Source organism: Cellulosimicrobium funkei, assembly GCF_900155925.1.
GTDB lineage: Bacteria > Actinomycetota > Actinomycetes > Actinomycetales > Cellulomonadaceae > Cellulosimicrobium > Cellulosimicrobium funkei.
The window spans coordinates 1-55,719 of record NZ_FTMI01000002.1; the positions used below are offsets into that span (position 1 = coordinate 1).

The 55,719-nt window shown below is 75.2% G+C and carries 53 protein-coding genes, 1 tRNA gene and 1 riboswitch (1 of these 55 only partly in view); of the genes, 31 read left to right on the top strand and 23 right to left on the bottom strand.

Annotation, left to right across the window (positions count from 1 at the left end; all coding sequences use genetic code 11):
- Positions 1 to 233 precede the first annotated feature (233 nt).
- On the bottom strand, positions 234 to 1,523 hold the full coding sequence (locus BXA05_RS04300) for an amidohydrolase (RefSeq protein ID WP_076404127.1): 1,290 nt from the start codon (positions 1,521 to 1,523) through the stop codon (positions 234 to 236).
- A gap of 44 nt (positions 1,524 to 1,567) precedes the next feature.
- Positions 1,568 to 1,990, bottom strand: a complete 423-nt coding sequence (locus BXA05_RS04305; RefSeq protein ID WP_076404560.1) for a VOC family protein — start codon at positions 1,988 to 1,990, stop codon at positions 1,568 to 1,570.
- 152 nt (positions 1,991 to 2,142) lie between these two features.
- Here BXA05_RS04305 and BXA05_RS04310 point away from each other — a divergent pair, with 152 nt between their 5' ends.
- The 3 genes from BXA05_RS04310 to BXA05_RS04320 are packed head-to-tail and all read left to right on the top strand — an operon-like array spanning position 2,143 to position 4,750.
- Entirely contained in the window at positions 2,143 to 2,514 is a 372-nt protein-coding gene (locus tag BXA05_RS04310; protein WP_076404128.1) for a hypothetical protein, read from the top strand.
- 20 nt (positions 2,515 to 2,534) lie between these two features.
- Positions 2,535 to 3,464: an NAD-dependent epimerase/dehydratase family protein gene (locus BXA05_RS04315; protein WP_076404129.1), complete on the top strand. Its 930-nt coding sequence runs from the start codon at positions 2,535 to 2,537 to the stop codon at positions 3,462 to 3,464.
- Positions 3,461 to 4,750 carry an enolase C-terminal domain-like protein gene (locus BXA05_RS04320; RefSeq protein WP_076404130.1) on the top strand — a complete coding sequence of 430 codons (1,290 nt, stop codon included), beginning with the start codon at positions 3,461 to 3,463 and terminating at the stop codon, positions 4,748 to 4,750. The genes BXA05_RS04315 and BXA05_RS04320 overlap by 4 nt, the downstream gene beginning before the upstream one ends.
- A 7-nt stretch (positions 4,751 to 4,757) precedes the next feature.
- Here BXA05_RS04320 and BXA05_RS04325 read toward each other — a convergent pair whose 3' ends face one another.
- The gene (locus tag BXA05_RS04325) at positions 4,758 to 6,608 is read right to left on the bottom strand and encodes a lipase family protein (protein WP_076404131.1); all 1,851 of its coding nucleotides are present in this window, start codon (positions 6,606 to 6,608) and stop codon (positions 4,758 to 4,760) included.
- Positions 6,609 to 6,889: 281 nt separating this feature from the next.
- Between BXA05_RS04325 and BXA05_RS04330 the strand changes: the two genes are divergently transcribed.
- Positions 6,890 to 8,983 (top strand): glycosyl hydrolase family 28-related protein, encoded by a 2,094-nt coding sequence (locus tag BXA05_RS04330; RefSeq protein WP_076404132.1) that lies wholly within the window; start codon positions 6,890 to 6,892, stop codon positions 8,981 to 8,983.
- A 116-nt stretch (positions 8,984 to 9,099) separates the two neighbouring features.
- Here the strand turns inward: BXA05_RS04330 and BXA05_RS04335 are convergent, their stop codons facing one another.
- The 5 genes from BXA05_RS04335 to BXA05_RS04355 all read right to left on the bottom strand — a co-directional run bounded on the left by BXA05_RS04335 (position 9,100) and on the right by BXA05_RS04355 (position 11,169).
- Positions 9,100 to 9,528: a (deoxy)nucleoside triphosphate pyrophosphohydrolase gene (locus BXA05_RS04335; protein WP_076404133.1), complete on the bottom strand. Its 429-nt coding sequence runs from the start codon at positions 9,526 to 9,528 to the stop codon at positions 9,100 to 9,102.
- Positions 9,529 to 9,607: 79 nt separating this feature from the next.
- The gene (locus BXA05_RS04340; protein WP_043653127.1) at positions 9,608 to 9,862 is read right to left on the bottom strand and encodes a helix-turn-helix domain-containing protein; all 255 of its coding nucleotides are present in this window, start codon (positions 9,860 to 9,862) and stop codon (positions 9,608 to 9,610) included.
- Between the two features lie 170 nt (positions 9,863 to 10,032).
- Entirely contained in the window at positions 10,033 to 10,314 is a 282-nt protein-coding gene (locus tag BXA05_RS04345) for a hypothetical protein (protein ID WP_021483475.1), read from the bottom strand.
- 109 nt (positions 10,315 to 10,423) lie between these two features.
- Positions 10,424 to 10,777, bottom strand: coding sequence for an Hpt domain-containing protein (locus tag BXA05_RS04350; RefSeq protein WP_076404134.1), 354 nt, complete (start codon positions 10,775 to 10,777; stop codon positions 10,424 to 10,426).
- Positions 10,774 to 11,169, bottom strand: a complete 396-nt coding sequence (locus BXA05_RS04355; RefSeq protein ID WP_076404135.1) for a response regulator — start codon at positions 11,167 to 11,169, stop codon at positions 10,774 to 10,776. The genes BXA05_RS04350 and BXA05_RS04355 overlap by 4 nt, the downstream gene beginning before the upstream one ends.
- A gap of 70 nt (positions 11,170 to 11,239) precedes the next feature.
- Here BXA05_RS04355 and BXA05_RS04360 point away from each other — a divergent pair, with 70 nt between their 5' ends.
- The 3 genes from BXA05_RS04360 to BXA05_RS04370 are packed head-to-tail and all read left to right on the top strand — an operon-like array spanning position 11,240 to position 15,224.
- Positions 11,240 to 14,161, top strand: a complete 2,922-nt coding sequence (locus tag BXA05_RS04360) for a response regulator (RefSeq protein WP_076404136.1) — start codon at positions 11,240 to 11,242, stop codon at positions 14,159 to 14,161.
- Positions 14,158 to 14,658, top strand: coding sequence for a pyruvoyl-dependent arginine decarboxylase (locus BXA05_RS04365; RefSeq protein ID WP_043653117.1), 501 nt, complete (start codon positions 14,158 to 14,160; stop codon positions 14,656 to 14,658). The genes BXA05_RS04360 and BXA05_RS04365 overlap by 4 nt, the downstream gene beginning before the upstream one ends.
- A complete protein-coding gene (locus tag BXA05_RS04370) occupies positions 14,655 to 15,224 on the top strand; it encodes a hypothetical protein (protein ID WP_076404137.1) in 570 nt (189 codons plus the stop codon). Before BXA05_RS04365 ends, BXA05_RS04370 begins: the two co-directional genes overlap by 4 nt.
- A gap of 51 nt (positions 15,225 to 15,275) precedes the next feature.
- On the opposite strand, the gene gcvH is transcribed toward BXA05_RS04370, so the two are convergent.
- From gcvH to gcvP, 3 genes are read right to left on the bottom strand one after another with little or no spacing between them, the layout of a single operon-like run.
- Entirely contained in the window at positions 15,276 to 15,653 is a 378-nt protein-coding gene (gene gcvH / locus BXA05_RS04375) for a glycine cleavage system protein GcvH (protein ID WP_021483687.1), read from the bottom strand.
- A gap of 27 nt (positions 15,654 to 15,680) precedes the next feature.
- Entirely contained in the window at positions 15,681 to 16,904 is a 1,224-nt protein-coding gene (gcvT, locus tag BXA05_RS04380; protein ID WP_076404138.1) for a glycine cleavage system aminomethyltransferase GcvT, read from the bottom strand.
- Entirely contained in the window at positions 16,901 to 19,756 is a 2,856-nt protein-coding gene (gene gcvP / locus BXA05_RS04385; protein ID WP_425291916.1) for an aminomethyl-transferring glycine dehydrogenase, read from the bottom strand. Before gcvP ends, gcvT begins: the two co-directional genes overlap by 4 nt.
- A gap of 280 nt (positions 19,757 to 20,036) precedes the next feature.
- Positions 20,037 to 20,144, bottom strand: a riboswitch (glycine riboswitch).
- A 197-nt stretch (positions 20,145 to 20,341) separates the two neighbouring features.
- Here gcvP and BXA05_RS04390 point away from each other — a divergent pair.
- Genes BXA05_RS04390 through BXA05_RS04400 form a run of 3 tightly spaced genes read left to right on the top strand, consistent with a single transcriptional unit; the run spans position 20,342 to position 24,477 of the window.
- A complete protein-coding gene (locus tag BXA05_RS04390; RefSeq protein ID WP_076404140.1) occupies positions 20,342 to 22,240 on the top strand; it encodes an ABC transporter ATP-binding protein in 1,899 nt (632 codons plus the stop codon).
- Positions 22,237 to 24,072: an ABC transporter ATP-binding protein gene (locus tag BXA05_RS04395; protein ID WP_076404141.1), complete on the top strand. Its 1,836-nt coding sequence runs from the start codon at positions 22,237 to 22,239 to the stop codon at positions 24,070 to 24,072. The genes BXA05_RS04390 and BXA05_RS04395 overlap by 4 nt, the downstream gene beginning before the upstream one ends.
- Before the next feature lie 39 nt (positions 24,073 to 24,111).
- A complete protein-coding gene (locus BXA05_RS04400) occupies positions 24,112 to 24,477 on the top strand; it encodes an SdpI family protein (RefSeq protein WP_168945057.1) in 366 nt (121 codons plus the stop codon).
- Between the two features lie 47 nt (positions 24,478 to 24,524).
- Here BXA05_RS04400 and BXA05_RS04405 read toward each other — a convergent pair whose 3' ends face one another.
- Entirely contained in the window at positions 24,525 to 25,958 is a 1,434-nt protein-coding gene (locus BXA05_RS04405; RefSeq protein WP_076404143.1) for a lactate/malate family dehydrogenase, read from the bottom strand.
- A 68-nt stretch (positions 25,959 to 26,026) separates the two neighbouring features.
- Entirely contained in the window at positions 26,027 to 26,944 is a 918-nt protein-coding gene (locus BXA05_RS04410; RefSeq protein ID WP_076404144.1) for a LysR family transcriptional regulator, read from the bottom strand.
- A 216-nt stretch (positions 26,945 to 27,160) separates the two neighbouring features.
- Between BXA05_RS04410 and BXA05_RS04415 the strand changes: the two genes are divergently transcribed.
- Positions 27,161 to 27,529, top strand: a complete 369-nt coding sequence (locus BXA05_RS04415; protein ID WP_128957677.1) for a CBU_0592 family membrane protein — start codon at positions 27,161 to 27,163, stop codon at positions 27,527 to 27,529.
- A gap of 16 nt (positions 27,530 to 27,545) precedes the next feature.
- On the opposite strand, the gene BXA05_RS04420 is transcribed toward BXA05_RS04415, so the two are convergent.
- Together BXA05_RS04420 and BXA05_RS04425 are read right to left on the bottom strand one after the other, a co-directional pair.
- Positions 27,546 to 28,445, bottom strand: a complete 900-nt coding sequence (locus BXA05_RS04420) for an endonuclease/exonuclease/phosphatase family protein (RefSeq protein WP_240696545.1) — start codon at positions 28,443 to 28,445, stop codon at positions 27,546 to 27,548.
- A 95-nt stretch (positions 28,446 to 28,540) separates the two neighbouring features.
- A complete protein-coding gene (locus BXA05_RS04425; protein WP_076404561.1) occupies positions 28,541 to 29,737 on the bottom strand; it encodes a pyridoxal phosphate-dependent aminotransferase in 1,197 nt (398 codons plus the stop codon).
- Positions 29,738 to 29,860: 123 nt separating this feature from the next.
- On the opposite strand from BXA05_RS04425, the gene BXA05_RS04430 reads away from it, so the two are divergent.
- The 4 genes from BXA05_RS04430 to BXA05_RS04445 all read left to right on the top strand — a co-directional run bounded on the left by BXA05_RS04430 (position 29,861) and on the right by BXA05_RS04445 (position 33,177).
- The gene (locus BXA05_RS04430; protein WP_128957678.1) at positions 29,861 to 30,499 is read left to right on the top strand and encodes a hypothetical protein; all 639 of its coding nucleotides are present in this window, start codon (positions 29,861 to 29,863) and stop codon (positions 30,497 to 30,499) included.
- Positions 30,500 to 30,564: 65 nt separating this feature from the next.
- Positions 30,565 to 31,164 carry a DnaJ family domain-containing protein gene (locus tag BXA05_RS20410; RefSeq protein ID WP_244550380.1) on the top strand — a complete coding sequence of 200 codons (600 nt, stop codon included), beginning with the start codon at positions 30,565 to 30,567 and terminating at the stop codon, positions 31,162 to 31,164.
- A 94-nt stretch (positions 31,165 to 31,258) separates the two neighbouring features.
- Positions 31,259 to 32,407, top strand: a complete 1,149-nt coding sequence (locus tag BXA05_RS04440; RefSeq protein WP_076404145.1) for an alpha/beta hydrolase — start codon at positions 31,259 to 31,261, stop codon at positions 32,405 to 32,407.
- 164 nt (positions 32,408 to 32,571) lie between these two features.
- Positions 32,572 to 33,177, top strand: a complete 606-nt coding sequence (locus BXA05_RS04445; protein WP_076404146.1) for a VanZ family protein — start codon at positions 32,572 to 32,574, stop codon at positions 33,175 to 33,177.
- Here the strand turns inward: BXA05_RS04445 and BXA05_RS04450 are convergent.
- Entirely contained in the window at positions 33,160 to 33,684 is a 525-nt protein-coding gene (locus BXA05_RS04450; protein WP_228485158.1) for a low molecular weight protein-tyrosine-phosphatase, read from the bottom strand. The genes BXA05_RS04445 and BXA05_RS04450 overlap by 18 nt on opposite strands.
- A gap of 86 nt (positions 33,685 to 33,770) precedes the next feature.
- On the opposite strand from BXA05_RS04450, the gene BXA05_RS04455 reads away from it, so the two are divergent.
- On the top strand, positions 33,771 to 34,679 hold the full coding sequence (locus BXA05_RS04455) for an SDR family oxidoreductase (RefSeq protein ID WP_205688577.1): 909 nt from the start codon (positions 33,771 to 33,773) through the stop codon (positions 34,677 to 34,679).
- Positions 34,680 to 35,139: 460 nt separating this feature from the next.
- On the opposite strand, the gene BXA05_RS04460 is transcribed toward BXA05_RS04455, so the two are convergent.
- Positions 35,140 to 36,654 (bottom strand): MFS transporter, encoded by a 1,515-nt coding sequence (locus BXA05_RS04460; protein WP_076404147.1) that lies wholly within the window; start codon positions 36,652 to 36,654, stop codon positions 35,140 to 35,142.
- Between the two features lie 128 nt (positions 36,655 to 36,782).
- Here BXA05_RS04460 and BXA05_RS04465 point away from each other — a divergent pair, with 128 nt between their 5' ends.
- The gene (locus BXA05_RS04465; RefSeq protein ID WP_280174299.1) at positions 36,783 to 37,256 is read left to right on the top strand and encodes a winged helix-turn-helix transcriptional regulator; all 474 of its coding nucleotides are present in this window, start codon (positions 36,783 to 36,785) and stop codon (positions 37,254 to 37,256) included.
- 30 nt (positions 37,257 to 37,286) lie between these two features.
- On the opposite strand, the gene BXA05_RS04470 is transcribed toward BXA05_RS04465, so the two are convergent.
- Positions 37,287 to 38,135 carry a class I SAM-dependent methyltransferase gene (locus tag BXA05_RS04470; RefSeq protein ID WP_076404148.1) on the bottom strand — a complete coding sequence of 283 codons (849 nt, stop codon included), beginning with the start codon at positions 38,133 to 38,135 and terminating at the stop codon, positions 37,287 to 37,289.
- A gap of 195 nt (positions 38,136 to 38,330) precedes the next feature.
- Between BXA05_RS04470 and BXA05_RS04475 the strand changes: the two genes are divergently transcribed.
- From BXA05_RS04475 to BXA05_RS04485, 3 genes are read left to right on the top strand one after another with little or no spacing between them, the layout of a single operon-like run.
- Positions 38,331 to 39,335 (top strand): WXG100 family type VII secretion target, encoded by a 1,005-nt coding sequence (locus BXA05_RS04475; protein WP_137281383.1) that lies wholly within the window; start codon positions 38,331 to 38,333, stop codon positions 39,333 to 39,335.
- A complete protein-coding gene (locus tag BXA05_RS04480) occupies positions 39,332 to 40,147 on the top strand; it encodes a hypothetical protein (RefSeq protein ID WP_083711471.1) in 816 nt (271 codons plus the stop codon). Before BXA05_RS04475 ends, BXA05_RS04480 begins: the two co-directional genes overlap by 4 nt.
- On the top strand, positions 40,144 to 40,884 hold the full coding sequence (locus BXA05_RS04485) for a hypothetical protein (RefSeq protein ID WP_076404149.1): 741 nt from the start codon (positions 40,144 to 40,146) through the stop codon (positions 40,882 to 40,884). The genes BXA05_RS04480 and BXA05_RS04485 overlap by 4 nt, the downstream gene beginning before the upstream one ends.
- 35 nt (positions 40,885 to 40,919) lie before the next feature.
- Here the strand turns inward: BXA05_RS04485 and idi are convergent, their stop codons facing one another.
- Positions 40,920 to 41,516: an isopentenyl-diphosphate Delta-isomerase gene (gene idi / locus BXA05_RS04490; protein WP_051027835.1), complete on the bottom strand. Its 597-nt coding sequence runs from the start codon at positions 41,514 to 41,516 to the stop codon at positions 40,920 to 40,922.
- Between the two features lie 183 nt (positions 41,517 to 41,699).
- Between idi and BXA05_RS20220 the strand changes: the two genes are divergently transcribed.
- From BXA05_RS20220 to BXA05_RS04510, 4 genes are all read left to right on the top strand, one after another.
- A complete protein-coding gene (locus BXA05_RS20220; protein WP_076404150.1) occupies positions 41,700 to 42,788 on the top strand; it encodes an iron chelate uptake ABC transporter family permease subunit in 1,089 nt (362 codons plus the stop codon).
- Positions 42,785 to 43,876 carry an iron-enterobactin ABC transporter permease gene (fepG, locus tag BXA05_RS04500; protein WP_228485153.1) on the top strand — a complete coding sequence of 364 codons (1,092 nt, stop codon included), beginning with the start codon at positions 42,785 to 42,787 and terminating at the stop codon, positions 43,874 to 43,876. The genes BXA05_RS20220 and fepG overlap by 4 nt, the downstream gene beginning before the upstream one ends.
- 116 nt (positions 43,877 to 43,992) lie before the next feature.
- Complete coding sequence (locus BXA05_RS04505; RefSeq protein WP_076404566.1) at positions 43,993 to 44,775, top strand: ABC transporter ATP-binding protein; 783 nt, start codon at positions 43,993 to 43,995, stop codon at positions 44,773 to 44,775.
- A gap of 91 nt (positions 44,776 to 44,866) precedes the next feature.
- Positions 44,867 to 45,922, top strand: a complete 1,056-nt coding sequence (locus BXA05_RS04510) for an ABC transporter substrate-binding protein (RefSeq protein WP_083711475.1) — start codon at positions 44,867 to 44,869, stop codon at positions 45,920 to 45,922.
- Here BXA05_RS04510 and BXA05_RS04515 read toward each other — a convergent pair.
- From BXA05_RS04515 to BXA05_RS04525, 3 genes are read right to left on the bottom strand one after another with little or no spacing between them, the layout of a single operon-like run.
- On the bottom strand, positions 45,847 to 46,929 hold the full coding sequence (locus BXA05_RS04515) for a squalene cyclase (protein WP_076404151.1): 1,083 nt from the start codon (positions 46,927 to 46,929) through the stop codon (positions 45,847 to 45,849). The genes BXA05_RS04510 and BXA05_RS04515 overlap by 76 nt on opposite strands.
- 39 nt (positions 46,930 to 46,968) lie before the next feature.
- Positions 46,969 to 48,345, bottom strand: a complete 1,377-nt coding sequence (locus BXA05_RS04520; RefSeq protein ID WP_076404568.1) for a permease prefix domain 1-containing protein — start codon at positions 48,343 to 48,345, stop codon at positions 46,969 to 46,971.
- The gene (locus BXA05_RS04525; RefSeq protein ID WP_024841614.1) at positions 48,345 to 48,719 is read right to left on the bottom strand and encodes a PadR family transcriptional regulator; all 375 of its coding nucleotides are present in this window, start codon (positions 48,717 to 48,719) and stop codon (positions 48,345 to 48,347) included. The genes BXA05_RS04520 and BXA05_RS04525 overlap by 1 nt, the downstream gene beginning before the upstream one ends.
- A gap of 90 nt (positions 48,720 to 48,809) precedes the next feature.
- Between BXA05_RS04525 and BXA05_RS04530 the strand changes: the two genes are divergently transcribed.
- Positions 48,810 to 49,259: a DUF6389 family protein gene (locus tag BXA05_RS04530; protein ID WP_076404152.1), complete on the top strand. Its 450-nt coding sequence runs from the start codon at positions 48,810 to 48,812 to the stop codon at positions 49,257 to 49,259.
- 123 nt (positions 49,260 to 49,382) lie between these two features.
- Here BXA05_RS04530 and BXA05_RS04535 read toward each other — a convergent pair.
- A tRNA-Leu gene (locus BXA05_RS04535) sits at positions 49,383 to 49,466 on the bottom strand.
- A 388-nt stretch (positions 49,467 to 49,854) separates the two neighbouring features.
- On the opposite strand from BXA05_RS04535, the gene BXA05_RS04545 reads away from it, so the two are divergent.
- The 6 genes in view from BXA05_RS04545 to BXA05_RS20225 are tightly spaced (at most 10 nt apart) and all read left to right on the top strand, a layout consistent with a single transcriptional unit that may run on beyond the window.
- Complete coding sequence (locus tag BXA05_RS04545) at positions 49,855 to 50,562, top strand: FHA domain-containing protein (protein ID WP_021480387.1); 708 nt, start codon at positions 49,855 to 49,857, stop codon at positions 50,560 to 50,562.
- Between the two features lie 10 nt (positions 50,563 to 50,572).
- On the top strand, positions 50,573 to 51,076 hold the full coding sequence (locus BXA05_RS04550) for an FHA domain-containing protein FhaB/FipA (protein ID WP_076404153.1): 504 nt from the start codon (positions 50,573 to 50,575) through the stop codon (positions 51,074 to 51,076).
- Positions 51,077 to 51,082: 6 nt separating this feature from the next.
- Entirely contained in the window at positions 51,083 to 52,513 is a 1,431-nt protein-coding gene (locus BXA05_RS04555; protein WP_061268261.1) for a Stp1/IreP family PP2C-type Ser/Thr phosphatase, read from the top strand.
- Positions 52,513 to 54,153 (top strand): FtsW/RodA/SpoVE family cell cycle protein, encoded by a 1,641-nt coding sequence (locus BXA05_RS04560; RefSeq protein ID WP_076404154.1) that lies wholly within the window; start codon positions 52,513 to 52,515, stop codon positions 54,151 to 54,153. Before BXA05_RS04555 ends, BXA05_RS04560 begins: the two co-directional genes overlap by 1 nt.
- Positions 54,150 to 55,616: a peptidoglycan D,D-transpeptidase FtsI family protein gene (locus tag BXA05_RS04565; RefSeq protein WP_076404155.1), complete on the top strand. Its 1,467-nt coding sequence runs from the start codon at positions 54,150 to 54,152 to the stop codon at positions 55,614 to 55,616. The genes BXA05_RS04560 and BXA05_RS04565 overlap by 4 nt, the downstream gene beginning before the upstream one ends.
- Positions 55,613 to 55,719, top strand: partial view of a serine/threonine-protein kinase gene (locus BXA05_RS20225; protein WP_211435823.1) — the start only. Its footprint extends 1,573 nt past the window's final position; the window shows 107 of its 1,680 coding nt (coding positions 1-107); it begins with the start codon at positions 55,613 to 55,615; its stop codon lies beyond the right edge, outside the window. Before BXA05_RS04565 ends, BXA05_RS20225 begins: the two co-directional genes overlap by 4 nt.

The following is a 55,719-nucleotide window of genomic DNA, read 5'->3' on the forward strand; positions in this document are numbered from 1 at the left end:
GCGCGAGGTCGTGCTGGACAACGTCAATCCCACGATCGTGCCGCGCACCACGACCGCGCGCGCCCGCACCCCGCGCGAGAAGTCCGCCTGACCCCACCGACGACGCGCCCCCGGGCCCGCCCGGGTAGAGCCCGGGTCCGCCGAGATAGAGCCCGGGTCAGCTCAGGGGAAGCCCGGGTTCATCCCGGTGGAGCCGCGGACCCACGCGCGCACTCCGCGGTCGCGCGGCGACGTCACGCCGTCCGCAGCCAGTCGCGCGCCGCGGCGACGAGGAGCGCGACGCCCAGGTCGAGCGTCGGCTCGGGGACGGGCGCGAAGTACGGGGAGTGGTTCGGGGCGACGCCGTCGGGCAGGTTGCCCATGCCCGTCGCGGTGGACAGGTCGAACCCGGCGAACAGCGCGGGGTCGAACCCGCCGAGGTTCCAGTAGACGAGCGGCACGCCGGCGGCGGTCGCGAGGTCGCCGACGTCCTCGGAGCCAGGCAGCGGCGGGAGCGACACGACGGCTGCCCGCCCGCCCGCGGCCGTGATGCGGTCGTGCTGCTCGTCGAGCGTGCGGGCGAGGACGGCTCGGGTGCGCTCGGTGGCGGCGGGGTCGTTGACCATGAGGTCGAACGTCGAGACCTCCTCGTACTCCGGGGCCCGGGGTGCCCCGGACGCCACGGCCTCGGCGTCGACGATGCGGTGGATCGCGTCGAGCACGCGACGGCGCACCTGCGGCGTGAAGGACCGGACGTTGACGAGCAGCTCTGCCGACCCCGGGATGATGTTGGCCTGCGTCCCGGCGCGCAGGGCCCCGACGGTCACGACCGCGGACTCCCGCGCCCCGACCTCTCGCGACACCACGCCCTGGAGCCGCATGACCGTCGCGGCCGCCATGACGACGGGGTCGACGGTGGACTCGGGGCTCGAGCCGTGACCGCCCTTGCCGTGCAGGGTGACGCGGAACGAGTCGGTCGCGGCCATCGCCGGCCCGGCCGTGAGGTTGACGACGCCCACGGGCAGGGGCATGACGTGCTGCCCCAGGACGACGTCGGGACGTCCGCCGGTCCGGTCGAACAGGCCGTCCGCGACCATCGCCCGCGCTCCCCCGCCGACCTCCTCGGCGGGCTGGAAGACGACGACGAGCGTGCCCGACCACGTGTCGCGGTGCGCGGCGAGCTCGGCCGCGGCGCCGAGCAGGCACGTCACGTGCACGTCGTGGCCGCACGCGTGCATGGTGCCGGACTCGTGGCCGTCGGGCGTGGTCGCGGTGTCCGTGGAGGCGTAGGGCAGGCCGGTGAGCTCGGTGACGGGGAGCCCGTCCATGTCGGCGCGCAGCAGGACGCGCGGTCCGTCGCCGTTCGCGAGGACGCCCGCGACGCCCGTCCCGCCGATCCCCTCGTGCACGTCGTACCCCCACCCGCGCAGCCGCTCGGCGACGATCCCGGCGGTCCGGTGCTCGGCGAACGCGAGCTCGGGGTGGCGATGGAGGTCGGTATAGACGTCGGTGAGCTCGGCGGTGGTCAGCGGGGTCGCGGTCATGCACGCATGATCCCGCGCCCGGCGACGGGCGGCGACCGCGCGCGTCAGCCCACGAAGAGGCAGAACGGGTGACCCGACGGGTCGGCGTAGACGCGCAGCGGCTCGTCCGGGTCGTCGGACCGGTCGAGCAGCAACCGCGCCCCGAGCGCGAGGGCGCGGTCGTGCTGCCGGTCGAGCTCCGCGACGTCGGGCACGGTGCAGTCGAGGTGCAGCTGCTGGGGCACGCCGTCGTCGGGCCACGTCGAGGGCGGGAGCGTCCCCACCTGCTGGAACGCGAGCTGGACCCCGCCCGGTGCGGCGCGCAGCACGAGCCAGTCCGCGCCGTCGGGGTCGGGCTCGCCCGCGGCGGGCGGCTCGTCGCCCGCGCGGTACTCGAGCCCGAACAGGCCGCGGTAGAACTCCGCGAGCGCGCGGGCGTCGGTCGTGTCGAGCACGACCTGGGCGATCCGGGGGAACGTGTCGGCCACGGTGACCACCTCCGCACGCCACCGTCGCGCGTCGCGCGACCGTTCGCACGGCGGGGCCCCGCCGTCGGCACCCCTCGTCCTTGCCGTCGACGGAGAGCGGCACGGCGTCCGGGCTAGGCTCGCCCGCGACGGACGGCGCGAGAGGAGAGGACGTGACGGACCAGGAGGCACGTCTCGCGCGACACGTCGCCGAGGCGGCGGACGCGTGGCTCCGCGACCCGCTCGACGCGGGCGTGTACCGGCGTCTCGTCGACGCGACGCTCGCGTGGCGTTCCGGCGGGGGACGCGTGGTGCAGGGGTCACCGGCACATCCCGCGGCCTCGGCCGAGGCACACCCGGACGCCCCGGTGCCCACCACGGCGGACGACGAGGACGCGCGCTACCTCCGCCCCGAGCGTGCGCCGCGCGCGGTGGGCAGCACGCTCGCGGACGTCGCGAGCATGCTGCGCGCCCGAGCGAGCGCCGCAGCCCCGGAGGGCAAGACTTCGACAGACGGCCCGCAAGAATGCGACGAGCAGACCTGACCGGGACGTAGGGTGTGGGCATGACGCGCGTCCTCGTCACCGGTGCCGACGGCGGCATCGGCCGTGCGACCGTGCGCCACCTGCTCGGCCGGGGCTACGAGGTCACGGCGCTGTCGACCGCATTCGAGCACCCGTGCCCCGCGGACCGCACGGTCGTCGGGGACGCCCGCTCCCCCGAGGACGTGAGCCGCGGGCTCGAGGACGCGGACGCCGTCGTGCACCTCGCCGCGATCCCGCACCCGGACCTGGGCACGCCGCTCGAGGTGTACGCGACCAACACGACGGCGACGTGGGCCGTGCTCTCGCTCGCGGGCGAACGGGGCGTGCCGCGAGCGGTGGTCGCGAGCAGCATCAACGCGTTCGGCGTCCCGATGAACCCGCACGACGTGAGACCCGCCTACTTCCCGCTCGACGAGGACGTCCCGGCCGACGTCGCCGACGCGTACTCGCTCTCGAAGCAGGCGGACGAGGCCGCGGCCCGGGCCGCGTGGCGCCGGTGGGGGATCGACGTCGTCGCGCTGCGCTTCCCGCACGTGCGCGACGCCGCCGGGCTGCGCGAGACGGCGGCGGCCGTCGCCCGCGACCCGCGCGTCGTCGCCCGCGAGGGCTGGGCGTACCTGGACCTGCGCGACGCCGCCCGGGCGGTCGAGGCCGGGCTGAGGGCCGACCTCACGGGCGCCCACGTCGTCGGGCTCGCGGCCGACGACACGCTCCTCGACCTCCCGACGCCCGAGCTCCTCGCCCGGTTCGCCCCGGACGTGCCCCTCACGCGCCCGGTCGGGCCGCGCGACGGCCTCGTCGACACGCGGCGCGCCCGCGAGCTGCTCGGCTTCCGGCCGCGGCACTCGGTCCACCGGCCGGACGACGCCTCGCCCGACCGACCGGACGCCCGCCCCGACGCGCGGCCCCGCACCTCGCCCGACGCCCGACCTCCCTCGGAGAGCCCGTGACCGACGCCCCGCTCCGCACCGTCCACCCCGTCGACCCCGCGTTCGCGAACCCGTGGCCCACGCGGGACGGCACGCGCATCACCGGCGTGCGCGCGATCGTCACGGCGCCGGACGGCATCCCGCTCGTCGTCGTGCGCGTCGACACGAACGTGCCCGGTCTCTACGGGCTCGGGTGCGCGACGTACACGCAGCGCTGGCACGCGGTGGCCGCGTACGTCGAGCAGCACCTCGAGCGGCTCGTCGTGGGGCGCTACCCCGGCGACATCGGCGACCTCGTCCGCCTCGCGCGGCTCGCGCCGTACTGGCGCGAGGGGCCCGTGGGGAACAACGCGATCTCCGGCCTCGACATGGCGCTGTGGGACATCGCCGGCAAGCGCGCCGGGATGCCCGTGCACGAGCTGCTGGGTGGCAAGGTGCGCGACGCCGCCGACACGTACCTCCACGCGAGCGGGCGCACCGTCGCGGAGACGATCGACGACGCGGCGCGGATCGTCGACGCCGGCTGGCGCCACGTGCGGATCCAGACCGGCCAGCCGGGCGTCGGCCACTACGGCACCGCCGCGGACCCCGAGCCCGGCTACCCCGCTGCGCCCTACCCCCAGGGCTGGAACGTCGAGGAGTACCTGCGCCGGACGCCGCGGCTCTTCGCGGCGGCGCGCGAGGCGCTGGGCGATCAGGTCGAGCTGCTGCACGACGTCCACTCGCGCCTCACACCCAAGCAGGCGGTGATGCTCGCGCGCGCCCTGGAGCCCTACCGCCCCTTCTTCCTCGAGGACGTCCTCGCGCCGGAGCACTGGGACCGCCTGCCCGAGGTGCGCGCCGCCTCGCCCGTGCCGATCGCCGTGGGCGAGCTCGCGACGTCGTTCCCCGACGCCGCGCGGCTCGTCCTCGGTGGCGGCGTCGACCTGATCCGCTGCCACATCAGCGCGATCGGGGGTCTGAGCGCGGGCCGCGCCCTCGCGACGGCGGCCGAGCTGGTCGGGGTGCGCACGGCCTGGCACGCGCCGGGCGACACGTCGCCGGTCGGCGCCGCGGCGAACGTCGCGCTCGACGTCACCTCGACCGCGTTCGGGATCCAGGAGGGCCACGTCTACCCCGACGCCGTCCACGAGGTGTTCCCCGGGACGCTGCGGATCGTCGACGGCTGGCTGCGCCCGCACGACGCGCCCGGCTTCGGCGTCGACCTCGACGAGCGTGCCGCGGCCCGCTACCCGGCCGACCTCGCGGGGCACGACGCGTGGGCCGCGGGCGTCCGCGCGCCCGACGGCGGCCTGGTCGCCCCCTGAGGGCGCGTCATCCGCCGGCGCACGTCGGGGTCGGCGGTTCGCCCGCGAGGCGCGCCTCGGTCCATCGCACGAGGTCGGCCGCGGCGGGCGAGCCCGCCTGCACGAGCCCGACGTGGTCCCGCCCCTGGTAGGTGCGGTAGTCGACCGGCTGCCCGGCCGCGCACCGGGCACCGACGTACGCCTCCTGCGCCGTGGGGAGGATCAACGTGTCCGACGCCCCCTGGGCGACGAGCAACGGAGCGGCGACCGGTCCGGTCGGCACGTTCTCGGCGAGGCGCTCGCCCAGCGGCCCCGTGGTCGGGTCCGTCGTCCACAGGGGCTGGTCCATCGACAGGGCCTCGGCCACCGAGACCAGCGCGCTGGGCTCGGACAGGCAGCGGGACGCCATCTCCCGCACGACGAACCGCGCACCCGGGCGGACGTAGCCCGCCGCGTCGCTGTCCGGATAGATCGCGTCGTACGCCTCGACGACGAACGACGCGAAGACGCTCCCGCCCGCGACGCTCTCCAGGTGGGCCACGAGGCCGGTGAGGTCGCTCGCCGGCGCGAGGGCGGCGACGCCGGCGAGGGGGACGTCGGGCGCGTACCCGGGGGCGACGGCCCCGGTCCACAGCGCGGCGTGGCCACCCTGGGAGTGGCCCCAGACGACGGTCTGCTCGCCGAGCGTCGCACCGTCGAGCTCGCGCGCGGCGCGGACGGCGTCGACGACGGACCGCGCCTCGCCCTGCCCGACGAGGTACGGGTGGGGGCCCTCCGTGCCCAGGCCGACGTAGTCGGTGGCGACGAGCGCCCACCCCCGCGCGAGAACGTCGTCGAGCAGGTAGAACGCGCCGGACTCGAACGGCTCGTCGAGGACCGACGGCGCGCACCCCTGCGCGGAGCCCGTCGTGCCGTGGGCCCACGCGATCACGGGCGACGGGCTCGCCGCGGCGTCCGGCACCACGACGAGCCCGCTCGCCACCGCGGGCCGGCCCTCGTCGCGCGTGGTCGTGTAGAGGATGCGCCAGGCCGTCGCCCCGTCAGGGACCTCGCGGGTGAAGGGCTCGGCGCGCAGGAGCCGACCGGGCTCGTCCGGGACGGACGCCGGCGGGTCGTAGAACGCGTCGACCTGCGGCGCCGCGCGGTGCAGCCCGACGCTGACGACGGCGAGCCCGCCCGCCGCGACGACCGCCAGGACCGCCCCGGCGAGCGCCCCCCGGCCGTGCGGTCGGGTCGTCGCCGGGCCGGGCGCCTCGACGAGCCCGGCGTCGAGGTCCGCGGCGCCCTCGCCCCGTCCCGGAGCGCGGGTGCGGTGCACCCCGGCGACGACCAGCCGGACACCGAGGACCACGAGCCGCACCCCGAAGACCACTGCGACGACGAGCACCGTGACGTCCGGCCACGCGAGGGCGACCAGGCCGAGCACGACCGAGGCCGCGCCGAGGCCGACGCGGCTCCAGCGGTCGATCCCCGCGGAGCGCACGCCCCCGAGCACGTCGAGCAGTCCGGCCACGACGAGACTCGCACCGACGAGGAGCGCGACGACGACGATCGACGGCGCGGGCCACAGGACGACGGCGACCGCGAGCGCCAGGAACAGGCCTCCTCGCGCGAACCGCAGCCCGCGCGGACGTGCGGGCCCTCCGCTGCCCGGCGCGGTGGTGCGCTCGTCGACCGCGCCATCGGCGAGCTCGGCGACGCCCAGGACGAGGGCCCCGGCCACGACCGCGACGACGAGCAGGGCGAGCGACGCGAACGGCCGCAGGACGACGGCCGCCCCGAGCAGGACGCAGACCGCTCCCACGGTGATGACGGCCCACGGGGGCACCCGGTCCCTCGCGGTGACCGTGGCTCGCGTCCTGGCGACGAGGCGGCTCACGCGGCGACCGTACCGGGCGGGCCCCCGGAGCGCGCGTCGGCCGGGGGGCTCGTCCTCGGCAACCCTCGGACGCGGCCGTCTCGACGGAGGCGAGCCGTCCGTGCAAAAACACGACGGGGACGCGCAATATCGCTACAGACCCTTGCCACTGCGGCGACTGCATCCTAGTGTTCAGCACGAACGGCGCTGCCCGGAGGTGCGACCGCGCAGCGGGCCGGAGGGTCAGCACGCCCCCGGCGAGCACGGAGGCCGCACGCCTCCCGAGAGAAGACGGGTCGACGATGATTCGCAGCACGAACCACCCCACCGCGCGCCGACGCAGCGCCCGCACCGTGACCGTGACGGCGCTCGCCCTCACGCTCCTCGCGGGCGGCGCGCCGTCGGCCCTGGCCCACGGAACGCCCCGACCGCCCGCGCCCGCCGTGGTGACACGGGCCGCCGTCGACCCGGCGCTCGTCGAGGGACGCGGCGCCGCCGTCCCGTTCCTCGAGCAGGAGGCGGAGAACGCCGTGACGACCGGGACCGTGATCGGGCCCGGCCGTGACGCCTACACGATCGAGGCCGAGGCGTCGGGCCGCTCCGCCGTCCGGCTCACGGCGGGTCAGAACGTGGAGTTCACGCTCCCCGCGGACGCGAACGCGATCACGGTCAGGTACTCGGTCCCCGACTCCCCCACGGGCGGCGGCCTCACGTCGCCGCTCGACGTGTCGGTCCTACGTCAGGGCAAGAAGGTGGGGCTCGACCGGCGCATGACCCTCACGTCGGCGTACTCCTACCTGTACAACCAGTACCCGTTCACCAACGACCCGACGGCGGACGTCCTCCAGCCCGGCTGGTGGGTCGCGGAGTGCGCGTGCGTCCCCGCGGAGACGACGCCGACCCCGACGTTCGAGAAGCCGTTCCGCCCCATGAAGTTCTACGACGAGCAGCGGCTGCTGCTCGGCCAGACGTACAAGAAGGGCGACGTCGTCCGCCTCGCGGTCCCGGCGCGCGGAGCCGCCGAGTGGACCGTGATCGACCTCCTCGACTCCGAGAAGGTCGCGCCGCCGAAGGTGCGCCTGCTCGCCGCGAACGCGCTGCTCTTCGGGGTCGACCCCACCGGTCGGCGCGACTCCGCCGACGCGCTCGACAAGACGATCGCGTTCGCGAGGAAGCACCGGCTCGAGGTGTACGTCCCGCCGGGCGTCTACCAGGTGAACCGGCACGTCGTCGTCGACGACGTGACCATCCAGGGCGCCGGGAGCTGGTACACGATCTTCCGGGGCAGAGAGGTCGCACTGGACGCTCCCGCCCCCGACGGGTCCGTGCACACCGGCGTCGGGTTCTACGGGAAGCACGCCGACGACGGCGGCAGCCGGAACGTCCACCTGCGCGACTTCGCGATCCTCGGGGACGTCCGCGAACGCATCGACACCGACCAGGTCAACGGGGTCGGCGGCGCGCTGAGCAGCTCGTCGATCTCAGGCTTGCACATCCAGCACACCAAGGTCGGGCTGTGGTTCGACGGGCCGATGGACGACCTGCGCGTGGAGAACACCGTGATCGTCGACCAGATCGCCGACGCGCTGAACTTCCATGGCGGCGTGACGAGCTCGGTCGTGCGGAACGTCTTCGTCCGGAACACCGGCGACGACGGCCTCGCGATGTGGTCGGAGGAGGTCGCCAACGCCGGCAACGTGTTCGAGAACAACACGATCCAGTCGAACACCCTGGCCAACGGCATCGCGGTCTACGGCGGCACGGACAACACGGTGCGCGCGAACCTCGTCGCGGACCCTGTCCGCGAGGGCAGCGGGCTCCACGTCGGGTCGCGGTTCGGCGCCGAGCCGTTCGAGGGCCGCCTCGACCTCACCGACAACACCGCCGTGCGTGCGGGCACGCTCGAGCTCAACTGGAACATCGGGCTCGGCGCGATCTGGTTCTACGCGCTCGACGGCGACATCGACGCCGACGTCCGGGTCACCGGCGACCACTACCTCGACAGCACGTACAACGCGATCATGCTGGTCTCCGACTGGGGCGTGAAGGACAAGGTGAAGATCGAGGGCGTCGCGTTCCAGGACGTGCGGGTCGACGGCACGGGCACGTCCGTGGTCAGCGCACGGGTGCGCGGCGGGGCGTCGTTCGAGAACGTCGACGCCCGCAACGTCGGCTGGGCCGGCGTGAACAACTGCGGCGCGTTCACCTTCCCGGACGGCGGCACCGAGTTCACGCTCACCGACCTCGGGGGGAACGACGGTACGTCGCTCAGCCCGTGGGAGCCCGGGACTGTGAACTGGCTCGGCCGGTTCGCCCCCAACGCGCCGAGCTGCACCGACCGGCCGCCGGTCGTCGCTCCCCCGGCCCCGTCGCCCTGGGTCCAGCCGGTCGGCTGACCCCGCTGCACGCGTGGATCGGTCGCGGTCGGATCGTGCCGGCCGCGATCGGTCCGTGCGCCCACGTGGTCCGTGCGCTCACGGGTGGGACGTCGGCGCGACGGTCGACCGCGACGTCAGACGGCCTCGGGCGCCACCTGGCGCGCGAGCTCCTCGACGATGCGTACGTCGGCGTCGAGCCACGGCACGTCGAGCCAGCTCCCGGCGTCGAGCCAGGTCAGGTCGTCGTGCTCGACGAGCGGCTGGGGCTCTCCCGCGGTGACCCGCGCGAACCACAGGCGCATCACGTGGCGGTCGGTGATGATCCAGGCCCCGTGGTCGGGGCCCACGATCTCGTCACCGAGCTCCACGGCCACGCCGAGCTCCTCGCGGAGCTCGCGGTGCAGCGCCTCCGTCGGGGTCTCGCCGGGGTCGACCTTGCCCCCGGGGAACTCCCAGCGACCTGCGAGGTGCGACGGACGGGACCGGCGCGCGCTGAGCAGGAACCGCGGGGCGACGAGATCGTCGACGATCGCCGCGGCCACCACCAGTCTGCGCAGAGTCATACGCGGAGTGTCGCACGGCGTCGTGACGCGCGGGTGACACGACCGCGACCGCGGCCTGCGAGGGCCGCGGAGCCGTTCGTCAGCGCAGGCCGGCCGCCCGGGCCCAGGCCACGGCCTCGGCACGGGTCGAGACGCCGAGCTTGCGGTAGAGGCTGCGGACCTGCGACTTGACCGTGTTGCGCGTGACGAAGAGCTTCGTGGCGATCTGCTCGAGCGTGACGTCCTCAGACAGGTTCGACAGGACGACCCGCTCCCGGCGGGTCAGCGGAGCGATCGGGGTGGCGATCCGCTCCGACGGGGCCGCCACGGGGCGGACCAGCTCGATGGTGCTCATGTTCTCCTCCAGATGCTCTCCGGTCACGTCATCCCCACGTGGCGAGTTCCGGTTGGTGCTACTTGAAGGGATGGGACGGGAGTCGTTTCATGACGCGACTTCTCGCGACGAGTTTCAGGACGTTCGTCCAGACCCGGACGAACGTGCCGCCAGAGCGGCGTCGGTGCAGGTCAGACGAGGTGCTGGTACGAGAGCAGCAGCAGCGCGACGGCCGTGTAGTCCTCGACGGAACCCGTCGAACGGGTCACGACGCTCACGCTCATCTGCTCGACCGTCGGGAGCATTCCCTGGGCGAGGTCCTCCTGCAGCGTGCGCTCGACGGTGTCGCTCAGCGCTGCCATGGCGGCGTCGATGCTCGCCTGCGGGCCCGACGTGAGATAAGTCGGCGTCGGGACGCGGGGCCCGTGGCTCGCGCGGGTCGGGCTGTCGGGCGACGTCACGGTGTCGATCATGGGAGTACCCCCCTGCCAGTCCGGGGGACCGTCCCCTCGGCACCCACCACCCTGGTGCGCGGTCCTCGGGGGAATCCCACGTCCGCCGCAGGAGAACCTCAAGATTTGCTCAAGACTCAGGGTTCGTGCCCTCCCGGGCGCCGTCGGTCAGGGCGCGCAGGCGCTCGAGACGTGCCGGCACCGCGGCGAGGTCGCCCCCACGGAGCGCCGCCTCCAGCTCGCGCGCGGCCGCGGTCGTGTCGTCGTCGCCGAACGTCCCGGCGGACCCGGCGACGGCGTGGCACAGCGCCGCCGCCTCGAGGACGGCCTCGGCCGAGGGCTCCTCCGCGTCGTCCGCCCCGTGCCCCAGGAGGCGGGCCGCCTCCTCGACGCGCGCCGCGTTCCGGACGCGCGCCCGCTGCCGCAGCACGACGAGCGCGGCGTCGAGCCGGTCCTCCGCACGACCGTCGGGCCCGGCCGTCACGGCTTCCACCCGAGGAGCGCGCCGAGCCGGGCCGCGAGGTCGAGAGCGTCGAACGGCTTGGTGATGACGCCGGCCGCGCCCAGGCCGTCGAGGCGCGAGATCTCCCCCGCGCCGACCTTGGCGGTGAGGAACACGACCGGTACGTCGCGCAGCGCGGGGCGGGTCCGCAGGCGCGCGAGCACGGTGGGCCCGTCCACGACGGGCATCATCACGTCGAGCACGATCGCGTCGGGCCGCACCCGCTCGGCGAGCGCCGCGCCCTCGTCGCCGTCGGCGGCGACGTGCACCTCGTAGCCGCCCACCACGTCGAGCGCGAGCTCGACGACCTCGCGGATCGACGGGTCGTCGTCGATGACGACCACGCGCCGCCTGGTCTGCCCTTCCGCGTCCATCGTCCCGACGCTAGCCGAGAAGCTCGTGCCCGGCAGCGCGCGCCCACGGGCGGTCCCCTACGCTCGACGCATGGTGGGGCAACGGGGACCGACGGAGCGGACGCACGACCCCTTCGTCCTCTGGTGCTGGGTGGTCGGCGTCCTCCTCGTGCTCCTCGCCGCGGTCCTCGCGAGCCCCCTCGACGCCGAGACGCGACGCACGATCTCGCAGGCCTCGATCGTGAGCGCCGGGGCGATCGCCGCGGCGAGCTGCGGGTGGCGCGCGGCACGCTCGACGGGCCGACGGCGTCGGGCATGGAGCCTGCTCGCGCTCGGCGGGGTCGTCGGCCTCGTGGGCAACGTCTACGCGGGCCTGGTCGACAACCCCTCGACGGGCGACTACGCCTACATCGCCGCGCTGCTCCTCGGCATCGTCGGGCTCGCGTTCTTCCCCACCGTGCGCCCGCGCGGCAAGGAGATCGGGCGGATGCTGCTCGACAGCGTCGTCGTCGGCGGCTCGGTGCTGTACATCGCGCTCTACGCGGTGACGCTCCGCTCGGCCGAGGCCCCGCCGACCGGCACGGCGGCCGTCACGGCGTACACGCTCCCGGTGGTGGACGCGCTGCTCGCGACCTTCGCCGTCCTCGTGATGACCCGCTCGACCGCCTCCGAGCGGGTGCCCCTCGTGCTCGTGGGCAGCGGGTTCGTGCTCTACGCCGTGGCCGACGTCGCGTTCGCCCTGCTCTCCGCCGACGGCACGTTCACGTTCGGCAGCCCGATCGACGTCGGCTGGGTCGGCGGGTATCTCATGATCGCGCTCGCCGCGCGGCACCGGGCGGCGAGCGGCAGCCCCGTGGCCGACGAGCGGGCGCAGGGGTCCGCGATCCTCGGTACGACCGTGACGTTCTGCCTGTTCCTCGCGGCCGCTCTCGTGCGGGTGGTGCAGTCCTCCTCGACGGGGTTCTCGTGGGCCCCGAACGCGCTCTGGGTCGTCGTCCTGCTCGCCGTCGTCGCGCGGCAGATCCTCGTCGTCGCCGACAACGAGTCGCTGCTGCACGGCCTCGAACGGCGCGTCGAGGAGCGCACGTCCCAGCTCCGCGCGCTCGCCGGGGAGCGCGCGCGGACGCTCGAGTCCGTGGCGGACGGCATCTACGGCGTCGACCCCGACGGCCGCGTCACCTTCGTCAACGCGGCGGCGTCCCGCACGCTCGGCGCGAGCCCCGACTCGCTCATCGGCCGGGACGCGCACGCGCTCTTCCACGCGCCCGACGCGGACGGCAACCCCTACCCCGCGGAGTCCTGCTACATCCGGGAGGCCGTGCGCGACGGCATCACCGCGGTCGCCGAGCAGGACGTCTACCTCCGCGAGGACGGCTCCGAGGTGGCCGTCGAGGTCACGGCGAGCCCGCTCAAGGACGACGGCCGCACGCTGGGCGCGGTCGTCGTGTTCCGCGACATCACGGACCGGCGGGAGGTCGAGCGGCTCAAGGACGAGTTCGTGTCCGTCGTGAGCCACGAGCTGCGCACGCCGCTCACCGCGATCCGCGGCGCGCTCGGCCTGCTCGACAGCGGGGCCCTCGGCACGCTCCCCGAGCGCTCGGCGCGCATGGTGCACGTCGCGCGGTCCAGCAGCGACCGCCTCAACCGGATCGTGGACGACATCCTCGACATCGAGCGCATGGACTCGGGCACGACGCCGCTCGAGCGGGCCGACCACCGCGTGGCCGACCTCGTCGCGACGGCCGCGGAGCCGGTCGGGCTGCTCGCGCGCGACGCCGGCGTCGAGATCGTGCAGGAGGACACCGACGAGGTCGTCGCCGTCGACGGGGACCGCGTCGTGCAGATGCTGACCAACCTGCTGAGCAACGCCGTGAAGTTCTCCCCGCCGGGCGGGACGGTCCGCGTGTCCGCGCGCTCCGCCGGGGAGATGGTCGAGCTCCGCGTCGAGGACGAGGGGCGCGGCATCCCCCCGGACAAGCTCGAGGCGGTGTTCCGGCGCTTCGAGCAGGTCGACGCGTCGGACTCCCGCGAGCGGGGCGGCAGCGGGCTCGGGCTCGCGATCTCGCAGAGCATCGTGGAGCGCCACGGGGGCCGCATCTGGGCCGAGAGCCGCGGCGAGGGCACGGGCGCGACCTTCCGCGCGACCCTCCCCCGGCCCGAGCCGGTCCTCGGCGCGGCCGACGACGTGCCCGCGACCGCGACCGGTGACCAGCGCCCGCGGGTCGTCGTGGTCGACGACGACGCGTACGTCGTCGACGTGCTGCGCGCGGTCCTGGAGTCGCGCGGGTACGACGTCGTCGGGGTGACCGACGGCACGCTCGCCTTCGCGGCCATCGAGGCCGCCCGGCCCGCCGCCGTCGTGCTCGACCTCGCGATGCCGGGGCGCGACGGGCAGGACGTGCTCGACCGGGTGCGCCGGAGCGCCGCGACGGCGAACGTGCCCGTCGTCATCGTCTCGGGCTCGCAGCCCTCGAAGGCCCAGGCGACGGCGTCGCTCGCCGACCGCTGGCTCGTCAAGCCGGTCGCGCCCGCGGAGCTCGAGCGCACCGTCAAGGAGGCCGTGAGCCTGCGCCCGCACCACGAGCACGTGCTCGTCGTCGAGGACGACCCGGAGGTCGGCGAGGTGGTCCGGGCCGTCCTGCAGGGCGCGGGTCTCGTCGTCACGCTGGCGCGCAGCGTCCACGAGGCGCTGGAGGTGCTCGCGGGCGGCGACGACCCGGCGCTCGTCGTGCTCGACCTCACGCTGCCCGACGGCGCGGGCCGCGAGGTCGTCGACGCGCTCCGCCAGGACGGCCGCCTGAGCCGGGTCCCGCTCGTCATCTACAGCGGGGCGCGCCTCGACGCGCACCAGCGTGCGGACCTCCGGCTGGGAGATACCGTCTACCTGCGCAAGGGGAGCACCGCCCCCGAGAAGCTGCTGGAACCCGTGCTCGACCTCCTGGACACGGCCGCGGGCCGCTGGGGCACGGCGCACGACGACGGGGCGAGAGCCTCGAGGACGGAGAACACATGACCGCGGGACCCATCATCTACGTGAGCCACGGGACGGGCACGGGGAGGACCGAGCTGTCCGCGTTCGACGCGGCGCTCACGGACGCCGGCGTCGGCGACTTCAACCTCGTCCGGCTGAGCTCCGTCGTGCCGCCCGGGTCCCGCGTGGTCGAGGTGGACCGCCTCGAGGAGGGGTACGGCGGGCACGGCGACCTCCTCTACTGCGTGTACGCCGAGGCGCACGCCGTGATGCCCGGCCACGAGGCGTGGGCCGGCGTGGCGTGGTCGCTGCGTGACGACGACAGCGGTGCCGGTCTGTTCGTGGAGCACGAGGCGCCGTCGCACGAGCAGCTCGAGCTGGACCTCACGCTCAGCCTGGAGGACCTGGCCGCGACGCGCGGCAACCGGTTCCACCCGGCCGGCCGCCGGGTCGCCGGGGTGCGCTGCGAGTCGCTGCCCGTGTGCTCCGTCGTCGTCGCCGCGTACCGCCGCGAGGGCTGGGACGGGGAGACCCGGTGACCGCGCCGACGCGCGCGGGCGCGGGGCGCGCCGCGGTGACGTTCGAGCAGACCGTGGAGGGCGAGCTCGCCGACCGGTTCTGGGACCTCTATCTCGAGGCGTTCGAGCCGCTGCGCACGCGCGCGGCGGCCCGGCACGTGCTGCACCGCGAGGAGTTCGACGAGGAGATGAGCGACCCGCGGGTGCTCAAGCTCCTCGCGCACGACGACGACGGCGCGGCCGTCGGGCTGACGACGCTCGCGACCGACCTCGCGGCCGTCCCGTGGGTGAGCCCGGAGTTCTTCGCGGCGCGCTACCCCGAGCACGCGGCGCGCGGCGCCGTCTGGTACATCGGCTTCACGCTCGCCCACCCGGGCCGTCGTGCGAGCCGGACGTTCATGGACATGATCGACGCGCTCGTCGCGCACCTCGCGGAGAACCGCGTCGTGTGCGCCTACGACGTGTCGCGGTTCAACGACGACTCGCTGCGGTTCGCGGACAACCTGCGCCGCCACCTCGAGCGGACGCAGGACGTCGAGGTCGAGACCGTCGACCAGCAGACGTACTACGCGACGACGTTCCGCTGACCGGCGCGCCGACCCTGTGCCGGGGCGGTCCGCACCGCCCCGGCACGGCCGTCAGCTGCCGACGTGCGCCGCGTACTGGTCGGCGGTGAGCAGGTCGCCCGTGTCGACGACGTCGACCTTGAACAGCCAGCCGTCGGTGTACGGGTCCGAGTTCACGACGGCCGGGTCGTCGACCGCCGCCTGGTTCACCTCGACGATCGTGCCCGTCACGGGCGAGAAGAGCTCCGACACGGACTTGGTCGACTCGACCTCGCCGATGACGCTCCCGGCGGTCACCTCGGCGCCCACCTCGGGCAGCTCCAGGTAGACGATGTCGCCGAGGGCCTCGGCGGCCGTCGCGGTGATCCCGACGACGGCGGGCGTCGAGCCGTCGATCCACTCGTGCTCGGCCGTGTACTGCAGGTGCGCCGGGAACTGGGCCTCGGTCATGGGTTCTCCTTCGGGACGACGGGGCGGTCAGGACTGCTGGGGACGACGGTAGAACGGGAGCGGCACGACGACCACGGGCTCGGCCCGGCCGCGCACGTCGACGGCAAGCTCGGTGCCCTCCGCCGACAGCTCGGGCGTGACGTACGCGAGGGCGATCGGGTGGCCGAGCGTCGGGGACGGCGCGCCGGACGTCACCGTGCCCACGCGGCGCGCGGACTCCCCCACCGCTCCCCCGGCGTCGACGCCGTCGCCCGGCAGCACGACGGCGTAGCCCGCCCGCGCGGGCCGCCGCCCCAGGCCCCGGAGCCCGACGAGCACGCGCGCGGGCGGCGACTCCCGGCGCGCGGCGAGCGCGGCGCGGCCGACGAACTCGAGCGGCGCGCCGTCGGCGTCGACCTTGTCGAGCTTCACGACGCGCCCGAGCCCGGCCTCGTACGGCGTGGTCGTGGTGTCGAGCTCGTGCCCGTACAGCGGCATCCCGGCCTCCAGGCGCAGCGAGTCGCGCGCGGACAGGCCCGCCGGGACCAGGCCGAGCGGCGCCCCCGCGGCGAGCACGGTGCGCCACAGGTCGGCGGCGCGGTCCGCAGGCACGAACAGCTCGAACCCGTCCTCCCCCGTGTACCCGGTGCGGGCCACGAGCGCGTCGACCGGGCCGTCGTCGGTCCGCAGCACGAGCGGCGCGGCCGCGTAGTACCGGAGGCCGCGCACGGTCTCGGCGGCGACCGGGTCGGCCGGGTCCGTGAGGCCCGCGACGATCTCCTCCGCACGCGGCCCCTGGACCGCGACGAGCGCCGTGCCCGCGCCCTGGTCGGTGACCGTCGCGTCGAAGCCCGCGGCGCGCTCCACGAGCTCGCGCGCGACGAGGTCCGCGTTCCCCGCGTTCGCGACCACGAGGAACCGCTCGTCCGCGAGGCGGTAGACGACGAGGTCGTCGAGGACCGCGCCGTCCTCCTGGCAGATCATCGTGTAGCGCGCCCGGCCCGGCGCGACCGCGGAGAGGTTCCCGACGAGCGCGTGGTCCAGCGCGGCCGCGGCCTGCGGTCCCGCGACCTCGATCTCGCCCATGTGGGAGAGGTCGAACAGGCCGGCCGCCTCGCGGACGGCGCGGTGCTCCGCGAGGTCGGACGTGTACCGCAGCGGCATGAGCCACCCGCCGAAGCTCGTGAGGTTCGCGCCGAGCGCGACGTGCTCGTCGTGCAGCGGGCTGCGGCGCTCCGCGCTCTCGGTCGTCCCGGTCTGCTGCTCGGTCATGCGAGGTCTCCCGTCACGTAGGACTCCAGGGGCGGGCACGAGCACACGAGGTTGCGGTCGCCCCGCGCACCGTCGATGCGGCGCACCGGCGGCCAGTACTTCCCGGCGCGCAGGCTCGCGACCGGGTAGGCCGCGAGCTCGCGCGAGTAGGGCTTGGCCCAGTCCTCCGCCACGAGCGCCGCCGCGGTGTGCGGCGCGCCGCGCAGCGGCGACTCCTCGACCGCCCAGCGGCCCGACGCGACCGCGTCGATCTCGCCGCGGATGGCGACGAGCGCGTCGACGAACCGGTCGAGCTCCGCGAGGTCCTCGCTCTCCGTCGGCTCCACCATGAGCGTGCCTGCCACGGGGAACGAGAGCGTCGGCGCGTGGAACCCGTAGTCCATGAGCCGCTTCGCCACGTCCTCCGCCGTCACACCCGTCTCCGCGGTGATCGGGCGCAGGTCGAGGATGCACTCGTGCGCGACGAGGCCGTTCGGGCCCGTGTACAGCACCGGGTAGTGGTCGGCGAGCCGGCTCGCGACGTAGTTCGCGGTGAGCACCGCGGTCTTCGTCGCCTCCGTCAGCCCGTCCGGGCCCATGAGGGCGACGTACGCGTACGAGATCGGCAGGATCCCGGCCGAGCCGTACCGCGTCGCCGAGACGGGCGTCGCGGCGGACGCGCCCGGCGCCAGCGGGTCGCCCGGGAGGAACGGCACGAGGTGCTCGCCGACCGCGACCGGTCCGACCCCGGGCCCTCCCCCGCCGTGCGGGATGCAGAACGTCTTGTGCAGGTTCAGGTGCGAGACGTCGCCGCCGAACTCCCCCGGGCGCGCGAGCCCGACGAGCGCGTTGAGGTTCGCCCCGTCGATGTACACCTGGCCACCTGCCTCGTGTACGAGGTCGCAGACCTCACGGACGTGCTCCTCGAAGACCCCGTGCGTCGACGGGTAGGTGATCATGATCGCCGCGACCCGCGGCCCGTGGTCGGCCAGCTTGGCGCGCAGGTCGGCGAGGTCCACCTCGCCGCTCTCGGCGGTCCGCACGACCTCGACCCTCAGGCCCGCCAGCGCCGCCGACGCCGCGTTCGTGCCGTGCGCCGAGGCGGGGATCAGGCACACGTCACGCTCCACGTCCCCGCGAGACACGTGGTACTCGCGGATCGCCAGCAGGCCCGCGAACTCGCCCTGCGAGCCCGCGTTGGGCTGCACCGAGACGCCCGCGTAGCCCGTGATCTCCGCCAGCGCCGACTCCAGGCCGCCGATGAGCTCCTCGTAGCCGCGCGCCTGGTCGGCGGGGACGAACGGGTGCAGGTCCGCGAACCCCGGCCAGGAGATCGCCTCCATCTCCGCCGTCGCGTTGAGCTTCATCGTGCACGAGCCCAGCGGGATCATCGTGCGGTCCAGGGCGAGGTCCTTGTCCGCGAGACGGCGCAGGTAGCGCAGCATCGACGTCTCGGAGCGGTGCAGGCGGAAGATCGGGTGCTGGAGGTACGGCGTCGTGCGGGTCGCCCAGGCCGGGAGGTCGTGGCCGGATGCTGCGGCCGCAGCGCCGTCCTCGCTCTGCCCGGTCGCGGGATCGATCCCGAACGCCCGCACGACCGTGGCGAGGATCGCGGGCGTGGTGGTCTCGTCGCAGGCGATCTGTACATGGTCTGCATCGGGGTTGTACAGGTTGACGCCGGCCGTCGCGGCGGCCTCGACGACGTCGGCGGCGCGGCCCGGGACCACGGCGCGGACGGTGTCGAAGAAGGTGGCGTGCTCGACCGTGACGCCGCCCGCGCGCAGGTGCTCGGCGAGGGTCGTGGCGTGGGCGTGGGTGCGCTCGGCGATCGCGCGGAGGCCGTCGGGGCCGTGGTAGACCGCGTACATCGAGGCGACGATCGCGAGGAGCGCCTGCGCCGTGCAGATGTTGCTCGTCGCCTTCTCGCGCCGGATGTGCTGCTCGCGCGTCTGGAGGGCGAGGCGGTAGGCGGTGTCGCCGTCGGCGTCGATCGAGACGCCCACGAGGCGGCCCGGCAGGGACCGCTCGAGGCCCTTGCGGACCGCCATGAACGCGGCGTGCGGGCCGCCGTAGAACAGCGGGACGCCGAACCGCTGGGCGGAGCCCACCGCCACGTCGGCGCCGAGCTCGCCGGGGGAGACCAGCAGCGTCAGGGCGAGCAGATCGCTCGCCACTGTGACGAGCGCACCCGCGTCCTTGGCCTCCGCGACCACGGGCCGCCAGTCCACGACGCGACCCGACGCGCCCGACTGCTGGACGACGACGCCCACGAGGTGCGCGTCGTCGTCCACCACGGTGGGGAACGCGCCCGCCGCGCGGGCGGCGGCGAGCCCCGCCTGCAGGCCGCCCGACAGGTCCGCGACGACCACGGGCAGGCCGACGGCCTGCGCACGACCGAGCGTCACCGCGAGCGTCTGCGGGAAGAGGTCGGCGTCGAGCACCACGTAGCCGCTCTTCGCACGCGACGCGCGCCACATGAGGGCGACGGCCTCTGCGACCGCGGTCGCCTCGTCGAGCAGCGACGCGTTCGCGACGTCGAGGCCGGTGAGGTCCTCGACGACCTGCTGGAAGTTCAGCAGCGCCTCCAGGCGGCCCTGCGAGATCTCGGGCTGGTACGGCGTGTACGCCGTGTACCAGGCGGGGGACTCGAGGACGTTGCGACGGATCACCGGGGGAGTGACGGTGCCGTAGTAGCCGAGCCCGATCATCTGCGTCTTGACGACGTTCTTCGCGGCGAGCGCGCGCAGGTGGTCGAGCACCTCCGTCTCGGTGCGCGCCGCCGGCAGGTCGAGCGGGCGCTCGGTGCGGATCGCCGCGGGCACGGCGGCGTCGACGAGCGCGTCGAGCGAGGCGTAGCCGAGCTGGTCGAGCATGACCTGCACCTCGCGACCCCGCGGGCCGAGGTGGCGCGGCGCGAACGCGCCGGAGGCGGCGTCGGGCGGCGAGGTGCGGTCGAGGGACGACTGGGTCACGGGGACCTCCGGGGGAGGGGACGACGGCGGGTCCCTCCCCGCTCTGTCATCGGACGCACGCGTCGACCTGAGAGTTTTGCCGGTCCGCCGTGCCGCGAGGGCCGGGGCGCGCCGACTTGCACCGTCGGTGGGCCGAGGTCGCCGGGGGCCCGACGAGCGCACGACCGCTTTCCAGAGTTGCCTCGCCTCGACGGTACGTGGGCCTGAGAGATTCCCGGGGAGGACTTGCTCCTTCGGCGCCGGCGCCCGGTCCGGGGACCGTGCTGCCGAGCTCTCCCGTCGAGGTTCGGGCGGCAGTACTGCAGTTGTGCGCACGATCCTACCGGGGTCGTGCCGCCCGGGCGGGCGGGGGTCGAGACCGACGTCGGTCCCCACGTCCGCAGCAATGCCCGGGGTGGGCGTGCTCGTCCTGGGGATAAAAACTACGGACCCCTCACAATCGCCGCTACGGTCGCCCGACGTGCGACGACGCGAGCGGGGAGGGTCATGAGCGAGGACCGGCACGAGGGGCGACCACCGCTGCGGCACCGGGTACGGCGCTGGACGACGATGTGGGGCCTGCTGCGGCATGCGGGACTGCCGATCGTCGCGGCCGGCCTGGCGCTCAGCCTGCTGCTCGCGGTGCTGCCGCTCGCGACGATCGTGCTCCTGGGCCGGGTGCTGTTCCTGCTCCCGGACGTCACGTCCCGCCCCGGCGGCTGGGGCGAGCTGCTGGGCGTGCTCGGGCTGGCGGTCGCCGCGCTCGTCGTGCAGCAAGGGCTCGCGCCGTTCCAGGCGGGCGTGGTCGAGACGATCGGTCGCCGCGTCGACCAGCGCTGCATCGACCGCCTGCTCACGGCGGCGCTGTCCGACGCCCCGCTGGCCCTCCTCGACGACCCGGAGGTGCTCGACGTCGTGGCCGACGCGCGCGCCGCGTTCGCGCGCCAGTCCCGCAGCCCGGGCGACGCGGCGTCGGCGCTCGTCCCGCTCGTGGGTCGGTACGTCCAGCTCGTCGGCGCGTCGGTGCTCGTCGCGGTCGTCGTGTCACCGCTGGCCGGTGCGCTGATCCTCGCCACGGCCCTCGCGATCCGGACCGGCGTGCGCGGCACGCTCGGCCGGTTCGGCCCGGTGTGGGACTCGCTCGCGCCCCTGCGGCGCCGCCAGTCCTACCTGCGCGACCTCGCGACCACGCCGTCGATCACCAAGGAGGTCCGCCTCCTGGGCCTGCTGCCGTGGCTGCGCGGGCGCCTGCACGACGACACGATGGCGTTCCTCGAGCCGCAGTGGGCGAGCAGCCGGCGGCTCCAGCTCTGGCCGTTCGTCGGGTTCTCGGCGATCGGCCTCGTCGGGGGCGCGGCGGTGCTCGTGCTGGTCGCGCTCGACGCCGCGACGCTCGACCTCTTCGCGCTCGGCGTCGCCCTCCAGGCCGTGCTCATCCCCATGCGCTTCGGGGTGTACTTCCCGGAGTGCGACGTGCAGACCCAGTTCGGCCTGCAGTCGTTCGACGCGCTGGCCCGGTTCGAGGAGCGGCTCGCGTCGGGCGACGCACCCGAGGCGGCGGACGGCGACCGGGCCGTCCCGCGGGGCGTCATCCGCTTCGAGGACGTGTGGTTCCGCTACCGCGACGACGGCGCGTGGGTCCTGCGCGGCCTCGACGTCGAGCTCGTGCCCGGCACGTCGACGGCGATCGTCGGGCTCAACGGGGCGGGCAAGACGACGACGATCAAGCTCCTCGCGCGCCTGTACGAGCCGACCCGCGGCCGCATCACGGTGGACGGCGTCGACGTGCGCGACCTGCCGCTCGACGCGTGGCGCGCGCGCCTCGCGCTGATCTTCCAGGACTACGTGCGGCTCGAGCTCCCGGCGGCGGACAACGTCGCGCTCGGCGCGCCCGCGCTGCGCGACGACGACGCCCGGCTGCGCGAGGCCGTCGCCGCGGCCGGGGCGGACGCCGTCGTGGCGGGGCTCGGCGACGGCCTCGGCACCGTGCTCTCCGGCGGGTACGCCGGCGGGCGGGACCTGTCCGGCGGGCAGTGGCAGCGGATCGCCCTGGCCCGAGCCCTGCTCGCCGTCTCCGGCGGTGCGGACGTGCTCGTCCTCGACGAGCCGACGGCGCAGCTCGACGTCCGCGCGGAGGCGGAGTTCTTCGAGCGGTTCCTCGCGCAGGGTGCGGTCGACGCCGTCGCGGCCGGGCGCCCGGTCACGTCGGTCGTCATCTCGCACCGCTTCTCGACCGTGCGACCCGCGGACCGCATCGTCGTCGTCGCGGAGGGGCGCGTCGTCGAGCAGGGCACGCACGACGAGCTCCTCGCCCTCGACGGCCGGTACGCGGAGCTGTTCCTCCTCCAGGCGCGCCGCTTCCGCACCGACCCGATGCCGATCCCCACCCCCGGAGGTGCCCTGTGAGGCGCGTCGTCCTCGCCGCCCGGTTCATGCTCGCCCACGGCTGGGCGACGGACCGGCGCCGCCTGCTCGTCGCGATCGTCCTCATGACGGTCGGGTACCTCTCGGCGCCGCTCGTGGGCGTGGGCCTCGGGATGTTCACCGACGCCGCGGTCGACGCGGACACGGCGCGCGCGGTGGGGCTGGCAGGCGCGCTCGCGGTGCTGCTCGTGGCCGAGCTGATGATGAGCCACTTCGCCCACCTGTCGTACTTCGAGCTCGCCGACCTCCAGCAGCTCGCGCTCGTGGACGAGGTCGCCGGGCTCACCCACGGCTCGGCGAGCCTCGCCGAGCTGGAGGACCCGGAGCGCGTGCGCCTGCTCACCTCGGTGACGGAGGGCCTCCAGCGCGTCCGGATGGCGCTGGAGGGCACGCTCCAGCTGGGCGGTATGACGCTCCAGGTCCTGGTCACCACGGTCATCCTCGGCGTGGTCGAGCCGTGGCTGCTCCTGCTCCCGCTCGCGGCGCTGCCGCCCGTGTGGCTCGCGGACCGGGCGCAGCGGCTCCTCGACCGCGCGCGTGACGACGCCGCCGACGACGTGCGCCTCTCCCGGCACCTCGTCACCGCGGGCACGACCGGCTCGTCGGCCAAGGAGATCCGGCTGTTCGGCGCACGCGGCCTCGTCGCGGACCGCCAGCGGACCGCGTGGGACCGCACGACCGCGAGCCTGTGGAGCGCCCACCGCCGGTCGGCGCTGCTGCGCGCCGGGGGTCAGGTGTGGTTCGCGCTCGCGTACGGCGCGGCGGTCCTCGTCGTGCTGCGGGGCGCCGTGTCGGGGACGGCCGCGATCGGCCAGGTCGTGCTCGTGGTGACGCTCGCGATCCAGGTCAGCACGCAGGTCGCGGGCGCGCTCGCGCTCTTCGGCTCGCTCCAGGGCGCCGGACGGACGGTCGAGCAGCTCACCGAGCTGCGCGCCACGACCGGGACGGCGGGGCCACGGCCCGGGACCCCGGGGAGCGCTGAGGTCGGCACGACCGACGAGGCGGGGGCCGCCGTGGAGCGCGCGATCCCCGCCCGGCTCGCGCACGGTCTGCGCCTGGAGGGCGTCACGTTCGCCTACCCGGGCGCGGACCGGCCCGTGCTCGACGGCGTCACGCTCGACCTGCCCGCGGGCGCCACGGTCGCGCTCGTCGGCGAGAACGGTGCGGGCAAGACGACGCTGGTGAAGCTCCTGTGCGGGCTGTACCGCCCGACGTCGGGCCGCGTCCTGGCCGACGGCGTCGACCTCGCCGCCGTCGCGCCCGACGCGTGGCAGTCCCGGGTCGCGACGCTGTTCCAGGACTTCGCACGCCTCGAGCTCACGCTGCGCGAGGACGTCGGCGTCGGCCGCGTGGCCGCGCTGCACGACGACAGCGCGCTGTGGACCGCGATCGACGAGGCCCGCGCCCGCCCGATCGTCGAGCGCTCGCCCGACGGCCTCGACCAGATCCTCGGCACGGCGTACGCGGACGGCACCCAGCTCTCCGGCGGGCAGTGGCAGACGCTCGCGCTGGCCCGCACGCTCCTGCGCGAGGACCCGCTCCTGCTCGCCCTCGACGAGCCCGCGTCCGCGCTCGACGCGACGGCGGAGCACGCGCTGTTCGAGCGGTTCACGGAGACGGCGCGCCGCGCGGGGACGACCTCGGGCGGCGTCACGCTGTTCGTCTCCCACCGCTTCTCCACGGTGCGCGACGCGGACCTCATCGTCGTGCTCGACGGCGGACGGGTCGCCGAGCTCGGCGCCCACGACGACCTCGTCGCCGCCGGCGGACCGTACGCGGAGATGTACGCGCTCCAGGCGCACGCCTACCGGTAGCCCGGCACGGGCGCGCGCCGCCGTGACAGGGTGGGGCACGTGCACCCCGACACCGTGGCCGATCTCGTGCTCCTGCTCGTCCTCGCCGGAGCGGGTCTCCTGCTCGTCTGGTGCGCCCGCGCCACGGCCTCCGGACGGATCGGGCGCAACCAGGTCGCGGGCATCCGCACCGCGACGACGCTCGCGAGCGACGACGCCTGGCGCACCGCCCACCGCGCGGCCCGCCCGCTGAGCGAGGCGGCGGGCTGGGCGCTCGTCGCGGCCGCCCCGGTGCTCCTCCTGGTCGACGACGCCGCGGGCCTCGTCGTCGTGCTGGTCGCGACCGGTCTGGCGCTCGCGCTCACGGTGGGAGGGCTCGTCGTCGGGACGCGGGCCGTGCGCCGCGAGGTGCGTCCTCGCCGCTGACCCGGCGGCGGATCGCGTACGGTCGGCCCCGCGAGCCCGGCCGTCGCTCAGCCCGGCGTGCCGCGCCGGGAGGAGTCGCCCGCGGGCTCCACGACGACGGAACGCACCGTCGCGAGCCGCCGGACCGCGCGCTCCAGGGCGCGCGTGCGGCGGGGGGTCGCCCTAAACGACACGATGATCCGCCCCGCCCGGCCGTCGCCGTCGACCGGCCCGGTCGCGAGCGAGTCGAAGCTCACGCCGCGCGTCGAGAAGACCCCGGTGAGCGCGGTGAGCGTGCCGGGCTGGTCGAGGCCGTGCACGGTCGCGACCCAGTCGCGCTCCGCACCGACCGGGGTCGACACGCGCTCCGCGCCCGCCGCCGCGTTCGCCGCACCACCCGCGGGCGACCCCGCACGCGCCGAGATCGCGCTCGCCGTCACCAGGCGGTCGATGCCCCCGGCCGCCTCCGCGAGCCGTCGCGCCTCGTCGTCGGGCAGCTCGTCGAGCAGGACGCGCGTCCACCCGCCCGGGCCGAGCACGACCGGGACGCCGAGGACGCCGCGCGACGGCACGCCGTCGGCCGGGGCGAGCCGTCCGTCGAGCTCGCCGTCGAGCGCGACCTGCCCCGCGACGACGATCTCGCGGCCGTCGAGGATCACCTCGAGGAGGTCGACGGTCGCGCTCGCGGTGCCCGCAGGGGTCTTGGCGCCGGACTGGTGCGTCATCCAGGGCCGCGTGACGAGCCGCAGGTCGGCGGGCCAGGTGTCGATGAGCTCGAACGCGGCACCCATGTCCTGGCTCGCGACGCGCGCGAGCTCGTCCTTCGCCGCGGCGATCTCGCCCGGCAGCGCGTCGAGGGTGCGGCCGCGGCGCAGCGCGGCGACGGCGCGCGCCCGCTCGTCGGCGTCGAGCCCGCTCACCCGGACGGTCGACCAGAGCGGGACGGCGTCCTCGCCGTGCTGGCCCCCGACGAACCCGCCGACGCGGTGCCGCCGCACGCCCAGCTCGACAGCGATCTCGCGCCGGAACCGCAGCGTGTCGAGCCAGGCCCCCATGCCGAGCACGCGGTGCCGCCCGAGCCGTTCTGCCATGACCGCGACGCCGAGCTCGACGGGGTTCGTCACGACGATCACGACCTCGTGCCCCGAGCCGTGCCGCGCGATCGCGTCCGCGTACTCGGCGAGCACCGCGCCGTTGGTCGCGGCGAGCACGCGCCGGTCGGGGTCGGCGCCCGTCCGGGCCGGGGGAGTGAGGCCGGCGGCGACGACGATGACGTCGGCGGTGACGTCGTCGGGCGAGTGCGCGACGTCGAGGAGCGGCGCGTGCTCGTCGTACGCGTCGACGAGGTCGGCGCGCAGCCCGTGCACGGCCCGCCCCGACGCCCCGCCGGCCCGGCCGACGAGCTGGAGCCGCGCCGCCGGCGGGAGCACCCGCCGCTCGACGATCTGCGTGCACACCTGCCGGCCGACGTCGCCCGTCGCCCCCACCACCGCTACGTCCACCCCGGCAGGCTACGACGCCCCGCGACGACGCGGACCTCCCAGCGGCCCCCGGGATGGGGACCCCGGCGTCAGGCGAACGCGATGCCGCCCGCGGCGGCGACCATCTCGTCGAGCACGGCGGAGACCACGGGGCGGGGCTCGTGCCGGGTCGCACGGTGGCGCGCGACGAGGCGGCGCGAGCCGAGGCCGGGCAGCCCGACGACCGTGACGCCGTCGGGCACCTCGTCCGACGCGCCGCCCTCCACGGCGAGCGCCGGGAGCATCGCGACACCGAGCCCGGCGGCGACGAGCGAGAGCGCGACGTCGAAGTCGTAGTAGTTGTGCCGCGTGCGCAGGGTCCCGCCGAGCCCCCGGGCCAGCCGCCGGAGCGCACGGGCGGCGGCGGTGCCCGGCTCCGGTCCCAGCCAGACGGCGTCGCGCACGTCGTCGAGGCGCGCGGGCGTCGGCATGCCCGCGGGGACGACGAGCCGCCACGGCTCGTCGAGCAGGACGATCTCGCGCGTGCCGCGCGGGGCGGGGGAGTCGGCCTCGTAGTCGCGCTCGAGGAGCACGACGTCGAGCTCGCCCGCGCGCAGCAGCCGCAGCGCCTCGGTGGGCTCGCGCTCCTGCACGTCGAGCTCGATCCCCGGCGCGGTCTCGGCGAGCCTCCCGGCGACGGGCGCGACGACGGCGCGGATCGCCGTCTGGAAGGAGCCGACGGCGACGCGCCCGCTCACCTCGTCGCCGAGCGCGGCCAGCGCCTTGCGGGCCTCGACGAGCTCGGTCTCGATGCGCTCGGCGGTCTCGGCGAGCACGCGACCGGCCGGCGTGAGGGTCACGCCGCGCGGTCCACGGTCGAGCACGACGACCCCCTCCTCGGCCTCGAGCCGCTGGATCTGCTGGGAGACCGCGGACGGGGTGACGTGCAGGAGATCCGCTGCCGCGAGGATGCCTCCGCCCCGGTGCACGGCAAGGAGGAAACCAAGTCTGCGTGGGTCCGTCGCCATGTAGAGATGCTAAACGGCCGGTGCAGAATCCTTCGATTGTGCTGAACCTCGGAAGGCCTCACACTTGTCGTGGCGCCGGTCGGTTACCTCCTCCTCCTTACGGGTCGGCGCCCGAGCTTCGCACCACCCGCGCCACCAGCCATCGGCCCGGAGCGCACAGCCACCGCAGCGTCGCGGTACCCCCCTCCACCCCTTCTTCGTCACCGGAGTACCGCTGTGCCCGTCACCCTCGACGCGATCGTCATGTTCCTCGGCTGGATCGGTGCCGCCGCCGGCGTCGTCGCCTACGCGATGGTCAGCCGTGGCCGCTGGGCGCCGTCGTCCGCCCCGTTCCAGCTGACCAACCTCACGGCCGCAGGTCTCATGGGCATGGTCGCCGCCGCGAACGGCGTGTGGCCGTCCGTCGCCGCGAACCTCGTGTGGGTCCTCATCGGCGCCCAGGCGATCGTCGTCATCGTGCGGGCGCGTCGTGCGCGCCGTCGCACGCTTGCCGAGGCCGCCGGGATCACGGCGGCCGCCTCCGCACCGGCCGCCGTGCGCGCCGACGGCGACCCCGCACCCCAGGAGGTCGGGCTCGCGGCCTGACCGCCCCCGGCCCCGCTCAGCGCGAGGCGCCCGGCGCGGGCTCCAGGACGACGTCCACGACGACCGCGCGGTGGTCTGACAGCCCCGTGTCGACGGCCGTGGCGGGCCCGAGAGCCCGGACGGTCGGGCCGCCGGGCAGGCCGTCGGCGAGCACGTGGTCGATCTGCCGCACGGGCCGGTCGACGGGGTGCGTGAGCACGTCGGCGAGCGACGTGAACCCGGTGATCTCCGCGGGCTCGGGCGCGCGCAGGTTGAGGTCGCCCAGCAGCACGAGCGGGCGGGGGAGCGGCGCGCAGGCCCCCGTGAAGGACCGGAGCTGGTCCGCGGTGAACTCGGGTCGCGACGTCGTGTGCGCCGTCACGACGGTGAGCGGCCCCCACGGCGTGCGGACGGCGGCGGCGAGCGCGGCGCGCGGCTCGTCGGGCACCACCCGGAACGGGAGCAGGCGGGCGGCCCCCGTCGCGGCACCCGGCCGTCGCCGTCGGACGCGCGACCGCCACGGCATCCGGTCGAGCTCGAGGCGCGCCCACCGCTCGACGGGGAACCTGCTGACGAGCCCGATCCCGTACGACGCGACGCCGGGGACGCGCCGCACGCCCGACCCCGGCCGGCCCGCGCGCACCCACGCACCGGAGACGCCGCGCAGCGTGGGGGACAGGTGCCGGTGCTCGGCGCGCAGCGCCTCCGCCGCGACGGCGACGAGGTCGGCGCGGTGCGAGCGGGGCGAGTCGCGCTCGACCTCCTGGAGCGCGAGCACGTCGGCGTCGAGGTAGGCGACGGCGCGCGCGAACCGCTCGACGTCGACCGTCCCGTCGAGCGCGGCGCCGTGCAGCGTGTTGAAGGTCGCGAGACGGAGGGCGCCTTCCGGTCGCGGGGGCAGCGGTCCGTGGGTCAGGTCACGGGAGTCGTGGGGCACCGGACGATCCTCGCGCGGGCCACGGACCGTCGCGACCAGGGCGGGTTCCCCGCCCGGTACCGGGGACGCCGCAGGGGCGGCGCGCCCCGGGCCCGTCAGAGGGTGCGGCGCCAGGCGGCGATGCGCTCGACCGCCTCGGCGACCGTGCTCGGCGCCGCGGCGAACGACAGCCGGACCCAGTCCCCGCCGCGGACGCCGTCGAAGTCCGTGCCGGGGGTGAGCGCGACGCCCGCCTCGGCGAGCAGGCGCGCGCACCACGTCACGGAGTCCAGGCCGTCCCCGGACACGTCGGCGTAGACGTAGAACGCGCCGTCGGCGGGCGCGACCCGCGACCACCCGAGGTCGTCGAGCCGGGACAGCACGAGCTCGCGCGACGCCGCGTACCGCGCGACGTTCTCGGCCGCGGCGGCATACCCCTCGGGGGAGAACGCGGCGACGCCCGCGTGCTGCGCGAGCGCGGGCGGCGACAGCGCGACGTTCCCGGCGAGCGCGTCGACCGGCCCGACGAGCTCGTCCGGCAGCACGAGCCACCCGAGGCGCCACCCGGTCATCGCCCAGTACTTCGAGAACGAGTTGACGACGACCGCGCCGTCGGGCACGTACCGCGCCGCCGTCGGCAGCGCCGCGGCCGGACGCTCCGCGCCGTCGCCGTCGCCGTCGCCGTAGACGATGCCGTGGTAGATCTCATCGCTCACGAGCCGCACGTCGTGGTCGGCGCACCACGCCGCGACGGCGTCGAGCTCGGCGGGCAGGATCATCGTCCCCGTCGGGTTCGCGGGGCTCGCGACGACGAGCCCGTCGAGGCCGCCGTCGTAGTACGCCTCCATGAGCTGCGACACCGTGGGCTGGTAGCGCGTCTCCGGGCCGCAGTCGAGCTCGACGACCTCGCAGCCCAGCGCGCGCAGGATGTTCTTGTACGCGGGGTAGCCGGGGCGGGCGAGCGCGACGCGGTCGCCGACGTCGAACGCCGCGAGGAACGCGAGGAGGAACCCGCCGGACGACCCGGTGGTCACCGCGACCCGCGCCGGGTCGATCTCGACGCCGTACCAGCGGTCGTAGTGCTCGGCGATCGCGCGCCGCAGCGCGGGGACCCCGAGCGACTCGGTGTAGCCGAGGTCGCCGTGCTCGAGCAGCTCGATCGCCCGGCGCCGCACGACGTCCGACGCCCCGGTCGACGGCTCGCCCGCGCAGAGGTTGAGGACGGACGCGCCGGCGTCGCGCAGGCGGTTCGCCTCGGCGAGGACCTCCATCACGGCGAACGGCGGCACGTGGGAGCGGCGTGAGACCTTCATCGACCCGGGCATGAGCCCATCATGCCCGGGGTCATCCGTTCGGCGGACGCCGGCCGGCCCCGCGCGGAGGTGTCGGTCGTCCGGGCGACGCGCCGCACCGCGCGCCCGGGGTCGGATGAGGCCATGACGACCGACGACGCCTGGCGCGACGGCCCCGAGGACCGGAAGGACGACCGCGGCGGCCACGGCGACCATGGCGACCGACGCGACGGCGCCGCGACCTTCCGGCCCGTGCGCGGGTGGGCCGTGCTGTGGCGGAGCGCGTTCGGGCTCCGGCACGGCGGCCACGAGTACGTCGTGGCCGTGGACTTCCTCGACTGGGACGAGCGCATCCGCCTGTACCGGGACGGCCGGCTCGTCGACGAGCAGCGCTCGCGCGCCCGCTTCGACCTCGGGGGCGCGACGCTGGAGGCGAGGATGAGCACCTACGGGATGCGGTACGTGCGCGTCGTCGACGCGGTCGGCACCGTGCACGACGTCCCGCCGCTGCCCGGGACCGCGGAGGCGTGGCGCGACCGCATGGACCGCGAGCGCCCGACGGCGAGCCGCGCCGTGGGCGTGACGGCGTGGGTCGTGCTCGCGGTCGCGCTCGTGACGCAGGTGCCGCAGCTGCTCGAGCTGGCGTCGCAGTTCACCGGCTGGACGCCGCCGTTCGTGCCGGACCTCCCGGGCCCGGTGAACACGGTCCTCACGGTCGGCGGCGTGCTGGCCGCCCTCGACCGGGCCCTGCGCCGCCGGTACCACCCGCTCCTCGACGGCTGAGCTCTCTGCTCGTCCGGCCGGCCCGCGGCTGCCTACGCTGGGCGGAGACGACGAGGGAGGTGCTCGTGTTCCGACGACGTTCCCGCACCCCGGATGACGACCCCGTCCGGCGGGCCGCGCAGTACCGGGTCGAGCGGGAGGCCGCGCGCGAGGCCGCGGAGCGGGAGGTGCCCGACGACGACCCCGCCCGCCGCGAGCCGCCGGGCGGGGCGGGCACGCACGGCGCCGTCGAGGCGCGCGACGACGACGCCCCAGTCGGGGGTCCGCGCCGTGTACGACCCGAGGACCGCGCGATGTACGTCGACATGGTGATCGACCAGGCCGTCCGCCGCGGGGAGTTCGACGACCTCCCCCTCGCGGGCAAGCCGATCCCCGGGCTCACGGGCACGCACGACCCGGACTGGTGGCTCAAGGCGGTCATCGAGCGCGAGCAGCTCACCGGTCTCGGGCCGCCGGCGATGCTCCTCAAGACCGAGGACCGCGAGCTCGACGACCGCCTCGACCGCGAGCTCGACGAGCGGGCCGTGCGCGAGATCCTCGCGGACTTCAACGCGCGCGTCGTCGACGCCCGCCGCCAGCTGCTCGGCGGGCCGCCCGTCGTGACCCCGACGCGCGACGTCGAGCACGAGGTCGCGCGCTGGCGCGCCCGCCGCGCCGACCGTTGACCACCGGACCGGCTCGACCGGACCCGACCCCGCCCGACCGGTCCGCGACCCGCCGGGCGGGCGGTCGTCGTCGGGCCCGCCTAGGGTCGGCCGCATGGCGGACTGGCAGCCCGACGTCCTGGGCGACGACTACGAGCAGCTCACGCTGCCGCTCGCGCCCGACGAGGAGGGCGACGTCGTCGCGACGCTCGTGCGGCGCCGGCGCCCGGGGCCCGACCCGTACCTCGACGTGCTGTACGTGCACGGCTGGTCCGACTACTTCTTCCAGACCGAGCTCGCCGACTTCTGGGAGGCGCACGGCGCGCGGTTCCACGCGCTCGACCTGCGCAAGTACGGCCGGAGCCTGCGGCCCGGCCAGACTCCCGGGTTCGTCGCCGACCTCGCGACGTACGACGAGGACATCGAGGCCGCGCTCGTCGCGATGGGCCACCGGGGCGACGGGCGGTCCCCGCGCGAGGTCGTGCTCATGGGCCACTCGACCGGCGGCCTGACGCTGAGCCTGTGGCTCGCGCGCCACCCCGGGCGTGCGGCGGCGCTCGTCCTCAACAGCCCGTGGCTCGAGTTCCAGACGCGCGAGGTCGGCCGTCTCCTGCTCGAGCCCGTGATCGGCGCGCGCGCCCGGCTCACGCCCACGCGCCCGCTGCCGAACGTCGACCTCGGCTTCTACACGCGCTCCGTGAGCAAGGAGTTCGACGGCGAGTGGTCCTACGACCTCACCTGGCGCCCGCAGCACGGCTTCCGGACGACGCCCGCGTGGCTGTCCGCCGTCTTCCACGGCCAGCAGACGGTCGCACGCGGGCTCGGGATCGGCGCCCCGGTGCTCGTGCTGCTCTCGGCCCGGAGCACGCTGCTGCCCCGCTGGTCGCCCGAGATGATGCGCACGGACACCGCGATCGACGTGGACGGCGTCGCGCAGCGCTCGGTCCAGCTCGGCGACCTCGTCACGGTCGCGCGCCTCGACGGCGCCCTGCACGACGTCGTCCTCTCCGCCCGGCCCGTGCGCGCGCTCGCCTACGGGCGGGTCGCGCAGTGGGTCGGGGCGTACCTGCCGCGGCCCGCGCCCGTCACGCCGCCCGTGCCCGACGCCGTCGCCCCCTCTCCCCGCTGCGCGCCGCGCGCGACGGGCGGCGTGGGCCGCGCGCTCGGCCGGCTCGGCGCCACGGTGCGTCACGCGGGACGGTCCGTCGCGCGGTCCGTGGGCACCGCCGTCGGGACGCTGCGCGGGCGGACCCGCCGCCGGTGACGCTCGACGACACCCGATGACACCTCGGGCGGCGCGCCCCGGTCCACCCGCAGGGGGAGGGCGCCGCGGCCGGGGTCGCACCGTCGGGGGATCTCCCGGGTGGCGGGGCACCGCTACCGTCGGCGACGTCGTGCGTGGCGTCGTCAGCTGAAGGAGCGGTTCGAGTGTTTCGCGAGGTCCCCGTCCTCCCCGTCGTCGTCCCGCTGGGGGCGGTGGTCCTCGGGCTGCTGCTGTGGCGCCTGCACCGGTCCGGTCGTCTCACGCTGCCGCGGGCCGCCGTCGCGCTCGCGCTCGCCGTCTACGCGGCCGGGGTCGTGGCGAACACGGTGTTCCCGATCTTCCTCGACAAGCCGGCGAGCAGCGCCGCGTGGGACGCCCACCTGGTCCTCGTGCCCCTCGTGGACTACGAGGTCGCCGACGCGGTGATGAACGTCCTCGTGTTCGTGCCGCTGGGCATGCTCCTGCCGCTCCTCCTGGCGCGGCCGTCGTGGTGGCGCGTCGTGCTCACGGCAGCGGCCTTCAGTCTCGCGATCGAGGTCACCCAGTACGTCACCTCGCACCTGCTGGGCGGCGGCCACGTCGCGGACGCCAGCGACCTGCTCTTCAACGTCGTGGGCGGCGTGCTCGGCCTCGGGCTGTTCACCGTGCTGTCCCGCGTCCCCGCGCTCGACGCGTTCTTCGACCGCTTCCGCTGGTCCACGGCCCCGCTGCGCGGGTCGCGCGCCGACGGGACGGACGCCCGTCGCGCGCGCTCAGCCGTCGAGCTCTGAGCGCACGAGGTCCACGATCCCGTCGGCCGCGGCCTCGACCTCGGCGAGGCAGTCCTCGAAGTCCTGCTGCCCGCCGTACCAGGGGTCGGCGATGTCGAGCACGTGCTCGGACCCGCCCGGCTCGACGCGCGGCGCCGCCGGGTCGAACGAGCGGTACAGGCGCACCGGCGCCGACGCGTCGAGGCGCCGCAGCGCCCGCGCGTGCTGGGCGGTCATCGCGAGCACGAGGTCGCGCGCGGCGAGGTCGCCCGCGCGCACCTGACGCGCCCGGTGCGTCCCGTCGACGACGTACCCGTGCTCGGCCAGGACGGCCCGGGCGCGGCGGTCGATCGGGTTCCCCCGCTCCTCGTCGCTGATCCCGGTCGAGTCCACCACGACGCGGTCGCCGAGCCCGGCCGCCTCGAAGCGGTCGCGCAGCACCACCTCGGCCATGGGGGAGCGGCAGATGTTGCCGGTGCAGACGGTCATGACGCGGTAGGGCCCGGGGCGGGTCTCGGCACTGGACATGGCCCCATTCTGCGCGAGGAGGGCGTTCCCCTCCCGTCCGGGGCGGTCGTCGGGCGCCCCGTGACCAGGGCGCCTACCGTGAGGAGATGATGATCGGGGCGGGGTCGGGACGGGTCGCCGTGACGGGCGCGAGCGGTCTCCTGGGGTCGAAGCTCGCGTTCCGGCTCGCCGCCGAAGGCGCGCCGCAGCGCCTCGTGGTGCGCGACGCCGCCCGCGCGCCCAGCCTGGGCGACGACCCGCTGCCGGAGTCGGACGTCGCCGTCGTCGCCGGGTACACGGACACGCGCGGCATGGTCGAGGCGTTCACCGGCGTGGACACGGTCCTGCTCGTGTCCGCGCGCGAGGACGTCGACCGCGTCGCGCAGCACCGCGCGGCCGTGGACGCGGCCGTCGCGGCGGGCGTCCACCGCATCGTCTACGTGTCGTTCGTCGGCGCCGCCCCCGACGCCGTGTTCACGTTCGCGCGCGACCACTGGCGCACCGAGGAGTACATCCGCGCGACGGGCGTGCGGCACACGTTCCTGCGCGACAACCTCTACCACCGCGGGCTCGCGCTCATGGTGGGAGACGACGGCGTGATCCGCGGCCCCGCGGGCGACGGACGCGTGGCGTCGGTGTCGCACGACGACATCGCCGACGTCGCGACCGTCGTGCTGCTCGACGCCGACGCGCACCGCCACGACGGCGTCACCTACGACGTCACGGGCCCCGAGGCGCTCACGCTCGCCGAGGTTGCTGCCGAGCTGTCGTCGGCCACGGGCCGCGACATCACGTACCACCCGGAGACCGTCGACGAGGCGTACGCGTCGCGGGACCGGTACGGGGCGCCGCGGTTCGAGGTGGACGGCTGGGTGTCGTCGTACACGGCGATCGCCGCGGGCGAGCTCGCGCACGTGAGCGACACGGTCCCGCGGCTCGTCGAGCGGCCCGCGCAGTCGTTCGCCGCGTGGCTCGACGACTACCCCGAGGAGTGGGCGCACCTGCGCCCCGCCTGACCCGCGTCGAGCGCGCGGCGTCGGCCCGCGCGTCGCCTGGTCGACCCTCGCAGGACCGACCGGGCGAGCCGGCGGCCCGTTCCCCGGCGGTTCCACGCCGTGGGCGAAAACCCCTGGCGTGGCCGCGGGAGGCGGACGTACCGTCGTCGTACACGCGAAAGGAGGTGGTCCTGGAAGTGAAGATTCTTCGGACTCGTGAGGTGGTTGCGCGCTAGTCGTCGCGCAACCGATCCAGCAACGGACCGGATGCGGTGAGCCCGTGAACCGGGCGGGGTCTCCCGAGGGGAGCCCCCGGCGGCGAGCGAGTACCACGCAACCACCGGAGCCCGCGGGTGTCGTGCCCTCGTCCAGCACGACAGGAGGAACCCTCCAGCCCGCGGGCTTCTTGCTGCCCGCACCCCGACGCTGAGTGCGTGAAACAGTCGCGTCCGGGACGCCAGGACGCGACAGTTTCATGCACTCAGCGGGTGGCGGGGGCCGGTCGTGCGGTCTCCGTGGTCGAGGACTCGACGGCGGGACCGGCCGGCCGGACGGCGGCCCGACGGCGCGGCGCCCCCATCGCCACGGCCGCGAGGGCGAACGCCGCGACGGGGACCCACAGCGCGGTGTGGAAGGCGGCGAGGCCCGCGTCCGGTCCCGTCGCGTCCCCGAGGGCGAGGACGCTGACCGCCGTCGCGGCCGAGATGCCGATCGCCGCACCGAGCTGGAACGACGTGTTGAGCACCCCGCCCGCGACGCCCTGCTCGGCGTCGGTCACGCCCGTCGTCGCCGCGATGGCGATCGGCCCGTAGACCAGCGCGAACGCGACCCCGACGAGCGCCAGCGACGGGACCATGACGGCGTACGCCCAGTCGAGCCCCGACCCGAGGAACCACGCCGCGGCGAGCGTGCCGGCGACCAGGCCCCCGACGATGACGCGCGGCACCCCGAACCGCTCCACGAGGCGCGGCGTGAGGACGGGCGCCAGCACGACGTCGATCGCCATGAGGAGCATCGCGAGCCCGGTCTGGAGCGGCGTCCAGCCGCGCAGCTCCTGGAGGTACAGCGTGAGGAGCACCTGGAAGCCGTAGAACCCGCCCGCGAAGAGCACGGCCGTGACGTTCGCCCGCACGAGCTCGACCGACCGGAAGAGCCGCAGCGGCAGCAACGGGTGCGGGGCACGTCGCTGCCGGACGACGAACCCCACCAGCAGCGCCGCGCCGCCCCCGAGCGCGGCGACCGTCCACGCGAGCCCGTCGCCCGGGTGCTCGAGGCGCACGATGCCGACGGCGAGCAGGACCATGGCGGTCGTCGCCAGGACGGCACCGAGGACGTCGAGCGCGCCGCGGACGCGCGTCGTCGTGTCACGCGGGACCGTGACCAGGGCGAGCGCGAGCAGCACGACGGCGACGAGCACCGGGGCGAAGAAGACCCACCGCCAGTGGACCGCCGCCAGCAGACCGCCGACGACGAGCCCGAGCGAGAAGCCCGCCGCCCCCGCGGCCCCGTAGACGACGAGCGCGCGGTTGCGGCGCGGCCCCTCCGCGAACGACGTCGTGATGAGCGACATCCCGGCGGGCGTGAGGAAGCCGGCCGCCACGCCCGTGACGAAGCGCGACAGGAGGAGCATCCAGCCGTCGGTCGCGAACCCGCCGAGCCCGGAGAACACGAGGAAGACGAGCAGCCAGACGACGAACATGCGGCGTCGGCCGTAGAGGTCGGCCGCGCGTCCGCCGAGGAGCATGAACCCGCCGTACCCGACGACGTAGGCGGTCACGACCCCGCCGAGCTCGCCGGTCGCGAGGCCGAGGTCGGCGCGGATGCCCGGGAGCGCGACGGAGAGCATCGCGATGTCGCTGCCCTCGAGGAAGATCGCCCCGCACAGCACGAGGAGAAGACCCCAGTCCCGGAGGCTGAACCGCGCGGCCTCCCGCGCGGCCTCGCGGCCGGCCTCCCGGATGCTCGCACCGCTGCGGCTCGTCGTCCCGTCGCCCATGGACGTCCCCTGTCGTCGTGAGCACCCTTCGGCACCCGGTTACCTCTTGATACCGAACCCATCGTGGGTCAGGATCAGGAGGCATGGAAGACGGCACATCACGCCCACCTGGTATCACCGCGGATACCGTGGCGGCGCGCCCTCGACCGGCGGGCGCGGCCGACCACGCCGCGACGGAGGAGGTGTGCGACCCGCGACCGCCGTCACGCTGGGAGAGCGACGCCGACGTCTGGCAGTGGGACGCGCGCGAGGACTGCGAGGTGCGGCAGATCCTCGACCGCATCGCCGACAAGTGGTCGCTGCTCGCCATCGCGCTGCTCGACCGGCACGTCATGCGCTTCACCGAGCTGAAGCGCGAGATCGACGGGATCAGCCAGCGCATGCTGTCGCGCACGCTGCGTCAGCTCGAGCGCGACGGCATCGTCGAGCGCACGGTCTACCCGACCGTCCCGCCGCGCGTCGACTACGCGCTCACCGAGATGGGGCGCTCGCTCCACGCGACGACCAAGGCGCTCGTCGTCTGGACCGAGGCGCACCAGGAGCGCATCGCGGCGGCCCGCAGCGCCTACGACGAGCGCGAGGCGGAGCTCCGGGACCTGTGACCCGGTCCGCGCGACGGGGCGGCGCGGGCGTCAGAAGGGCTTGCGCGCGACGACGAGGAAGCGCGGCGCCTCGTCGACGAACTCGTGGCCCGCGGCGAGGTGCAGGTGCAGGGCGCGCAGCGGCGCCTCGTAGCGCGCGACCGCCTCGGGCGAGAGCGACGCGAGCTCCGGCACCTGCCAGGCCATGAGCCGCAGGTACCAGAGCAGGGCGGCCAGGTCGCGGAACCGGCGCAGGCCCTCGTGCTCGCGCGCGGCGTCGACCACGAAGCCGGCCTCGCGGAGCACCTCGACCGCGGCGTCGAGCGTGACGGAGTCCGGGTCCCACGCCGGCTCGGAGCCGAGCGCGGTGCTCAGGCGCACGCCGTCGCGCGAGTCGGCCTGCTGCGTGAGGAACACGCCGCCCGGCTCCAGCACGCGGAGCACCTCGTCCGGGTCGAACTCCTCGTGCCGGTCGAGGACGACCGCGAACTGGCCGTCGAAGAACGGCAGGAGCTGCTCGTCGTCGCCCTCCACGGGCCGCACCTCGACGCCGAGGGGCTCGAGCCGCCGTCGGGCCACCGGGAGGTTGGGGGCCCAGCCCTCGGTCGCCGCGGAGCCCGCGGGGAACGGGCCGAGCGTGGAGAGGAGCTCGCCGCCGCCCGTGCCGAGGTCGAGCACGGACCCGCGCCCGCTCGCGACGAGCTCGCGCGCGAGCGCGACGTAGTCCCACGGCAGCGGGTCCTCGACGACGCGTCCCGCCACGGGGGAGAGGTCGGACCCGACGACCGGGACCGCGCGGGCCCACGCGACGTGCTCCTCGAACGAGGCGTCCCGGGCGGGCACCGGAGCCTCGCTCGCGCGGTCGGGGGTGGCGGGGGTGTCGGGTACCGCGTCAGGCATGGGTCGATTGTCACCCGCCCGGGCGCCGGAGCCGAACGCGAGCGGTGCGCGGGCGCGGGCGCGCCGCGACCCGACGGGGAGGACTCCCCATCGCCCGCACGACGGCGCGCACGGTAGCCTCCCCGGTGCCCGCCTCGCGCGTCCCGGACACCGGGTGCCGGCGGGCCGGACGACCGACGAGGGGACGGGGACGACGTGAGCGGTATGTGGGGCGCGGACGTCAACGAGCTGCGGAGGCTCGCGCAGTCGCTGCGGTCAGCCTCCGACCAGCTCGTGAGCACGACGTCCGAGGTCAGCGGCCTCGTCGAGGCGGCGGGTCGCTGGCAGGGCGGCGACGCCGACCAGTTCCGCAGCGAGTGGACCGGCACGTCCGTCGCGCTGCTGCGCGGCGTGAGCCAGACGCTCTCCGAGGCGTCGCAGGCCGTCCTGCGCCACGCCGACCAGCAGTTCGCGACGAGCACCGAGGGCGGGTCCATCCCGTCCCCGGGCGTCCCCGGGCCCGGCGTGCCGACCGGCCCCGGCGGCGGCCCTCCCGGCGCGGGCGACCCGCTCGACGGCTCGATCTGGGACGTCGGCGACACCGCGCTGTCCGCGTGGGGCGCCGGGAGCGGCGCGTGGATCGCGTACCGCACGTTCCTCGCCGCGCGCGGCTTCCTCGACGCGAGCCGGCTCGCGGCGCTGTCGCCCGCGGCCGCGAGCGCCCTGCAGCTCACGCGCGGGATGGCGGTCGGGGACGCGCTGAGCGTGCTCGGGCGGGCCACGACGTTCTCCCGGTTCATGGGCTTCGCGGGCGGCGCGGCCGGCGTGGTCGGCGGCATCAACCAGATCGTCAACACCCAGTACGACGGCGTGCGCGGCGGCGTCGACCGCGGCATGGGCGTCCTGTCCGTGATCGGCGGCGCGGGCACCATGGCGATCGCGGCGGGGCTCCTCACCAACCCGGTCGGCATCGCGGTCGTCGCGGGCGCGGCGGCGGTCGCGGGCGTCTGGGCGCTCGGCAACCTCGTCTACGACAACTGGGACTCGATCACGGGGTTCTTCTCGGACCCGGGCCCGTACCTCGCGGACGGCTGGAACGACGTCACGAGCTTCGTCGGGGACGCGGCCGATACCATCGGCGACGTCGCGTCCGACGTCGGTGACGCGATCGGCGACGGGCTCTCCGCCGCCGGCGACTTCATCGGAGGCCTCTTCTCGTGACCCAGCAGCCGACCATGCAGTGGTCCGCGGCCGACATCGCGGCCGCCGAGCAGACGCTCGCGCGCACGGCGCCCGGTGAGGTGACGCACGTCGTCACGCTCACGGACGAGGAGGTCGCGATCCTCGACGGGCTCCAGAACCCGCAGCTCGTCCCGCTGCCCTGGCTCGACGCGCAGGAGGGCGCGGACCGCACGCTCGTGGGGCGCGTAGCCCTGCGGTCGCTGCTCGCGCGGGGTCTCGTGGTGCCGTCCGACGAGGAGCGCCCGCCCGGGCCGGGCGGCGAGCCGCAGGTCGGGATCGACGCGGTCCCCGAGGTGACGGGCCCGCTCGTGCTGCGGCGTACGGCGTCGGCCATCCTCTCCGCGGACCGCACGACGGCGCTCGGCAAGCACTGGGTGTACGTCTACCTGCACGACGACGACCGGGTGCTCGAGGAGGAGGTCGGGCCGAGCGGCCACCACTCCTTCAGCGTCTACCCGCTCGCCGAGCTCGCGGGGCGCCTCGCGGTGTTCCTCGACCCCGCGGCGAAGGCCGTGCTCGACGGCCGCGCCCGCACCTTCACGACCGAGCAGTTCGCCGCGGAGGCCCGCACGTCGCCCGAGCTCTCCGGAGCGGTCGCCGTCACGGTGCTCGGGGCGGTGCGCGCAGGCTCGGACACCCTCGTCCGGGTGAGCGTCTACGCGACGCCGGACGGCGTGTACGTCGTGCGCGGCGGCGAGCACGACGCCGACGGCGCGCCCGTCACGCTCGAGCTGTCGGAGGTCGGGCCGGCGACGCTGCGCCGCCTCCCCGCCGAGCTGCTCGGCCGATGACGGCCGCGCCGACCGGCGACCGCGCGACGCGCAAGGTGCGCCACTGGGCCGACGCGTCGCGCCTCGGCCGCCTGCGGCACGTCGAGGCCGCGACGCCGAACGGCCCCGCGTGGGCCGTGGTCCTCGTTCTCGTGCTGCTCGCGCCGGTCGCCAGCCTGGCCGACGGCGAGGTCGTCGCCGCGGCCGTCCTGCTCGTGGCCGTCGCCGCCGTGCTCGGCGTCCTGCTGTGGTTCCTGGGCTCGGAGAAGCTGCTCGTGCTCGACGGCGGCATCGTCGTGGGCTCGTTCGCACCGTTCCTGCGCCCGACGGTCATCCCGTGGTCGGGGATCGACCCCCGCACGGTGTCCGCCGTCGTGGGCAACCAGCGCACGATCGGGCTCCTCATGGCCGACCGCGGCGTGAGCGGCGCGTCCCGCACGGTGCTCTGGTCGCGCCGGCCGGTCACGTTCCTGGCGGTGTCGCCGGTCGTCGCGCGGCACGCGTGGGCGCAGGGCCAGCCCGTCGACCTCGCGACCGCCCCCGGCTTCGACCTGTGGGTCTTCTCGACGCGGCGGCCGTCCCGGCAGGCGCCCCTGGTGCACGCGCTCGCCGCCGCGATGCACGACGCGCGGGTCCCCGGCGCCGACGCGGTCCTCCCGCACGCGCTCCCGCCGCGGCGGCTGCGCTCGACCGCCGAGGACGCCGACCACCTGGGCATCCCCGAGCGGTTCCGCCGCCCGCAGCTCCGGCGCGTCTGAATCCTCGCTCCTGCCCGGTCGCGGGCCGGGCGCGGTCAGGCGGAGGCGGGCCCGAAGGCCGCGGCGAGGGGCGCCGTCGGGCCGTCGCCGGCCGTGCTCGCGCCGCCCAGCGCCCCGACCTGGAGCACCATCCACGGGCTGAACGCCCACGGCGTGGCGGCGACCCCGCGCGCGACGTCCCGCGGGTCCGCCCAGGCGAGCTCCATCACCTCGTCGGGGTTCGCCTCGACCGGGCCCGCAGCACGGGCGGCGTAGACGGGGCAGATCTCGTTCTCCACGACGCCCGACGCGTCGACGGCCCGGTAGCGGAACCCGGGGACGGCGACCTCCAGGTCCGCGATCTCGAGCCCGAGCTCGTGCCGCGCGTGGCGGAGGATCGACTCCTCGGTGGACTCCGTCCAGCGCGGGTGCCCGCAGAACGAGTTGGTCCACACGCCGGGCCACGTGCGCTTCGCGAGGGCGCGCCGCGTGAGGAGCAGGCGGCCCGCGTCGTCGAGCACGTAGCAGGAGAAGGCGAGGTGCAGGGGCGTCTCGGTCGTGTGGACCGCGGCGCGCTCGAAGGTGCCGGTCCGGCGACCCTGGTCGTCGACGGTGACGACGTGGTCGGCGGCGACGGGGACGTGCGAGGTCATGCGGCCACTCTCGCACACGCCGCTCGCGGACCGGCAACCCCCTCCGGCACCGACGGTGAGCGGGGTCACTCCACCGGGTTCGTGGACGATCTTGCCGGACCCTCCGGGGCGTGAATTAAGGTGAGGGTAACCTCACTCGTGTTGACCCGCCGGGCCGAGCGCCCCCGAGCAGATCCGAGCACCATGACCTCGCCCGCGACCGCCGCCACGACGGCCGACGTCCCCGGCGGCACGGCACCGGCCGACCCCGCCGACCGCCCGGCCGGGGTCGCCCGCACGAACGCGGGGCGCAGCCTCGGGCTCGTCGTCGCCCTCGCGGTCCTCGTGCTCGCGGTCGTGCTGAGCCTCGTCGTCGGCTCGAAGCCGGTCCCGCTCGGCACGGTCTGGGACGCCCTCACCGGCTACGACGGCTCGGGCGACCACGTGATCATCCGCGACCTGCGCCTCCCGCGAACGATCGTCGGGCTGCTCGTCGGCACCGCGCTCGGCGTCTCGGGCGCCCTCATCCAGGCCATGACGCGCAACCCCCTGGCCGACCCGGGCATCCTCGGGGTCAACGCGGGCGCCGCGTTCGCCGTCGTGCTCGCCGTCGCGTTCCTCGGGCTCACCGACATCGGGTCGTTCATCTGGTTCGCGTTCGCGGGCGCCGTCGTCGCGACCGTCGCGGTGTACGCCATCGGGTCGCAGGGCCGCGGGGGAGCGACGCCCGTGCGGCTCACCCTCGCGGGCGTCGCGCTGGGCGCGGTGCTCGGCGGCGTCTCGCAGGGCATCACCCTGCTCGACCCGGCGGCGTTCGACCGCATGCGCTTCTGGGGCGCCGGCTCGCTCGCGGGCCGCACGATGGAGATGGCGGGGACGATCGCCCCGTTCGTCGTGATCGGGCTCGTCATCGCGCTCGTCGTCGCGCGCCCGCTCAACACCGTCGCGCTCGGCGACGACCTCGCGAGCTCGCTCGGCGCGCACGTCGGGCGCACGCGCGTGCTCGTCGGCGTCGCGGTCATGCTCCTGTGCGGCGCGGCGACGGCCGCGGCCGGGCCCATCGCGTTCGTCGGCCTCATGGTGCCGCACGTCGCGCGGTGGACGGTCGGCCCGGACCAGCGCTGGATCCTCCCGTACTCGGCGGTGCTCGCGCCCGTCCTGCTGCTCGTGTCCGACGTCGTCGGCCGGGTCGTCGTCATGCCGGGCGAGCTCCAGGTCGGGATCGTCACGGCGTTCGTCGGTGCCCCGGTCCTCATCGCGCTCGTGCGCCGCTCGAAGGCGAGCGGGCTGTGAGCGCCCCGGTGCAGGACCGTCTCCCGGCCGGGGCGCCCGGTCCGGACCGGCGCGTCGACTTCGGCCGCCCGACGCGCGTCGTGCGCGGCCGGGGCGTGAGCCTGCGGCTCGACCTGCGCACGCTCGCGGTGTGCGGGGCGCTCCTGCTCGTCGCGCTGGCCGTCGGCGTGGTCGCGCTCACCACCGGCGACTACCCGCTCACCGTGCCGCAGGTGCTCCAGGCGCTCGTCGGCGCGGCCGACGGCCCGGTGCACATGGTCGTCGTCGAGTGGCGCCTCCCGCGCGCGCTCATGGCGCTCGTGCTCGGCGCGGCGCTCGGCGCGAGCGGCGCCATCTTCCAGTCGCTCACGCGCAACCCGCTCGGCAGCCCCGACGTCATCGGCTTCAACACGGGCGCGTACACCGGGGCGCTCGTCGTCATCATGCTGCTCGGCGGCGGGTACGTCGGCGTCGCGGCGGGCGCGCTCGTCGGCGGGATCGTCACCGCCGGGGTCGTGTACGTCCTCGCCTACCGGCGCGGCGTGCAGGGGTTCCGCCTCATCATCGTCGGCATCGCGGTGTCGGCGATGCTCGCGTCCGCCAACCAGTGGCTCATCGTCAAGGCCGACCTCGAGACGGCGATGGCCGCCGCCGTGTGGGGCGCGGGGTCGCTCAACGGCATGACGTGGGCGCAGGCGGTCCCCGCGTGCGTGCTCGCCGCGCTCCTGGCCCTGCCGCTCGTGTGGCTCGCCCCCCGCATGGGCCTGCTCGAGCTCGGGGACGACGCCGCGGCCGCCCTGGGCCTGCGCAGCGAGCGGGTGCGGCTCGCGCTCGTCGTCCTCGGCGTCGCGCTCACCGCGCTCGTCACCGCCGCGGCCGGGCCGATCGCGTTCGTCGCGCTCGCCGCGCCCCAGCTCGCGCGCCGCCTCACGGGCAGCGCAGGCGTGCGCATCCTGCCCGCCGCGTGCATGGGCGCGGTGCTCCTGGCCGCGAGCGACCTCGTCGCGCAGCGCGCGTTCGCCCCGACCCAGCTCCCCGTCGGCGTCGTCACCGTGAGCGTCGGCGGCGCCTACCTCGTCTGGCTCCTCGTCCGCGAGGCCCGCAAGTGACCCCGACCCCGCAGACCGGAAGGACCCCGGTGGCACCCACCCAGCTCGCGGACGCCCCGCACGACGCGGCCGCGCCCGGCACGGCCGGCCGGCCCGCGGCCCCCGCCGCCGACCGCCTGCACGCCGACGGCATCACCGTCGGCTACGACGACCGCGTCATCTCCTCGGGGCTCGACGTGACGATCCCCGACGGCTCGTTCACGGTGATCGTCGGGCCGAACGCGTGCGGCAAGTCGACGCTGCTGCGGGCGCTGTCGCGCCTGCTCAAGCCGTCGCAGGGCGAGGTCGTGCTCGACGGCCGCTCCATCTCGTCCATCCCCGCCAAGGAGGTCGCGCGCCGCCTCGGCCTCCTGCCGCAGTCGTCGATCGCGCCGGAGGGGATCACCGTCGCGGACCTCGTCGCGCGCGGGCGCTACCCGCACCAGAAGCTCCTGCGCCAGTGGTCGCGCGAGGACGAGGCGGCCGTGGTCGCCGCGCTCGCCGCGACCGGCACCACGGACCTCTCGGGCCGGCTCGTCGACGAGCTGTCCGGCGGCCAGCGCCAGCGCGTGTGGGTCGCGATGGTCCTCGCGCAGGAGACGCCCCTCCTCCTGCTCGACGAGCCGACGACGTTCCTCGACATCGCCCACCAGATCGAGCTGCTCGAGCTGTGCGCCGACCTCAACCGGGACCGCGGGCACACGCTCGTCGCCGTCCTGCACGACCTCAACCACGCGTGCCGCTACGCGACCCACCTCATCGCCATGAGGGACGGCGCGATCGTCGCCGAGGGCGCGCCGGGCGACGTCGTCACGGCCGAGCTCGTGGAGGACGTGTTCGGCCTCCCGTGCCGCATCATCGCCGACCCCGTGACGGGCACCCCGCTCGTCGTGCCCGAGGGCCGGCCCCGCCGCGCCTGACGCGGCCCCGTTCTCCCGGTCGGACCACCCCGCCCGACCGGCCCCCCACCGTCCTGCGCTCGCCCGCACCGCCTCGTCGGAGGAGCACCGCATGACCCGCACGACCCGTCCCTCGTCCACCCTGCCCGGCGCGCCCCGTGCGCGGCGCCGGCCCGCGCGCACGGTCGCGGCGGCAACGCTCGCGCTCGGTCTCACGGCCGTCGTCGCGGCGTGCTCCCCGGGCACCGACGCGGGCTCCGACGGCGCCGGGGACAGCCAGCCGTCCGCGAGCGCCGACGGCTGGTCGTGGACGTCCTCGGGCCACGGCACGACGTACGAGCTCGACGAGGCGCCGGACCGCCTCGTCGTCGACGGCTACTCGGCCGCCGCGCTGTGGGACTACGGCGTGCGGCCCGACGGCGTGTTCGGGTACGGGTTCTCGGACACCGGCGCGCTGTCGATCGGCAACGCCCGGGTCGACGAGATGGAGGTCGTCGGCACCGACGCCGAGCTCAACCTGGAGAAGCTGCTCGCGCTCGACCCCGACCTCGTGATCGGGTTCGGCACGGAGGACGGCACGGCGTGGCGGTGGTGGGACGAGAAGATCACCGAGGAGGCGACCGCCGTCGCGCCGTTCGTCGGGATGAAGTTCTCCGGCCGCCCCGTCGTCGAGGTGATCGAGGACTATGCGTCGCTCGCGGAGGCGCTCGGCGGTGACGCGGACACCCCGGAGGTCGCGGAGGCGCGCGCCGCGTTCGACGAGCGCCTCGACACCCTGCGGGCGATCGCGGCGGAGAAGCCGCTGACGATCCTGCCGCTCAACGGGGCCGAGGAGCTGTGGGTCGGGCAGCGGACCCTGGGCCAGCTCGCGCTGCTGGAGGAGCTGGGCTTCACGATCGGCGGCCCGCAGGACCAGCAGGCCTGGGCGGAGCTCAGCTGGGAGCGCGTGCCGGACTACCCGGCGGACGTCGTGCTCAGCTACACCGGCTCCGACGAGGCCATGGCGGCGAACCCCGTCTACGCGGGCCTGCCGGCGGTCCAGGCGGGGCAGGTCGTCGGCTGGGACGACAAGCGCCCGTTCACGTGGGCGAGCTACGTCGAGTGGTTCGACGAGCTCATCGCGGTGCTCGACGGCGCCGAGGTCGTCTCGGGGCCGCCCGCGTCCTGACCGTCCCACCAGTCGAGGACGACGGTCGCGTGGTACGTGAGCCAGCGTGACGGTTCGCCCGCGGGCGCGTCGACCTCGAACCACACGCGGCCCGGATGGCGCCGGCCCTGGAGCCAGGTGCCGTCCGGGCGCCGCGCGCGGCGGACGTGCTCGACCGCGTCCGCCGCGCGCGGGTCCGGCGGCGTGCCGTCGAGCAGCGACGCGGCGCGCAGGTAGACCAGCGCGTTGAGCACGCTGTAGTACCAGCGGAACGGGTAGGCGAGGCGGAACGCCCAGTCCCCGACGGGCTCGCCGGTGCCGAGCCGGCGGAACAGGCCGCGGCGGAGCAGGTACTCCTCGCCGGCGCGGCGCGCGGCGCGCAGCTCGTCCGTGGCCCCGGCGTGCTCCTGGTAGGCGAGGAGGCCCTTGAGCGCGTTGAGCGTCGAGTGGTACGACGACACGGTCGCGCCCTCGACCCACGCGCAGTTCCACCCGCCGTCGGGCAGCCGCCCGTCGAGGACGGTGCGGAGCAGCCCCGTCACGTCGACGCCGAGCCACGCGCCCGCGGCGAGCGTGTACCCGTTGATGCACCAGTCGACCTCGCCGCCCCAGAAGGGCAGGTCGTCGTACTCCCAGCGGCAGTGCTCGGCCAGCAGCTCGGGCGTGCGGCGCGCGCGGAGCACCTCGGGGTCGAGACCCCACTCGCGCAGCGCGACGAGCGACCAGGTGGTCGCGGTCCAGGGCTGGCCCTCCTCAGGCCTGCCCTCGGCGTCCGGCGCGGCCGCGCCGTCCCCGCCGACGTCCGCGGGGAAGTACGCGCCGCCCGCCCACTGCCCGTCGGGGTCCTGGAGCGCGAGGAGCCGGGCGCCGAAGCCCTCGGTCGCGACGCGCGCCCGCGTCGCCCGCCACACGGAAGGCGGGGCGTGCACGACGTCGCGCTCCACCTGCCAGCGCAGCGCCGGGTCGGCGTCGAGGAGCCAGCCGACGACGTCGTCGTCGACCGGCCCGCCGGACGGTCGGTCGGCCATCCCGTCACGCTACGCCCGGGGACGGCCGACCGCCGTCCGTCAGACGAAGCCGAACACGGGCGGGAACACGAGGGCGACGACCGCCGCCCACGCCGCGTAGACGGGCAGGAAGCGCGTCTGCCACGCGACGAGGTCGGCGAACGGCCGGCGCCCGCGGAGGAACGCCGTCGCGAGCACGGCCGACCACGCGAGGTGGACGAGCAGCAGGAGGTTGAGCCCGAGCGCCGCCGCCTTGTTGGGGCTCACGCCGAACTCGGCGATGCGCGTGAGCATCGCGGTGAGCGCGACGGCGTCGACGGCGAGCGCCGCGCCGACGAGGACCACCAGGAGCCCGTCGAAGAACGACCCGGGCGCGAGCGGGTCGCGCGCGGAGACCGAGTAGAGGAGCAGGCACAGGACGAGCACGAGGATCGCGTCCATGAGGATGAGCAGCTCGCGGTCGACCGCCGCGAGGTTCCCCGCCGTCGCGAGGACGACGAACGCGGCGAGGAGCATGACGAGCGTCAGCGGCGTGAACACGCGCGTGAGCACGGGCGCGATGTTCTCGACGACGTTCTGCTTGGCCTCGACGAGCCAGGCGGCCACGATGAGCGCCGCCGGCACGCACAGGGTGAGGATCCAGCTGTCGAGGTAGGGCTCGAGGTCGACGCCGGCGAGCGAGAAGACCCCGATCGTCAGGCCGAGCAGCACCCCGCCCCCGAGCGCGATGAGCGTGTAGTACACGGCGAGCTCGCCCGTGAACCGCACGAAGTCCATGCGACGCGCGTCCGAGCGCCACCGCCCGCCCACGTAGGCGAGCCCGACGACGGACCACAGCGTCACCGGGGCGGCGAGCGCCGCGAGGACGAACGTCGCGTCCGTGGGCGCGAACGGGTACACGTTGAGCGCGACGCCCAGCACGACGAACGGCACGACGAGCGCGCCGACGACGCGCAGCGTCACCTGGCGCTTCCACGCGAGGTAGGCGGTGAGGAACGGCAGCACGAGGAGCCCGACGTTGAGGCCGACCGTCTCCCAGGGCAGGAGCACGGTCGCCACCTTGACCGTGGCGCCCACCGCGACGGCGAGCCCGAGCACGACCGCGAGCTCGCGCCACGAGCGGGTGCGGCCGGGCTGCCGGCCCACGAGGACGAGCTGCTTCCACAGGCGCTCGGAGTGCTCCTGCGCGAACTCGCGCGACAGGTCGTCGAGCGTGCCCATGCGCTTGACGGCGACGAGGAAGGCCTCGTCGTCGTCGAGGCCCGTCGCGCGCAGGTCCTCGACCCGCTCGCGCAGGTGGTCCTCCATCTCGTCGACGTCCGCCGCGGAGATCGCCTCCCGGCGCCGGACGTACCCGCGCCACTGGTCGATCTGCGCCTCGAGCGCGGCGTGCGGGCCGGGGCTCGCGGCACCGGCCGGCGCGGTCGCGGCGCCCATCAGGCCCACCCCTCCGCGACGCGCGGCGGGCTCTGCAACCCGTCCTGGGCGGAGCGCCACACCTGCTGGAGCGCGTGCGCGACGACGTCCCACTGCGCCTGGCGCTCGACGAGCGCCTCGCGCCCCGCGGCCGTGATCGCGTAGTGCTTGCGGCGACGGCCGACGTCGGACGTGCCCCACGACGCCTCGACGAGCCCGAGGCGCTCCAGCCGGTGCAGCAGCGGGTAGAGCATGCCGTCGGTCCACTGCATCCGGCCGCCCGAGAGCTCGTCCACGCGCTTGAGGATCGCGTAGCCGTAGGACTCGCCGTCGGCGAGGATCCCGAGCACGAGCGGGGTGGCCGAGGCGGCCACGAGGTCCTTGTCGATACGCATAACGCTCCTATGCCTAGTTGTTCTAGGGGTAACGACCCTAGCAGATCTAGGGTTGCCATCGGCAGGCGTGCCCGGCGCTACCGTGGCGCGATGGACGCCGCGACGCACGCCCGCCTCGTGCGAGCCCACCTCGACGCCGCGACGCCGGAGGCCGTGCGCCGCCTGCGCGCCGTCGTCGACGCGCTCCCGGACCGCGCGGAGGAGATCGTCGTCACGGTCTTCCCCGACCAGGACGGCGAGGGCACGTTCGACGTCGTCGTGTCGCTCGACGGCCCCGACGCCGCCGTGCTCGACCGCGCGATCGCGCCGCACCGCACGCTGTTCGAGGTCGTGCACGGCGAGGACGGCCCCGTCCCGGACGTGCCGCTCGTCGCACCCGGCCGCGAGCCGTACGACGCGCGCGACGTCGTCGTCGACACCGCCGCCGACTGGGTCGTGGAGGTGTGGGACGCCGCAGCGCGCGGCAGGTCGCGCGTGCCGGGCGTGGTGGACGGGCACGACGGCCACGGCACCTCCGTGCCGCGCGCGCTCGCGCCATGAGCGCGGGAGCCAGGCCACGCGTGGTCGCCGGGGGCGACACCCGGAGGCGCCGCCCGGAGGAAGAGCACGGGCCGGGAATGCGAAAGTCCCGGTCAGGGACGACCTGACCGGGACCTCGTCACGTGCGCGAGGGGGGAGTTGAACCCCCACGCCCTTTCGGGCACACGGACCTGAACCGTGCGCGTCTGCCTATTCCGCCACTCGCGCGTGCCGCAGAAGACTAGCACGGCGCGGGCGACCGACCGGCACCGCGCCGTCCTGCGTGACGCCCGCCACCCGGACGCACCGCGGCGTGGCCCCGTCGCCGACCACGACCTTCGTCGCCCTCGAGCACGTCGTCGCTCCCGGGAAGAGCGGCGAGACGACGGCAACCTCGTGCTCGGCGGGGGAGCGGACGCCCGACGTTCACACGCTCCGCCACGAAAGCGCCACATCCGTCCGGTAATCGTCCGACGAAACGGGCCTGCTGGTCCGACGCGATCGATACGATCTAGGTAGTCTGCCCGGACGCGGGTGCGCGGGGGGCCACCGGGGAAGCAGACGCGATCCGCGCGGCGTGAGCCGCGGCACGAGCGAGCACGAGGGAGGAGGTGGCATGGGAGTCCTGGACCGCTTCGAGAAGGGCGTCGAGCGCGTCGTGAACAACGCGTTCGCGAAGGTCGGGCGCAGCGAGGTCAAGCCCGTCGAGCTCGCGAGCGCGCTGCGGCGCGAGGTCGACGACCGCGCCGCCGTCGTCGACCGCGAGCGCACGGTCGTGCCCAACGAGTTCACCATCGAGCTGTCGGTGGACGACTTCGGCCAGGTCGAGGGGTGGGGCGCGGAGACGCTCGCCGACGAGCTGGCGTCGAACGTCACCCAGTACGCCGCGTCGCAGCACTACGCGTTCGTCGGGCCCGTGAGCGTGAGCTTCGAGCAGAACGACACGCTCGACGTCGGCCGCTTCCAGCTCCGCTCGGCGAGCGTGCGTGGCAACGTCGCCCCCGCCACGACGGCGTCCCCGAGCACGCGCCACCCGCTCGTCGACATCGACGGGCAGCGCTACCTGCTCACCGGCCCGGTCACGGTGATCGGCCGCGGCTCGGAAGCCGACATCGTCGTCGACGACCCGGGCGTCTCGCGGCGCCACCTGGAGATCCGCGTGACCCCGGAGGGTGTGATCGCGACCGACCTCGGCTCCACGAACGGGCTGTTCGTCGAGGGCCACCAGGTGCCCGCCGCGACGCTGCTCGACGGGAACTCCCTGACGATCGGCCGGACCCGCATCATGTTCTGGACCGGCGCGTCCGACAACGAGGAGTGGTGATCCGGCCCGCATGACCGATCTCACGTTCACCCTGCTCCGGCTGGGCTACCTGGTGCTGCTCTGGGTGTTCGTGCTCTCCGCGATCGGCGTGCTGCGTCGGGACCTGTACGGCACGAAGATCACGCCGCGCCGCGGCAAGAAGGGCGCCCCCGCCCCGGCCGCCCGCCCGACGTCGGGCCCCACCCCCGCCGCCCCGGAGCCGTCGCGACCCGCCGCGCCCGCGGGCCCGTCGCGGCTCGTCGTCACCGCCGGCCCGCTGACCGGGACGACGATCCCGCTCACGACGTCGTCGATCCTCATCGGCCGCGCGCCGAGCTGCACGCTCGTCCTCGACGACGACTACTCGTCGTCGCGCCACGCCCGCATCTTCCCGCAGCACGGGTCCTGGTTCGTCGAGGACCTGGGCTCCACGAACGGCACCTACGTCGAGGACCAGCGGATCGCCCAGGTCACCCCCCTGGGCCTGGGGACGCGGGTGCGGATCGGTCAGTCCGTCGTCGAGCTGCAGAGGTAGCCCGCAGTGAACATCGCCCTGCGCTACGCCGCGCGCTCCGACGTCGGGCTCGTGCGCTCCAACAACCAGGACTCCGGCTACGCGGGCCCGCACCTGCTCGTCGTCGCGGACGGCATGGGCGGACACGCGGGGGGCGACGTCGCGTCCTCCATCGCGATCGCCGCGCTCGCCCCGCTCGACGGCGAGTCGCACGGCCCGGACGACGCGCTGGCCGAGCTCGAGCGCTCGATCGACCACGCCCGCCAGGACCTCGTGGACCGCAGCGTGACCGACCCGGAGCTGGTCGGCATGGGCACGACGGTCACCGCGATCCTGCGCGCGGGCAACAAGCTCGCCATGGCGCACCTCGGCGACTCGCGCGCCTACCTGCTGCGCGACGGCGAGCTCAACCAGGTCACGACCGACCACACGTTCGTCCAGCACCTCGTCGACACGGGGCGCATCTCGGCGGACGAGGCGGAGACCCACCCCCAGCGCAACGTCGTCATGCGCGTGCTGGGCGACTTCGACATCGACCTCACGCCGGACATGTCCGTGCGCGAGGCGAAGCCGGGCGACCGCTGGCTCCTGTGCTCGGACGGCCTGTCCGGGTTCGTCAGCCAGGAGACCATCGCGCAGACGCTCGCCGACACGGACGACGTCGACGCGTGCGCCGACCACCTGCTCCAGCTCGCGCTGCGCGCGGGCAGCACGGACAACGTGACGGTCGTCGTCGCGGACGTCGTGGACGTCGACGCCCTGCCCGACGGCGGGGCCCCCGGCACGGGCGCGCAGGTCGTCGGGTCCGCGGCGATCGACCGCGACGCCCCGACGTCGGCCGCGGACGGCCCGGCGGCCCGCGCGGCCGCGCTCATGGCGAGCACGAAGGCGACCGCCCCGGCCGAGGACCCGGACGCCGACGCGGCGGACGAGGACGGCGCGGAGGGTCGCACCACCCCCGAGGGCTCCGGCGACGACGAGGACGACGTGCGTCCCGGTCGCGCGCCCCGGCGCTGGGTCACCGTGGTCGCCATCCTTCTCGTGGTCGCGGGCCTGGGCGTCGCGGGCTGGGCGGGCTACCGCTGGACGCAGTCGCAGTACTACGTGGGCGTCGCCGACGGCCAGGTCGCGGTGTTCCGCGGCATCCCCGAGAACGCGGGCCCGGTCACGCTGTCGACCCCGATCGAGCTCACCGGGACGCGCGTCGACGACCTGCCGGGCTACGTCGTCGACCGCCTGGAGACCACGATCCCCGCGGAGTCGCTCGAGGACGCCCGCGCCCGCGCCGAGCGGCTGGTGGCCGAGGCCGCGGAGGACACCACCGAGACCCCCGCGACCGACGGCTCGACGGACGGGACCACGGGCGGGACCCCCGACGACGCGACGACGGGGACCCCGGAGGCCGACGCGCCGGCCGTGACCCCCGCGCCCACCGACGGCGCCGGCTCGGGGGCCTGATGGCCACGGTGGAGACCACCGAGGTGCGCCCCGGCCGGGGCGCGGAGCTCGGTCTGCTCGTCCTCGCGCTCGCGCTGGGCATCGGGGCGTACGCGCTCGTGGGTCTGCAGCTCACGGGCGAGCTCCCGGGCCGCTTCTACGTGTACAGCATCGGCACGGTGGTGCTCGCGGGCGCCGCGCACGTGCTGCTGCGGTTCAAGGCGCCGTACGCGGACCCGGTGATCCTGCCGATCGCCGTCGCGCTCAACGGCATCGGCCTCGCCATGATCTTCCGCCTCGACCTGGGCTCGCAGGTCACGGGCGGCGAGCAGGACCTCGCGCCCCGCCAGCTCCAGTGGACCGCGCTGGGCATCCTCTGCGCGTTCGCCGTCGTCTGGTTCCTGCGCGACCACCGCACCCTGCGCCGCTACACGTACACCGCGATGATCGCGGGCATCGTGCTCGTCGCGCTACCGCTCGTCCCGGGCCTGGGCACCCGCATCAACGGCGCCCAGATCTGGATCAACCTGTTCGGCTTCTCGCTCCAGCCGGCCGAGTTCGCGAAGGTCGCGTTCGCGATCTTCTTCGCGGGGTACCTCGTGACGAACCGCGACACGCTCGCGCTCGCCGGCCCCCGTGTGCTCGGCCTCCAGCTCCCCCGCCTGCGCGACCTCGGGCCGATCATCATCGTCTGGCTCGTCTCGCTCGCGATCCTCGTGTTCGAGCGCGACCTCGGGACCTCGCTCCTGTTCTTCGGCCTGTTCGTCGCGATGCTCTACATCGCGACCGAGCGCGTGAGCTGGGTCGTCATCGGTCTGCTCCTCATCGCGGTCGGCGCGGTGCTCGCGGCGTCGACGTTCGGGCACGTGCAGGCGCGCATCGACGTGTGGCTGCACCCGTTCGACCCGGAGATCTTCGGCCGCAGCCCGGGTGGCTCGGGCCAGCTCGTGGGCGGCCTGTTCTCGCTCGGCAACGGCGGCCTCTTCGGCACGGGCTGGGGCGCCGGCTACCCCCGCACGGTCCCGTACGCGTTCTCCGACTTCATCTACGCGTCGCTCGGCGAGGAGCTCGGGCTCACGGGTCTCATCGGCATCCTGCTCGCGTACCTCGTCCTCGTGGAGCGCGGCCTGCGCACCGCGATCGGCGTGCGCGACGGGTTCGGCAAGCTGCTCGCGGGCGGCCTCGCGTTCGTCATGGCGTGGCAGCTCTTCGTCGTGGTCGGCGGGATCACGCGGATCATCCCGCTCACGGGCCTGACCATGCCGTTCGTCGCCCAGGGCGGGTCGTCGCTCCTCGCGAACTGGCTCGTCGTCGGGCTGCTGCTGCGCATCTCCGACGACGCGCGCCGGCCCTCCTCCCTGCCCGTGCGCGGGCAGGTCGCGCCCGGCGGGGCGCGCAGCCGCACCGACTCCGACCCGGTCGCGGTCGTGGGCGGCGGCGCGGCCGTGGGCGCCCTGCCCGACGACGCCCCCACCACGGTCGGCGCGCCCGCCGTCCCCGGTCCGTCCACGGGCCCCGCGCGCGCGACGACGGGCGTCCAGCCCGCCGTCGGGCGAGCCGGGGAGGTCCCCGACCACCCGGACGACCTGCGGACCGAGGTCGTGCAGCGCCCGGACGCAGGCGCCGAGACCGACCGTGACCCCTGGGGAGGAGCCCGGTGAACGTCCCCCTGCGTCGCGTCGCGACCGTCGTCCTCGTGATGTTCCTCGCGCTCATGGTGTCGACGACGTACATCCAGTTCGTCCAGGCCGACTCGCTCAACAACGACTCGCGCAACGCCCGCACGATCTACCGCGAGTACAACAAGTTCCGCGGCCCGATCGTCGTCGCGGGCGACGCCATCGCGTCCTCGACGCCGGTGGACGACGCGTTCGGCTTCCAGCGCCAGTACTCGAACGGCCCGCTCTACGCACCCGTCTCCGGCTTCCTGTCGCTCACCAACGGGCGCACGGAGATCGAGGACAAGGAGAACGACTACCTCAACGGCGAGGCGAGCTCGCTGTGGCTCGACCGCCTGAGCGCTCTCTTCACGGGGCAGCAGCCGCAGGGCGCGTCCGTCGAGCTGACGATCGACCCGGCGGCCCAGCAGGCCGCGTGGGACGCGCTGGGTGACCAGCGCGGCGCCGTCGTCGCGATCGAGCCGAAGACGGGCCGCGTCCTCGCGCTCGTGTCGAAGCCGAGCTACGACCCGAACGAGCTCGCGACGCACGACACCGCCCTCGCGCGCCAGCGCTACCAGGAGCTGCTCAACGCCGAGGGCAACCCGATGTCGAACCGGGCCATCCGCGGCAACACGTACCCGCCGGGCTCGACGTTCAAGATCGTCACCTCCGCCGCGGCCCTCGAGAGCGGGCAGTACACGCCCGAGACCGTGATCCCGGCCCCGGACGAACTGCCGTACCCCCAGTCGACCCAGACGATGAAGAACTTCGGCGGCACACGCTGCTCGCCCACGGGCGAGATGACCCTCGCGGACGCGCTGCGCATCTCGTGCAACACCGCGTTCGGCGACCTGGCCATGACCCTCGGCGAGGACGCGATGCGCGATCAGGCCGAGGACTTCGGCTTCGACGCCTCGCTCGAGATCCCCATGGACGTCACGCCGAGCCGCTTCCCCGCCGAGGGCACGCCGGGCGCGGACGCCGCCGGGATCGCGCGCGCCGGCATCGGCCAGGGCGAGGTCAAGGTCACGCCGCTCCAGATGGCGATGGTCGCCGCCGCGATCGCGAACGACGGCGTCCAGATGGCCCCGTACACCGTCGAGACGATCCGCAACCCCGACCTCGACGTCGTCCGGCAGTCCGAGCCGCGCCGTCTGCGCACCTCGGTCTCGCCGTCGACGGCCGAGCAGCTCACCCAGATGATGGTGGGCGTCGTGCAGAACGGCTCCGGCAAGGCGGCGCAGATCCCGGGCGTGCAGGTCGCGGGCAAGACGGGCACCGCCGAGACGGGCGGCGAGGCCGCGCCGCACGCGTGGTTCACGAGCTTCGCCCCGGCCGACGACCCGCAGGTCGCGGTCGCGGTCATCGTCGAGAACGGCGGCTCGATGGGCAACGAGGCGACGGGCGGCGCGATCGCCGCGCCGATCGCCCGCGCCGTCATGGAGGCGGTGTTGAACGGATGAAGCCGGTCCGGGGGCTGACGCTCGGCAACCGCTACCGCCTCGTGCGACGCATCGCCGTCGGCGGCATGGGCGAGGTGTGGGTCGCGGCCGACGACGCGCTCGG

Bases quoted from the DNA above. Each gene is read 5' to 3' on its own strand.
- BXA05_RS04300 (WP_076404127.1), bottom strand. From the start codon at position 1,523: ATGACCGCGACCCCGCTGACCACCGCCGAGCTCACCGACGTCTATACC.
- BXA05_RS04315 (WP_076404129.1), top strand. From the start codon at position 2,535: ATGACGCGCGTCCTCGTCACCGGTGCCGACGGCGGCATCGGCCGTGCG.
- BXA05_RS04330 (WP_076404132.1), top strand. From the start codon at position 6,890: ATGATTCGCAGCACGAACCACCCCACCGCGCGCCGACGCAGCGCCCGC.
- BXA05_RS04335 (WP_076404133.1), bottom strand. From the start codon at position 9,528: ATGACTCTGCGCAGACTGGTGGTGGCCGCGGCGATCGTCGACGATCTC.
- BXA05_RS04340 (WP_043653127.1), bottom strand. From the start codon at position 9,862: ATGAGCACCATCGAGCTGGTCCGCCCCGTGGCGGCCCCGTCGGAGCGG.
- BXA05_RS04345 (WP_021483475.1), bottom strand. From the start codon at position 10,314: ATGATCGACACCGTGACGTCGCCCGACAGCCCGACCCGCGCGAGCCAC.
- BXA05_RS04355 (WP_076404135.1), bottom strand. From the start codon at position 11,169: ATGGACGCGGAAGGGCAGACCAGGCGGCGCGTGGTCGTCATCGACGAC.
- BXA05_RS04360 (WP_076404136.1), top strand. From the start codon at position 11,240: ATGGTGGGGCAACGGGGACCGACGGAGCGGACGCACGACCCCTTCGTC.
- BXA05_RS04365 (WP_043653117.1), top strand. From the start codon at position 14,158: ATGACCGCGGGACCCATCATCTACGTGAGCCACGGGACGGGCACGGGG.
- gcvH (WP_021483687.1), bottom strand. From the start codon at position 15,653: ATGACCGAGGCCCAGTTCCCGGCGCACCTGCAGTACACGGCCGAGCAC.
- gcvT (WP_076404138.1), bottom strand. From the start codon at position 16,904: ATGACCGAGCAGCAGACCGGGACGACCGAGAGCGCGGAGCGCCGCAGC.
- gcvP (WP_425291916.1), bottom strand. From the start codon at position 19,756: ATGCTCGACCAGCTCGGCTACGCCTCGCTCGACGCGCTCGTCGACGCC.
- BXA05_RS04390 (WP_076404140.1), top strand. From the start codon at position 20,342: ATGAGCGAGGACCGGCACGAGGGGCGACCACCGCTGCGGCACCGGGTA.
- BXA05_RS04410 (WP_076404144.1), bottom strand. From the start codon at position 26,944: ATGGCGACGGACCCACGCAGACTTGGTTTCCTCCTTGCCGTGCACCGG.
- BXA05_RS04425 (WP_076404561.1), bottom strand. From the start codon at position 29,737: ATGAAGGTCTCACGCCGCTCCCACGTGCCGCCGTTCGCCGTGATGGAG.
- BXA05_RS04430 (WP_128957678.1), top strand. From the start codon at position 29,861: ATGACGACCGACGACGCCTGGCGCGACGGCCCCGAGGACCGGAAGGAC.
- BXA05_RS04440 (WP_076404145.1), top strand. From the start codon at position 31,259: ATGGCGGACTGGCAGCCCGACGTCCTGGGCGACGACTACGAGCAGCTC.
- BXA05_RS04450 (WP_228485158.1), bottom strand. From the start codon at position 33,684: ATGTCCAGTGCCGAGACCCGCCCCGGGCCCTACCGCGTCATGACCGTC.
- BXA05_RS04455 (WP_205688577.1), top strand. From the start codon at position 33,771: ATGATGATCGGGGCGGGGTCGGGACGGGTCGCCGTGACGGGCGCGAGC.
- BXA05_RS04460 (WP_076404147.1), bottom strand. From the start codon at position 36,654: ATGGGCGACGGGACGACGAGCCGCAGCGGTGCGAGCATCCGGGAGGCC.
- BXA05_RS04470 (WP_076404148.1), bottom strand. From the start codon at position 38,135: ATGCCTGACGCGGTACCCGACACCCCCGCCACCCCCGACCGCGCGAGC.
- BXA05_RS04485 (WP_076404149.1), top strand. From the start codon at position 40,144: ATGACGGCCGCGCCGACCGGCGACCGCGCGACGCGCAAGGTGCGCCAC.
- idi (WP_051027835.1), bottom strand. From the start codon at position 41,516: ATGACCTCGCACGTCCCCGTCGCCGCCGACCACGTCGTCACCGTCGAC.
- BXA05_RS20220 (WP_076404150.1), top strand. From the start codon at position 41,700: ATGACCTCGCCCGCGACCGCCGCCACGACGGCCGACGTCCCCGGCGGC.
- BXA05_RS04510 (WP_083711475.1), top strand. From the start codon at position 44,867: ATGACCCGCACGACCCGTCCCTCGTCCACCCTGCCCGGCGCGCCCCGT.
- BXA05_RS04515 (WP_076404151.1), bottom strand. From the start codon at position 46,929: ATGGCCGACCGACCGTCCGGCGGGCCGGTCGACGACGACGTCGTCGGC.
- BXA05_RS04520 (WP_076404568.1), bottom strand. From the start codon at position 48,345: ATGGGCGCCGCGACCGCGCCGGCCGGTGCCGCGAGCCCCGGCCCGCAC.
- BXA05_RS04525 (WP_024841614.1), bottom strand. From the start codon at position 48,719: ATGCGTATCGACAAGGACCTCGTGGCCGCCTCGGCCACCCCGCTCGTG.
- BXA05_RS04530 (WP_076404152.1), top strand. From the start codon at position 48,810: ATGGACGCCGCGACGCACGCCCGCCTCGTGCGAGCCCACCTCGACGCC.
- BXA05_RS04545 (WP_021480387.1), top strand. From the start codon at position 49,855: ATGGGAGTCCTGGACCGCTTCGAGAAGGGCGTCGAGCGCGTCGTGAAC.
- BXA05_RS04550 (WP_076404153.1), top strand. From the start codon at position 50,573: ATGACCGATCTCACGTTCACCCTGCTCCGGCTGGGCTACCTGGTGCTG.
- BXA05_RS04560 (WP_076404154.1), top strand. From the start codon at position 52,513: ATGGCCACGGTGGAGACCACCGAGGTGCGCCCCGGCCGGGGCGCGGAG.